The organism is Pseudomonas sp. C6002 (assembly GCF_013385805.1).
Classification (GTDB): Bacteria; Pseudomonadota; Gammaproteobacteria; order Pseudomonadales; family Pseudomonadaceae; genus Aquipseudomonas.
Genome location: NZ_JACAPH010000042.1, coordinates 1 through 57671 on the forward strand (window position 1 = coordinate 1; position 57671 = coordinate 57671).

General features: G+C 60.7%; 50 protein-coding genes (1 of these 50 running past the window's edge). 25 read left to right on the forward strand and 25 right to left on the reverse strand.

Annotation, left to right across the window (positions count from 1 at the left end; translation table 11 throughout):
- Positions 1-146: 146 nt before the first annotated feature.
- Positions 147-1007, reverse strand: a complete 861-nt coding sequence (locus HX817_RS28070; protein ID WP_177041912.1) for a Dyp-type peroxidase — start codon at positions 1005-1007, stop codon at positions 147-149.
- Positions 1008-1166: 159 nt separating this feature from the next.
- Here HX817_RS28070 and HX817_RS28075 point away from each other — a divergent pair, with 159 nt between their 5' ends.
- Together HX817_RS28075 and HX817_RS28080 are read left to right on the forward strand one after the other, a co-directional pair.
- Positions 1167-2792 (forward strand): NADP-dependent glyceraldehyde-3-phosphate dehydrogenase, encoded by a 1626-nt coding sequence (locus HX817_RS28075; protein WP_102369501.1) that lies wholly within the window; start codon positions 1167-1169, stop codon positions 2790-2792.
- A gap of 154 nt (positions 2793-2946) precedes the next feature.
- Positions 2947-4008, forward strand: a complete 1062-nt coding sequence (locus HX817_RS28080; protein WP_177041914.1) for an FUSC family protein — start codon at positions 2947-2949, stop codon at positions 4006-4008.
- Here HX817_RS28080 and HX817_RS28085 read toward each other — a convergent pair whose 3' ends face one another.
- Both HX817_RS28085 and HX817_RS28090 read right to left on the reverse strand, forming a co-directional pair.
- Positions 4009-4608 (reverse strand): LysR family transcriptional regulator substrate-binding protein, encoded by a 600-nt coding sequence (locus tag HX817_RS28085; RefSeq protein ID WP_371317786.1) that lies wholly within the window; start codon positions 4606-4608, stop codon positions 4009-4011.
- A 397-nt stretch (positions 4609-5005) separates the two neighbouring features.
- Positions 5006-5758, reverse strand: coding sequence for a TetR/AcrR family transcriptional regulator (locus tag HX817_RS28090; protein ID WP_003211721.1), 753 nt, complete (start codon positions 5756-5758; stop codon positions 5006-5008).
- Positions 5759-6121: 363 nt separating this feature from the next.
- On the opposite strand from HX817_RS28090, the gene HX817_RS28095 reads away from it, so the two are divergent.
- Genes HX817_RS28095 through HX817_RS28110 form a run of 4 tightly spaced genes read left to right on the forward strand, consistent with a single transcriptional unit; the run spans position 6122 to position 10754 of the window.
- Entirely contained in the window at positions 6122-6829 is a 708-nt protein-coding gene (locus HX817_RS28095) for an ABC transporter ATP-binding protein (protein ID WP_177041915.1), read from the forward strand.
- Positions 6826-8025 (forward strand): ABC transporter permease, encoded by a 1200-nt coding sequence (locus HX817_RS28100; protein ID WP_008432461.1) that lies wholly within the window; start codon positions 6826-6828, stop codon positions 8023-8025. The genes HX817_RS28095 and HX817_RS28100 overlap by 4 nt, the downstream gene beginning before the upstream one ends.
- Positions 8018-9499: a TolC family protein gene (locus HX817_RS28105; protein ID WP_177041917.1), complete on the forward strand. Its 1482-nt coding sequence runs from the start codon at positions 8018-8020 to the stop codon at positions 9497-9499. The genes HX817_RS28100 and HX817_RS28105 overlap by 8 nt, the downstream gene beginning before the upstream one ends.
- The gene (locus tag HX817_RS28110) at positions 9489-10754 is read left to right on the forward strand and encodes an efflux RND transporter periplasmic adaptor subunit (protein WP_177041919.1); all 1266 of its coding nucleotides are present in this window, start codon (positions 9489-9491) and stop codon (positions 10752-10754) included. Before HX817_RS28105 ends, HX817_RS28110 begins: the two co-directional genes overlap by 11 nt.
- Positions 10755-10857: 103 nt before the next feature.
- Here HX817_RS28110 and HX817_RS28115 read toward each other — a convergent pair whose 3' ends face one another.
- The 7 genes from HX817_RS28115 to HX817_RS28145 all read right to left on the reverse strand — a co-directional run bounded on the left by HX817_RS28115 (position 10858) and on the right by HX817_RS28145 (position 17359).
- Positions 10858-12276: an FAD/NAD(P)-binding protein gene (locus HX817_RS28115; protein WP_177041921.1), complete on the reverse strand. Its 1419-nt coding sequence runs from the start codon at positions 12274-12276 to the stop codon at positions 10858-10860.
- Positions 12277-12362: 86 nt separating this feature from the next.
- Positions 12363-12950, reverse strand: coding sequence for an AMP-binding protein (locus HX817_RS28120; protein ID WP_003211733.1), 588 nt, complete (start codon positions 12948-12950; stop codon positions 12363-12365).
- Between the two features lie 124 nt (positions 12951-13074).
- Entirely contained in the window at positions 13075-14490 is a 1416-nt protein-coding gene (locus tag HX817_RS28125) for an LLM class flavin-dependent oxidoreductase (RefSeq protein ID WP_177041923.1), read from the reverse strand.
- A complete protein-coding gene (locus HX817_RS28130) occupies positions 14490-14831 on the reverse strand; it encodes an acyl-CoA dehydrogenase (protein ID WP_177041924.1) in 342 nt (113 codons plus the stop codon). Before HX817_RS28130 ends, HX817_RS28125 begins: the two co-directional genes overlap by 1 nt.
- Positions 14832-14843: 12 nt before the next feature.
- Complete coding sequence (locus tag HX817_RS28135) at positions 14844-16040, reverse strand: SfnB family sulfur acquisition oxidoreductase (RefSeq protein ID WP_177041926.1); 1197 nt, start codon at positions 16038-16040, stop codon at positions 14844-14846.
- A 237-nt stretch (positions 16041-16277) separates the two neighbouring features.
- On the reverse strand, positions 16278-16643 hold the full coding sequence (locus tag HX817_RS28140) for a hypothetical protein (RefSeq protein WP_134326982.1): 366 nt from the start codon (positions 16641-16643) through the stop codon (positions 16278-16280).
- Positions 16644-16795: 152 nt separating this feature from the next.
- Positions 16796-17359, reverse strand: coding sequence for a helix-turn-helix domain-containing protein (locus HX817_RS28145; protein WP_003211741.1), 564 nt, complete (start codon positions 17357-17359; stop codon positions 16796-16798).
- A gap of 92 nt (positions 17360-17451) precedes the next feature.
- Here HX817_RS28145 and HX817_RS28150 point away from each other — a divergent pair, with 92 nt between their 5' ends.
- Positions 17452-18372 carry a DMT family transporter gene (locus HX817_RS28150; RefSeq protein ID WP_008432448.1) on the forward strand — a complete coding sequence of 307 codons (921 nt, stop codon included), beginning with the start codon at positions 17452-17454 and terminating at the stop codon, positions 18370-18372.
- A 6-nt stretch (positions 18373-18378) separates the two neighbouring features.
- On the opposite strand, the gene HX817_RS28155 is transcribed toward HX817_RS28150, so the two are convergent.
- Positions 18379-19956: an ABC-F family ATP-binding cassette domain-containing protein gene (locus tag HX817_RS28155; RefSeq protein ID WP_177041929.1), complete on the reverse strand. Its 1578-nt coding sequence runs from the start codon at positions 19954-19956 to the stop codon at positions 18379-18381.
- 186 nt (positions 19957-20142) lie between these two features.
- On the opposite strand from HX817_RS28155, the gene HX817_RS28160 reads away from it, so the two are divergent.
- From HX817_RS28160 to HX817_RS28205, 10 genes are all read left to right on the forward strand, one after another.
- Positions 20143-23064: a monovalent cation/H+ antiporter subunit A gene (locus HX817_RS28160; protein WP_003211746.1), complete on the forward strand. Its 2922-nt coding sequence runs from the start codon at positions 20143-20145 to the stop codon at positions 23062-23064.
- Positions 23064-23408 (forward strand): Na+/H+ antiporter subunit C, encoded by a 345-nt coding sequence (locus HX817_RS28165; RefSeq protein ID WP_003192163.1) that lies wholly within the window; start codon positions 23064-23066, stop codon positions 23406-23408. Before HX817_RS28160 ends, HX817_RS28165 begins: the two co-directional genes overlap by 1 nt.
- Complete coding sequence (locus HX817_RS28170) at positions 23405-25087, forward strand: monovalent cation/H+ antiporter subunit D (protein WP_177041931.1); 1683 nt, start codon at positions 23405-23407, stop codon at positions 25085-25087. Before HX817_RS28165 ends, HX817_RS28170 begins: the two co-directional genes overlap by 4 nt.
- Entirely contained in the window at positions 25084-25572 is a 489-nt protein-coding gene (locus HX817_RS28175) for a Na+/H+ antiporter subunit E (protein ID WP_003211750.1), read from the forward strand. The genes HX817_RS28170 and HX817_RS28175 overlap by 4 nt, the downstream gene beginning before the upstream one ends.
- Positions 25569-25847: a K+/H+ antiporter subunit F gene (locus HX817_RS28180; protein ID WP_003211751.1), complete on the forward strand. Its 279-nt coding sequence runs from the start codon at positions 25569-25571 to the stop codon at positions 25845-25847. The genes HX817_RS28175 and HX817_RS28180 overlap by 4 nt, the downstream gene beginning before the upstream one ends.
- Positions 25844-26212: a Na+/H+ antiporter subunit G gene (locus HX817_RS28185; RefSeq protein WP_003211753.1), complete on the forward strand. Its 369-nt coding sequence runs from the start codon at positions 25844-25846 to the stop codon at positions 26210-26212. Before HX817_RS28180 ends, HX817_RS28185 begins: the two co-directional genes overlap by 4 nt.
- Positions 26213-26318: 106 nt before the next feature.
- Positions 26319-27254 carry an alpha/beta hydrolase gene (locus HX817_RS28190; protein ID WP_003211755.1) on the forward strand — a complete coding sequence of 312 codons (936 nt, stop codon included), beginning with the start codon at positions 26319-26321 and terminating at the stop codon, positions 27252-27254.
- 115 nt (positions 27255-27369) lie between these two features.
- Positions 27370-28299 carry a sel1 repeat family protein gene (locus HX817_RS28195; RefSeq protein WP_177041933.1) on the forward strand — a complete coding sequence of 310 codons (930 nt, stop codon included), beginning with the start codon at positions 27370-27372 and terminating at the stop codon, positions 28297-28299.
- A 134-nt stretch (positions 28300-28433) separates the two neighbouring features.
- On the forward strand, positions 28434-29186 hold the full coding sequence (locus HX817_RS28200) for a 3-oxoacyl-ACP reductase family protein (RefSeq protein WP_177041936.1): 753 nt from the start codon (positions 28434-28436) through the stop codon (positions 29184-29186).
- Between the two features lie 31 nt (positions 29187-29217).
- Complete coding sequence (locus tag HX817_RS28205; RefSeq protein WP_023658972.1) at positions 29218-29805, forward strand: TetR/AcrR family transcriptional regulator; 588 nt, start codon at positions 29218-29220, stop codon at positions 29803-29805.
- Positions 29806-29813: 8 nt separating this feature from the next.
- On the opposite strand, the gene lepB is transcribed toward HX817_RS28205, so the two are convergent.
- The gene (gene lepB / locus HX817_RS28210) at positions 29814-30482 is read right to left on the reverse strand and encodes a signal peptidase I (RefSeq protein ID WP_177037194.1); all 669 of its coding nucleotides are present in this window, start codon (positions 30480-30482) and stop codon (positions 29814-29816) included.
- Between the two features lie 160 nt (positions 30483-30642).
- Between lepB and HX817_RS28215 the strand changes: the two genes are divergently transcribed.
- Positions 30643-31194 carry a dihydrofolate reductase family protein gene (locus tag HX817_RS28215; protein WP_177041938.1) on the forward strand — a complete coding sequence of 184 codons (552 nt, stop codon included), beginning with the start codon at positions 30643-30645 and terminating at the stop codon, positions 31192-31194.
- A gap of 785 nt (positions 31195-31979) precedes the next feature.
- Here the strand turns inward: HX817_RS28215 and HX817_RS28220 are convergent.
- The 5 genes from HX817_RS28220 to HX817_RS28240 all read right to left on the reverse strand — a co-directional run bounded on the left by HX817_RS28220 (position 31980) and on the right by HX817_RS28240 (position 39178).
- Positions 31980-33638, reverse strand: coding sequence for an ADP-ribosylglycohydrolase family protein (locus HX817_RS28220; protein ID WP_218182648.1), 1659 nt, complete (start codon positions 33636-33638; stop codon positions 31980-31982).
- Positions 33639-33700: 62 nt separating this feature from the next.
- A complete protein-coding gene (locus HX817_RS28225; protein WP_177023295.1) occupies positions 33701-34363 on the reverse strand; it encodes a DarT ssDNA thymidine ADP-ribosyltransferase family protein in 663 nt (220 codons plus the stop codon).
- Positions 34360-35835, reverse strand: a complete 1476-nt coding sequence (locus tag HX817_RS28230) for a 3'-5' exonuclease (RefSeq protein ID WP_256344315.1) — start codon at positions 35833-35835, stop codon at positions 34360-34362. The genes HX817_RS28225 and HX817_RS28230 overlap by 4 nt, the downstream gene beginning before the upstream one ends.
- Before the next feature lie 233 nt (positions 35836-36068).
- The gene (gene cysS, locus HX817_RS28235) at positions 36069-37457 is read right to left on the reverse strand and encodes a cysteine--tRNA ligase (RefSeq protein ID WP_008432427.1); all 1389 of its coding nucleotides are present in this window, start codon (positions 37455-37457) and stop codon (positions 36069-36071) included.
- A 20-nt stretch (positions 37458-37477) separates the two neighbouring features.
- Entirely contained in the window at positions 37478-39178 is a 1701-nt protein-coding gene (locus tag HX817_RS28240) for a glutamine--tRNA ligase/YqeY domain fusion protein (RefSeq protein ID WP_008432425.1), read from the reverse strand.
- A 246-nt stretch (positions 39179-39424) separates the two neighbouring features.
- Between HX817_RS28240 and HX817_RS28245 the strand changes: the two genes are divergently transcribed.
- Together HX817_RS28245 and lpxH are read left to right on the forward strand one after the other, a co-directional pair.
- Positions 39425-39928: a peptidylprolyl isomerase gene (locus HX817_RS28245; protein WP_003211783.1), complete on the forward strand. Its 504-nt coding sequence runs from the start codon at positions 39425-39427 to the stop codon at positions 39926-39928.
- On the forward strand, positions 39925-40674 hold the full coding sequence (lpxH, locus tag HX817_RS28250) for a UDP-2,3-diacylglucosamine diphosphatase (RefSeq protein WP_177028448.1): 750 nt from the start codon (positions 39925-39927) through the stop codon (positions 40672-40674). The genes HX817_RS28245 and lpxH overlap by 4 nt, the downstream gene beginning before the upstream one ends.
- A 133-nt stretch (positions 40675-40807) precedes the next feature.
- Here lpxH and HX817_RS28255 read toward each other — a convergent pair whose 3' ends face one another.
- The 7 genes from HX817_RS28255 to HX817_RS28285 form a co-directional block, all read right to left on the reverse strand.
- Positions 40808-42340, reverse strand: coding sequence for a DHA2 family efflux MFS transporter permease subunit (locus HX817_RS28255; protein WP_003211786.1), 1533 nt, complete (start codon positions 42338-42340; stop codon positions 40808-40810).
- Positions 42341-42404: 64 nt separating this feature from the next.
- Positions 42405-43622 (reverse strand): efflux RND transporter periplasmic adaptor subunit, encoded by a 1218-nt coding sequence (locus tag HX817_RS28260; RefSeq protein WP_177041940.1) that lies wholly within the window; start codon positions 43620-43622, stop codon positions 42405-42407.
- Between the two features lie 15 nt (positions 43623-43637).
- A complete protein-coding gene (locus HX817_RS28265; protein WP_102605511.1) occupies positions 43638-45101 on the reverse strand; it encodes an efflux transporter outer membrane subunit in 1464 nt (487 codons plus the stop codon).
- Positions 45098-45571, reverse strand: coding sequence for a MarR family winged helix-turn-helix transcriptional regulator (locus HX817_RS28270; protein ID WP_003211792.1), 474 nt, complete (start codon positions 45569-45571; stop codon positions 45098-45100). Before HX817_RS28270 ends, HX817_RS28265 begins: the two co-directional genes overlap by 4 nt.
- Positions 45572-45716: 145 nt before the next feature.
- Complete coding sequence (locus HX817_RS28275) at positions 45717-49400, reverse strand: translocation/assembly module TamB domain-containing protein (RefSeq protein ID WP_177041942.1); 3684 nt, start codon at positions 49398-49400, stop codon at positions 45717-45719.
- Entirely contained in the window at positions 49400-51127 is a 1728-nt protein-coding gene (locus HX817_RS28280; RefSeq protein WP_023658973.1) for an autotransporter assembly complex family protein, read from the reverse strand. Before HX817_RS28280 ends, HX817_RS28275 begins: the two co-directional genes overlap by 1 nt.
- 64 nt (positions 51128-51191) lie before the next feature.
- Complete coding sequence (locus HX817_RS28285) at positions 51192-51842, reverse strand: N-acetyltransferase (RefSeq protein WP_003211798.1); 651 nt, start codon at positions 51840-51842, stop codon at positions 51192-51194.
- A 202-nt stretch (positions 51843-52044) separates the two neighbouring features.
- On the opposite strand from HX817_RS28285, the gene xthA reads away from it, so the two are divergent.
- Both xthA and HX817_RS28295 read left to right on the forward strand, forming a co-directional pair.
- On the forward strand, positions 52045-52857 hold the full coding sequence (xthA, locus tag HX817_RS28290; protein ID WP_177041944.1) for an exodeoxyribonuclease III: 813 nt from the start codon (positions 52045-52047) through the stop codon (positions 52855-52857).
- A 201-nt stretch (positions 52858-53058) separates the two neighbouring features.
- Positions 53059-54399: a substrate-binding domain-containing protein gene (locus tag HX817_RS28295; RefSeq protein WP_177041947.1), complete on the forward strand. Its 1341-nt coding sequence runs from the start codon at positions 53059-53061 to the stop codon at positions 54397-54399.
- Between the two features lie 139 nt (positions 54400-54538).
- Here the strand turns inward: HX817_RS28295 and HX817_RS28300 are convergent, their stop codons facing one another.
- On the reverse strand, positions 54539-55768 hold the full coding sequence (locus tag HX817_RS28300; RefSeq protein WP_003211803.1) for an acyl-CoA dehydrogenase: 1230 nt from the start codon (positions 55766-55768) through the stop codon (positions 54539-54541).
- 150 nt (positions 55769-55918) lie between these two features.
- Here HX817_RS28300 and HX817_RS28305 point away from each other — a divergent pair, with 150 nt between their 5' ends.
- The 3 genes from HX817_RS28305 to HX817_RS28315 all read left to right on the forward strand — a co-directional run.
- Complete coding sequence (locus tag HX817_RS28305) at positions 55919-56848, forward strand: LysR family transcriptional regulator (protein WP_003211805.1); 930 nt, start codon at positions 55919-55921, stop codon at positions 56846-56848.
- 67 nt (positions 56849-56915) lie between these two features.
- A complete protein-coding gene (locus tag HX817_RS28310; protein ID WP_102369517.1) occupies positions 56916-57314 on the forward strand; it encodes a MerR family DNA-binding transcriptional regulator in 399 nt (132 codons plus the stop codon).
- Positions 57315-57326: 12 nt separating this feature from the next.
- Positions 57327-57671 carry the 5' portion of a hydroxymethylglutaryl-CoA lyase gene (locus HX817_RS28315; RefSeq protein ID WP_177041949.1) on the forward strand. Its footprint extends 555 nt past the window's final position, so only the first 345 of its 900 coding nucleotides appear in the window; the start codon lies at positions 57327-57329; the stop codon falls past the right edge of the window.

The following is a 57671-nucleotide window of genomic DNA, read 5'->3' on the forward strand; positions in this document are numbered from 1 at the left end:
CGAGGCACCGAGTGGTGGGGCAGATACCTTTTGGTTACTTTTGGCTGGGCCGGCATTCCGGGCGTTTGCCAAAAGTGACCCGCTGTAAGAGCGGAACCATAGGCGGCCGTTACCTAAATAATGGATATGTACCCCGAACAAAAACCTCAGAGCACCAAGCTCAAATCCAACCGCCCATCACGCACCGGCGGACACCAGTAATACCCCCCAGTCAACGGCTTGCTAATGCGATACAACCCATCAACAATCCCATCCTCAAGCCCACTCATCCGCCGCAGTTGCGCTTCAAACGCATCAAACGAATGCCCAAACGCCAGGAACATCAACCCCGCCTGACCATTCTCGGCCCAAGGCATCGACCGCCGCACCACAAACGCCTCAGGGGTAAAACTCTCCTGAGCCGTACGCTTGGTGTGCGCCGACTCCGGCGCGTCCTCCAGTTCCTCGTTATCGCCATGACGCCGACCAATAATGTGATCCCGCTCCAGAGCCGGCAACGCCGCAAACCCATCCAGATCATGCTGCCACTGCTGGATCGCCGCAAAACTCGCACCACCCTGCGCCACCGCTGCCTCCACCGCCGCATCATCATGCGGATTCTCGGTACCGTCCTCATAGTCGGTCAGGTCAAACCCGGTCTTGTAGCGAAACCCCTCGGTCATCTGCACCAGACCAAACCCCGGCGCCAGGGCCTTCTCGAACGCCCGGCTGCGCAACAGCAACTCACCGCGATCCACACCGTGCAACCAGACCCACAGCGCCTGCTGGGTCGACGGATTCTCCGCCCCCGGCCCGCTCACATGAGGGAACGCCCGCAACCCGTCAATCCGGGCGCCAAGGGCATTGACCAGCGGCTCACCAAAACCGACCACCGCACTGGCGTCCACCAACTGCACCAGCGCATCCAGTGCGGCAGGCACGGCATCCAGCGACTCAATGGCAAAAAACAGATGGCGTGCCTGCAACGGCACCGGTGCGGCAAGAATGCCCGGCTGGTACTGACTCATGTGAACTCCTTCAAGAAAGCCGCGCAGTTTACCCGGCGAGCTCACGGTTGTGCTCAAGGTTTTCCAAGGTTCGCGGGTTAATGCGTCTAGCCCTTGCCACACGGGGCGTTGATGGGTGAATCTCTAGTCACGTTTTGCAACCACTCCAGGGGTAGCGACATGACCACCGACAACCTGCTCGCCCAGCTGTTTCCCACTGCCGCCGAGATTCCCGAGCAATTCCGGCTCGCGGCGCCCATCGAACAACGTGATTACCTGGTCGGCGGCCAGTTGCATGTGTGGAACGGCCCTTTGGCCGAAGTACGCAGCCCGGTGCAGTTGCGCGGCACCGACGGTGACACGCCGGTGATCATCGGCAGCACCCCGCTGCTGGACGCCGACACCGCCTTGACCGCCCTCGACGCTGCCGTGGCCGCCTACGACCGTGGCCAGGGCGCGTGGCCGACCATGCGCGTGGTGGATCGCATCCAGCATGTCGAAGCGTTTTTGCGGCGTATGCGCGAACAGCGTGACGCAGTGGTCAAGCTGCTGATGTGGGAGATTGGCAAGAACCTCAAGGACTCGCAGAAAGAGTTCGACCGCACTTGCGACTACATCACCGACACCATCAACGCCCTCAAGGAACTCGACCGCCGTTCCAGCCGCTTCGAGCTGGAACAGGACACCCTGGGGCAGATCCGCCGGGTGCCGCTGGGCGTGGCACTGTGCATGGGCCCCTACAACTACCCGCTGAACGAGACCTTCACCACGCTGATCCCGGCGCTGATCATGGGCAACACCGTGGTGTTCAAGCCGGCCAAGCTCGGCGTGCTGCTGATTCGCCCGTTGCTGGAGGCGTTCCGCGACAGCTTCCCGGCCGGCGTGATCAACGTGATCTACGGTAGCGGTCGCGAGACGGTCAGCGCGCTGATGGCCAGCGGCAAGATCGATATCTTTGCGTTTATCGGCACCAACAAGGCCGCCAGCGATTTGAAGAAACTGCACCCGAAACCGCACCGGCTACGCGCGGCGTTGGGCCTGGATGCAAAGAATCCCGGGATCGTGCTGCCGCAGGTCGACCTGGACAATGCGGTCAACGAAGCTGTCACCGGTTCGCTCTCGTTCAACGGCCAGCGTTGCACCGCGTTGAAAATCCTGTTTGTGCATGAGGATGTGGTCGACAGCTTTATCGAGAAATTCAACCGCAAGCTGGCGACCCTCAAGCCTGGCATGCCGTGGGAAGACGGTGTGTCGCTGACGCCACTGCCCGAGCAGGGCAAGGTGGATTACCTCGGCGGCCTGGTGACCGACGCACTGGCCCATGGCGCCAAGGTGGTGAACGAGAATGGCGGCGCCAGCCGTGGCTCGTTTTTCTACCCGGCGGTGCTGTACCCGGTGAACCCGCAGATGCGCGTGTACCACGAGGAGCAGTTCGGTCCGGTGGTGCCGATCGTGCCTTACCGCGACCTGGAGACGGTGATCGACTACGTGCTGGAGTCGGACTTCGGCCAGCAACTGAGTATCTTCGGCACCAGCCCGAGGGAAGTTGGGCGCCTGGTGGACGCGTTCGCCAACCAGGTGGGCCGGATCAACATCAATGCCCAGTGCCAGCGCGGGCCGGACAGTTTCCCGTTCAACGGGCGCAAGAACTCGGCCGAGGGCACGCTGTCGGTACATGATGCGTTGCGGGTGTTTTCGATCCGTACCCTGGTGGCGACCAAGTTCCAGGCGAGCAACAAGGAACTGGTCAGTGACATCCTGCAGGAACGCACGTCGAGCTTTCTGACCACTGACTATATTTTCTGAGCCCGACACCGATCTAAAAATGTGGGAGCGGGCTTGCTCGCGAAAGCGGTGGTTCAGTCGCCGGATGTATTGACTGACACGCCGCCTTCGCGAGCAAGCCCGCTCCCACATTGGAACTGAGTGAAGCCTGAACAACGAGGTTACCCTGATACCAATGAATCTCCCTCTCTTCGCCCGCCGCTTGCTGCGTCCGTTGCTGGACCCGTACCGGCGCTACCGTCACGCCAAGTTGATCCACGCGGTGCGGGTTTCCATTGGGTTGCTCGCAACGATCCTGCTCACCACCGGCATCAACCTGCCCCATGGTGAGTGGGCCTCGGTGACGATGCTGATCGTGATCGGCGGTTTGCAGCACCACGGCAATATCGGCAAGAAAGCCGTCGAGCGCGCCTACGGCACGTTGATCGGCGCCAGCGTCGGTTTGCTGCTGGTGCTGCAACAGGCGTATCTGGGGCAGCCACTTTTGACCTATTTGCTGATGTCGGTGGTGTGCGGGTTCTTTTCCTATCACGCCATCGGCAAGGGCGGATACATCGCGTTGCTGTCGGCCATCACCGTATTTATCGTTGCGGGCCATGGCGATAATCCGATATCGGACGGGTTGTGGCGCACGGTCGACATCCTGATCGGCATCGTCCTGGCCCTGGCGTTTTCCTTCGCCCTGCCGCTGTATGCGGTGTATTCCTGGCGCTACAACCTGGCCAGTGCCTTGCGCGATTGCGCGGCGATTTATAGCCGGATCATCAGCGGCCAATCGGTCACCGATGATGAACACCTCAAGCTGCTGAATCGCCTGAACGCCGCGATGCTGCAACTACGCTCGCTGATGCCATCGGTGTCCAAGGAAGTGCGGATTTCCATGACCGAGCTGGACACCCTGCAGCGCCATTTGCGGATGTGCATCAGCACCCTGGAGATCCTCGGCAACACCCGCCCCGACCCACGGGACAAGGAAGCCCTGGCGCGCATGCAGGTGGCGTTGAAAGCCGAGCACCGGCAGATTCGGGTGCAGTTGATCGGCATGGCACGGGCGTTGCAATCCGGGGCCACCGACCGGCTGGAACGTCCGAGCACCACGCCGCCCCACGAACAGACCTTTGAAGTGCCGGTGGTCAACGCGTTGGACGGTTACCGGTTATTGACCCTGCAACTGGCAGCCAATATTGACGCCATGCGCCAGCGCCTGGCCAAGAGCGCCAGCCACTGGAAAATCTGATCAGCCCCGGTGCAGCGCCTGTATCAACAGCTGCTGCAACGCCTGTAACCGGGGCGCGGGGCTGTCCTCGGCAAAGCGCAACACGTTCGCCACTTCAGGCAGCGGCATCCGCTGGTCGAAGGGGCGATACACTTCCACGCGCTTGTCGAGATGGTCACTGCTGAGCAGGCCGATGCCCAACCCGGCGGCGATGGCCGATACCACACCCTCCACCGACCCGCATTCCACCACCACCTGCCAGCGAATGCCCAAGGCGCTCAGACGTTCCTGGGCCAGTTTCCGGTAAAAACAGCCGGGGCCGAAGGTGATCAGCCGCACGCATTCGTCAGGCGCAGGCTGCCAGCCGGGCCGGGCGCACCAGTGCACCTGTTCGGTCCACAGCAATTGGTCCCGCGCTTCGATACGCGGGATAAAATCCTGATGCAGCGCCAGGTCCAGCTCACGGTCCACCAGGGCCTGGCGAAGCACGTGGCTCTGCTCCACCACAATTCGCACATCCAGCTGGCGGTGTTGCCGGGAAAACTGGCCGAGCAAGTTCGACAATTCGGCCATCGGCACCTGTTCGGTGGCGCCCAGGCGGATGGAGCCTTGTAACTGCACCGGATTGAAATGCGTCAGCGCCGCGTCGTGGGCGCCTGCGCAACGACATCCGTGGGGCCGTGCTGCAGGTGGTGGAAAACGCCGGGCACTTTCTGATGGAGGATGCGCCGGAACGGGTGAGTGAGTACCTTGTAGACTTTATCGGCCAGGTTCACAGTAAACGCTGACTGCCTTTTGTCGGGATTACACAAGCCAATAGACTTCACACTTTCTCTTACATATTTTTCACGTTTTATTCACATCCAGAGACGTAGGGTAAAGCCTCATCCGTTACAAACGTTGTAGTTAAAAACCCGCCGCCCCAGCGGGTTTTTTTTGCCCGGGATTTGAGTGGCCACACGGTTTCTGGAGAGAGGAGTCGAAGCAAACCGGCTCATTGCGAGCCGGTCTTGATGGGTCAACGAGCCACCTTGTTGACAGGCGACGCCGCTTGCTCACGTATCGCGCGCTGGGTATCGAGCACCCGCGCCAGGGCCGTTTCGGCTTCAGGACTTTGCTGCGGCACACGAATCGCCGCCGACACCAGGGTAATCAGCTTGGCCATGACCTCGGCATCCGTGGCCGGGCGTCCCAGGCTCATGGAGTTCATCAGCAAACGCAGCTCGGTACCGGCCATCACCCCGGAGATCGCCTTGAGGGCAAATTGCAAGCGCACCCCCAGCTCGTTGCGCGGCAAGTCCGGAAGCGCCAGTGCGAAAGCTTCGAAGAAGCGCTGGAACACCGGCTGGTAATGCACCTTGAGGTATTCCTGGATAAACGGCGACGTGTCGCTGTACACCCGCCCCAGGAACCGGATGAATGAACGCCCTTCCCCGCTGGCCGGGTCGCTGCGTTCCAGGCCCATGGCCGGGGCGAACAGCACCCCGAGCAAGGTGTCGCAATCCAGCGGGCCGTCGGATTCGGCTTCGCACCGGGCGAGCAACTCCAGGCGCTGCTCGTTGAGCGGCTCCAGGCGCTGCATCAGCAGGGTTTTCATCAGGGAGTCCTTGTCCCCGAAGTGGTAATTCACCGCAGCGAGATTGACCTGGGCCCTCTCGGTTATCTGCCGCAACAAAACAGCGTCATAGCCGTATTTGATGAAAAGAGCCTCTGTCGCATCCAGCAATCGGGTCTTGGTAACGTTTGGAGCGCTGAGTTTCTTCGCGACCATAGGGATTGGGGTTCCACTGCGGAAATATTGTTTTAAAAATTAATTTGATTTTTTATACCGGGGCCGCTGCCTGAAAGCAAGTAGTGACACAGCGCCATACTATTCAAAGCCAACAGCAACGGGCTCATTGAGGGTAGCTGATGGATTTTTGCAGCGCCGGAAACGTCCCTTTGAAGAATCGTTTCAAAGGGTAAAACCGCTCTATATCCATGGCTGGCGGAACGGCTGGATCGCGGTTAGTATTCAAACAACATTTTAAAAACAAGAAATAAAACCAGTCCGTGACGTGTACCAGGCAGCTCCTGAACTTGTTACAAGGATTTTCGGGGGAAGCACGGCGCTGTCGAGGCTGCAGGCGTAGTCATGATGACAGATACCCCCGCGCACCCAGGCTTTATCTCCTTGCAAGGCATCGGCAAAAGCTATCAGCTGGCCGGTCAACACCTGTCGATTCTCAATGATGTATGCCTGGCCATCGAAACCGGTGACAGCTGCGGCATCCTCGGCGCCTCCGGCTCCGGCAAAAGTACCCTGCTCAATATTCTCGGCCTGCTGGATTTGCCCGACTGCGGCCAGTACCGCTTTGCCGGCCATGACATCTTCAGCGCCAGCCCCGATCAACTGGCGGCGATCCGCAATCAGCAGATCGGTTTCGTCTTCCAGAGTTTCAACCTGCTGCCACGCCTCAGTGCCCTGGACAACGTCGCCCTGCCCCTGAGCTACCGCGGCGTGTCACGCCACGACTCGGTGGAACAGGCCCTGCGCATGCTCGACCAGGTGGGCCTGGCCGAGCGCGCCCACCATCGCCCGGCCGACCTTTCCGGCGGCCAGCGCCAACGGGTCGCCATCGCCCGGGCATTGGTCGGCAACCCATCGGTGATCCTCGCCGACGAACCCACCGGCAACCTCGACAGCACCACCGCCCAGGAGATCATGGACCTGTTGCTGGCGCTCAACCGCGACCAGCAGGTGACGCTGATCATCGTCACCCACGACCCGCACATTGCCGAACGCCTGAATCGCAAGATCCTGGTGCGCAATGGCGTGGTGCAAGAGGCCGGGCGCCTATGAGCCTGCGGGTCGAACAAAGCCTGAGCCAATTGCTGCACGAGGCGTTTGTCAGCCTGCGCACCCTGGGCAAGCGCTCGATCCTGGCCTTGCTGGGCATCGTCATCGGCAGTTCCTCGGTGGTGGCGCTGATCAATATCGGGCACAACGCCGCCGAAGACGCGGCGATGATTTTCAAGGACATGGGCACCGACACCCTGGTGGCGCAATTCCCGCCCAGGGGTGCCAGCACTGCGCAAATGCCCGCCAGCCTGGACCTGGAAGCCGTGCGCCGCAGCGTTCCCGGCATTGCCCATATCGGTGCGGTCTCGCTGTTCAGCGGGCCAGTGGTGTTCCATGGCCGTACCTGGAACGCAAGCCTCGTCGGCAGTACGCCGGACCTCAAGGATGCCATGCGCCTGTCGGTGCGCGACGGGCGCTTCCTGTCGAGTTTCGATGCTGGGGAAACCTATGCGGTCGTCGGTGACCAGGTCGTCCAGGCCTTGAGCGTGCCCGGCGACCCGCTGCAACTGGGCGACCGGGTACGTATCAACGATTACCTGTTCCTGATCGTGGGCATTCTGCACAGCCAGCCCCGGGCAATGCTGATTCCCGTACAGGCCAACGAATCGCTGTTCGTCCCCGCCCCGGGCATGCGCCGGATCTACGCCAGCCCGCAAATCGGCAACGTGATCATCCGTGCCACCCCCGGCCAGGATATGGAACGCCTCGCCCATGACTCAGCCGTGGCACTGCGAGCCCAGCTCACCGACCACGATGTCGACATTCAGGTGCCCCAGCAAATGATCGATGGCATGACCCGCCAAAGCCGGACCTTCGCCTACCTGCTGCTGGCCCTGGGCGCGATCTCCCTGGTGGGCGGCGGCGTCGGCGTGATGAACGTGATGCTGATGAACGTCTCGGAGCGGCGCCGGGAAATCGGGATTCGCATGGCCCTCGGGGCGCGCCAGCGCGACATTCGCAACCTGTTCCTGCTGGAAGCCGTGACCCTGACCGCCGTGGGTGCGGTATGCGGCGCGGTACTGGGCATGACCGCCGCGTACCTGTATGCCAGGCTGTCCGGCTGGCAGTTTTCCCTGGCGATGGCCGCGCTGCCGCTCGGGGTCGGCAGCACGTTGCTGGTAGGGCTGTTTTTCGGGATCTATCCGGCGGTGTCGGCCTCGCGGCTGCAGCCGGTGGAGGCCCTGCGCGATGAATAAACGCCTGCTGTTGTTGACCGCCTTGGTAAGCCTGCACAGCGTGGCCGCCGACGTGGTGATTCGCCCCTCCGCGCCCAGTACCACCCGCAGTGGCTATGAACGCAGCGTGTCGCTGAATGCCCAGTCCACCACCCTGACCCTGGGGGATGCGGTGTACCTGGGCCTGCGCAACAACCCGGCGATTCGCAGCGCGTACCTGCAACGGGTGGCGCAGAAATTCGACCTGCGGGTGGCTGAAGACACGTTCAACCCCAAGCTGACCCTGAACAGCTACTACCGCACGACTAAAGGCACTGAAGACAGCTCCCGCAACGCTAACCTCGCGCCCAATGCCACCTTGCTCGGTGAGTACGGCACGCGCCTGAGCATGAACTGGACCCAACAACTGAACAACGCCGATCGCGCCGGACGCTACCGCAGCGACGGCCTCGACCTGTCGCTGATCCAACCGCTGATGCGCGGTGCCGGCTGGGACGCCACCACCGCCCCGCTGCGCCTGTCACGCCTGTCGGAACAGGCCAACCGCCTGAACCTCAAGGCCAACGTGGCGCAAACCATCAGCAACATCATCGCCACCTACCGCGAGTTGCTGCGGGCCCAGGAACAACTGAGCATCGTGCAGGACGCCCTCAAGCGCTCCGGCACTTTGCTTGAAGTGAACAAGGCACTGATCAGTGCCGGGCGCATGGCCGAGTTCGAGATTGTGCAGACCGAAGCCGATATCGCCACCCAGCAACTGGGGGTGGAAGAAGCCCAGAACCAACTGGACACCAGCCGCCTGGCCCTGCTGCGCCTGCTGGCCCTCGACCTGTCGACACCGATCCGCGCCACCGAGGCCCTTGAAGCCAGGCCCATGGACATCGATAAACGCCAGGCTTTCGTGCTGGCGCAGAACCAGCAGCCGGAATACCTCGCCACCCTGCTCGGCAGCCAGCAGGCCGACCTCAACCTGGTGATCGCCAAGGACTCCGGCCGCTGGCAAGTGGACCTGGTGGCCGGTGCCAACCAGATTCGGGCCGCCACCAATGACGATAACGGCTACAACAGCAATCGGCGCTGGGACAGCTACGCGGGCGTGCAGGTGCAGATTCCCATCGGCGACATCAGCACTCGCCAGGCCGAGGTGCACGCGCGGGTCGATGTGGAAAACCAGGAGATCATCATCGCCGACGCCCGCCAGCAACTGGAGCGCGACGTCAACGATGTGGTGCGCGACCTGAGCACTCGCTGGCGCCAGTATGAAATTTCCCAGCGGGCGGTAGAGTTGTCCAAGCGCAAGATCGAAATCGAACGGGAAAAACTCAGCGCCGGGCGCTCCACGAACTTCCAGGTATTGAGTTTCGAAACCGACCTGCGCAACGCCGAGAACTCGCGGCTCAATGCGCTGATTGCCTATTTGAACGCCCAGACTCAGCTCGACTTGACCTTGGGCATGACGCTGGAAAGTTGGGAAATCGCCCTCAATGACTACTAATAAGAAGCGCCTGTTGGGCGCCGTGTTGATTGTGCTGGTGGCTGGCGTCGGCATTTCGCTGCTCAGCCGTCAAAGCCCGGCCGCCAACCAGCCCGGCAACGCCGAGCAGTGGCTGGCGGTGAAGGTCGACCCGCTGGTGCATCAGATCGGCCTGGTGGGCAAGATCGAGCCTGACACCACCATCACCCTCACCGCGCCGTTCGACGGTAATGTGCAGGCCAACCTGGTGGAACAGGGCCAGCGGGTCGAGGCCGGGCAGGTGCTGCTACGCATGGACCCGGCCACCCTCGAAGTGCAACTGCGCGACGCCCTCTCCGCCCAGCTCAAGGCCCGGCGCACGGTGCAGGAAATGCAGGACTGGGACAGCGGCCAGCAAGTCGGGCGCGCCCGCCGCACCCTGCGCACTGCCGAAATGACCGCCAGCAACACCCAGCGCAAACTCACCGAAAGCGAAAACCTGTTCAAGCGCGGCATCATCCCGCGCAACGAACTCGACGACCTGAAACAACAGGCCACCCAGCAACAACTCGACCTGACGGCCGCCCGCGCTGAGCTGCAACAGGCCGTTGAACAAGGCAAGGGCGAATACCGGCAGATCGCCGATATGGAGCTGACCAACGCCACCGTGAAATATGAAGCCCTGCGCACCCTGCTAGATGGCAAGGAAGTCAAGGCCCCGTTCTCCGGCATTGTGGTGCCGGCGCCGGGCAGTAATTCATCGACCCAGGGCGGCGGGGGCAATAACGCGCCGGTGCAGGCCGGGAGCAAGGTCAGCCAGGGCCAGGTGCTGTTTGGACTGGCGAATATCGAGAAACTGAAAATCGTCGCCAAGGTGTCGGAGCTGGACATCAACCAGTTGCACCAAGGGCAGGCGGTGGAGGTGATGGGCGACGGGTTTGATGGGGAACGGCTGACGGGATCGGTCAGCGTGGTCATTGGCTTGGCGATTGCCAGCGACAGCCAGGGCAGCGCGCAGTTTCCGGTGACCCTGTCGATTCCCAAGCTGACCCCACAACAGTTGCAACGGGTAAGGTTGGGGATGAGTGCGCGGTTGACCATTGTGACCTACAACAATGACCAGGCGATTGTCGTACCGGCCCAGGCGATCAGTCGCGGGGATGGGGTGATGACGGTGGAATATCGGGCAGCGATGGATAAACCGGTGGAGCGGGTGACGGTGACCACCGGGCAGTCGACGGCCCAGGGGGTTGAAGTGTTTGGGTTGAAGCCTGGGTTTGTGAAGGTCGGTCCATGAACCCGACCTGTAGGAGCTGGCTTGCCTGCGATAGCAATCTCTCAGTTGATAAAGATGCAGCTGACCCACCGCTATCGCAGTCAAGCCAGCTCCCACATTAGATTCAGAGGTGTGCCAACCTCGCGGCCAGCGCCTTGGCCTGAATCGCGACATCCGTCACTGCGGTACTTTCCCACCACATCCCGCGCAACGGCGGGCCCATGGCAAACAGCCGCCGGCTGACATTCCCGTGGGCATCCAGCACCGCCCCCGACACATCCGCCGCAATCCCCAACGCCAACGGCCCGGGCTGAATCAGCCCGCGCTTGAGCAACTGCCGGGGCAACGGCCGGGCCACGCGCCGCCAGTCATATTCAATCCCGCTGGAGTTGATCAGCGCTGCCCCCGACACCTGCACCACATCCTGCTCTCCACGATGACGCAGGCGGATCGTCACCTCACCTTGCGAAGGTACCAGCCCCTTGTACGAAGCCGCCCGGATCCGCAGCCGCCCTTCCCCATGCAACCGCGCCACCAACTCGGCACTCAACGGCGGCGAACGGTGGTGGTGGCTTTCCCACCAGGGCCGCACATGCCGCACGAACTGACGTTTCTCGCCCTCGCTGGCCTGGCTCCACAACCGCCCGATGTTGGCACGCACGGTGTCCAGCGGCGCTTGCCAGTCAATCCCCTGCTCCAGCGCGAGCCGGCATTGGCACCGCACCTCCCGCAGCAATTGTCGGGGGCTGCGCAGGCTGTGGTCTTCTCCCAGGAAGTCGACCCAGGCCGGCGGCTGCCGACGGACATGGGGCAACAGGCCGTGGCGCGAAAAAATCTCGATGGGCCCGCGATGGCCGGCCTGTTCCAGGGACACCACGGCGTCCACCATGGTCAGCCCGGAACCGATGATCAGCACGATGGATTGCGGGTCCAGTTGGGTCATGGCCGGTACATCCCACGGGTCGACGGCAGCGGCATTCAAGCCGCTGGATTCGGTCTGTGGCGTGCGTGCCGCCGGGAACATGCCGGTGGCCAATACCGCACAGGCACCGCGCAGTTGCTGGCCGTCGCTCAAGGTCAGCCGCGTGGCGTGTTCATCCACCTCAAGGTCTGTCACCTCGGCGCGAATGTGCTCGACGGTCGACGCGGAAATCGCCTTGGCCTCGGCCAGCCGCTGCTGCGCGTACAGGCCAAAAATCCCGCGGGGCGGAAACAGTTCGCTGATGGGCACGTGCTGCTGGTCCGACTCGGGCCAGCCGCCGCCGGCGATGTAGGCGGTCAGCCACTGGGTCAGGTCATCGGCGTTGTCCGGGTCGACGCTCATGCGCGCGGCGTTGCCGTTCAAGGTGTGCCCAAGCTCTACCGCACTGTAGGCCTCGCCGCGCCCCAGTTCCTGGCGCGGCTCGATCACCAGGATCTGCCGCGTGCCCGGCAGGCGCAGCAACTGCACCGCCAGCATCGTCCCGCTCAGGCCGCCGCCGACAATCAGCACATCGGCGTTGCGAATGGCGCTCGTCGCCTGTCCGCGTTCGGTTTCACTCATGAAATTGCGCCCTTACTGTCTGCCTGAATGATTGTGGTAAAAATCGCCCCGTGCAGTATCCAGCACATCGACCCGGGACGCCTAGTTCAGCCCGACTGCGGGAAGCCCAGGCTCTGGCCGCTAATCAGCCATTGCTCCAGCACCGTCGCCAGGCCGCCTTGCCAGTGGGTGCTTTCCCCGCTCCACAATTCGGTCTTGCCCGAAGGCTGCCACCAGCGACAGAGCCGTTGTGAGGTGTCCACAGGGTCGATCCGTCGCACCATCGCCAACGTCTGGAACCCAGGGGCATACGCGTGGGTAGGCCGGATGCGCCACACTTGTTGCTGCAGGGCAGCGGGCTCGAGGTCATCCGCCAGGGTCAGGATCTGGCCACCGATCACCTGGGCGGCCAGGGCCAGCAGCAATAGGCCGGGTTCGAAGGCACCGCTGAGGGCCAGCCGCGACTGCTCGGTAAAGCCCTGCTGACGCAAGCCATCAGCCAGGCGCTCGACATCCCGCAACGCATCGATCCAGCGCCAGGCATACCACTGGCCGTCACGCTTGTGGCGCAGGGCGCTGTGCAACGGGGTCACCTGTGCCCAATGGCGCAACTGCGCCAACGCCTCGGGCAACACCGTAACCCGTTCGGCGGGCCATTCCACATCCAGCGCAAGTTCAAGTTCATGCACGCTCATAGGGTGATGCTCCTATTGGTGAAACAAGCATGCGGTGGTCCGCTGGCCGGATTTATGTGGGCGGCGGTGGGACGGCTCGACTCGCTCGCGAAAACGGTGCTTCAGGCAACATCAATGCTGAATGTCAGTCCGCATTCGCGAGCAAGCCCGCTCCCACATTTGTTTTATGTACACCCGACAAATCACGATAGCTGGCCCCCGGATGGTTGTCCGCCAACCGCGCGCCGTCCCCAAACAATTTCTCCCGCAGGGTGCCCTGGGCATATTCGGTCTTGCACACGCCGCGCTTCTGCAACTCCGGCACCAGCAACTCGACCGCGTCGATAAAGGTCTCGTGGGTCAGTGCATAGGCCAGGTTGAAGCCGTCCACATCGGTCTCTTCAACCCATTCCTGCAACAGATCGGCCACGGTTTCCGGGCCGCCGACGAACAACGGGCCGAAGCCGCCGATGCCGACCCAGTCTGCCAGTTCATTCGGGGTCCAGACCTTGTTCGGGTCGGCAGTGGAGAAGGCTTCCACCGCCGATTGAATGGCGTTGGTATGCACATGCTTGAGGGGTTCATCGGGCTTGAACTGGCTGAAGTCGATGCCGGTCCAGCCGGAGATCAGGGCCATCGCGCCTTCGTAGCTGACGTAGGATTTGTATTCGTCGAATTTGGCCTTGGCCTTGGCATCGGTCTCGCCAACGATCACCGTCTGCAGGTTGAAGATCAGGATTTTCTTCGGATCACGCCCCGCCTCGGCCGCACGGCGGCGGATATCGGCAACGGTTTTCTTCAGCAGCACTTTCGACGGTGCGGCAACGAACACGCATTCGGCCTGTTCGGCGGCGAACTGTTTGCCACGGCTCGACGCCCCGGCCTGGTACAGCACCGGCGTGCGTTGTGGCGACGGTTCGCACAGGTGAATGCCGGGCACCTGAAAGTGTTTGCCGACGTGGCGGATCTCGTGGATCTTGCTCGGATCGCTGAAGATCCGCCGTTCGCGGTCGCGCAACACCGCGCCCTCTTCCCAGCTGCCTTCCCAGAGCTTGTAGCAAACCTCCAGGTATTCCTCGGCGTAGTCGTAGCGCGCATCGTGTTCGGTCTGGGCTTTCTGGCCGAGGTTCTTCGCGCCGCTTTCCAGGTACGAGGTGACGATGTTCCAGCCGACGCGGCCCTTGGTCAGGTGGTCGAGGGTGGAAAGGCGCCGGGCGAACGGGTACGGGTGTTCGAAGGACAGTGAAGCGGTGAGGCCAAAACCCAGGTGTTCGGTGACCAGCGCCATGGGTGCGATCAGCGACAGCGGGTCGTTGACCGGCACCTGGGTCGCCTGGCGAATCGCTGCGTCACCGTTGCCGTTATAGACGTCGTAGATGCCCAGCACGTCGGCGATGAACAGGCCGTCGAACTTGCCGCGCTCGAGAATTTTTGCCAGGTCGGTCCAATATTCCAGGTCCTTGTACTGCCATGAGCGGTCACGCGGGTGGGCCCACAGGCCGGGCGACTGGTGGCCGACACAGTTCATGTCGAAGGCATTCAAACGGATTTCACGAGGCATTAAACGTTACTCCGGGGGGCGACACCGTTGAGGTGGTAGTTGCCGACAATCTGGTATTTCCAGCGCAGGGGATCATCAAGGGTCGGCGGCAGCGCAGTACGCTGGCCGGTGAGTTCGAATTCGGCGTCGCTGACAGCGATGAGGGCCTCGGCAGCCGCTATCTGGGCTTCTGTGAGGGCCACCGGGCCTGGGTGGGTTTCGGCACGCTCAAACAAAGCAGCCGCTACCTCCACGCGAATCTGCAAATCGCCAAAGCGGCTGATCACGTAGGGGTCATCACTTTTCTCGACAAAGCGCCGGGTGCTTTCCAGCAGTTGGCGCGCCTGATTCAGTGCGGTCATGGATGCAGCTCCTCAGTTCCAGGCATGGCGTGCGGGCTTGACGCCGTTGAGCACGAAGTTGCCGATCAGGTGGTATTTCCAGCGGGCCGGGTCGTGCAGGGTGTGGGTACGTGCGTTGCGCCAGAAGCGGTCGAGGTTGTGCTTGCCGGACACCGAGCGGGTGCCGGCCAGCTCGAAGAGTTTGCTGCTGGCGAGCAAGGCGGTTTCCGCCGACAGCACTTTGGCCTGGGCGACGACCAACGAGGCATTGGCCACGGTGTCTTCGTTGGGGTTGGCCAGGGCCTGGTCGACGGCAATGCCGGCCTTGGCGAGGATCGCTTCGGTGCCGTGGACCCGCCATTCCAGGTCGCCGATGGCGGCGATGGTGAACGGGTCTTGCCAGCCGTGATCCTGCTGGCTGTCGATCCAGGGCCGGGCCTGGCGTGCATGAATCTTGGCTTGTTCCAGGGCCCCGAGGGCGATGCCGGTGTCGACGGCCGCCTGGATGATCTGCGAAATCGGGCCGTTGGCGGTGGGTTGGTCGAAGGCCTGGTGCGCGGGGATCACCGCACTCAGCGGCACCTTCACACCGTCGAGGGTCACGCCGCCGCTGGCGGTGGTGCGCTGGCCGAAGCCGTCCCAGCTGTCGATCACTTGCAGGCCCGGCGCGTCCCGTTCGACAAAGGCGATGAACGCCTGGTCCTTTTCGTTGACGCCCACCGTCGGCACGATATGGGCGAACAGTGCGCCGGTGCAGTAGAACTTCTCGCCGTTGATGTACGCACTGTCGCCGTCGAAGCGCACTTGTGTGTCAAACGTGCCGGCGTTCTTGCTCTTGGCTTCGGAGAAGGCATTGCCGAACCGATAGCCCTGCAGGACCTTGGCGAAGTAGTGCTGCTTTTGCTCCTCGCTGGCGGTTTGCAGGAGGATGTCGACGACGCCCAGGTGGTTCTGCGGAATCTGCCCCAGGGACGGGTCGGCGGCGGAGATCAGCTTGATCACCTCGGCCACCGTCACATAGGACACTTCCGCGCCGCCGTAGGCCTTGGGAATGGTGATGCCCCACAGACCACTGGCGGAGAATTCGTCCAGCTCGGCCACCGGCAGGCGTCGCTCGCGGTCGCGCACGCCGGCGTCCACGGCAAAACGCTTGGCCAACTCGGTGGCAACCGCAATGGCCTCGGCGTCCGAACGGATGATGTGGGCAGGTTGTAGGGGTTGGGCTGACATGGGCCGACTCCAGGCTCCAGAGAGATACTGGAGTGATTGCAGGAGTCGTGCCCGAATGCAATGTGCAATGAAATCAGCGGGTTGCCGGTATATCAGGGAAGTCGTTGGCAGTTCAAAACAGCAAAGTGTCCAACCACTGTTGCGCTGCCAACAGTTGATCATCCGGGAGCAAGGCCCCGTGGTGGCTTTCAATACCGGCGACACTGACTTCGGTATTGAAAGCCAACTCACTACCACTCAGGCGTCGGCAGGACGGTCGTCCACGATATAAAAACTATGGTCAGAAAGGCGCTCGTCATGTCCATCTTGACGCACGCCATATTTTGCCTCCACCACCTCACGGCGGAAGACAATACCGTTCACAACATCTTTGTATTGGTGCTCCAGCGACTTTACCTCGATGTGACCAAACAGCAAGCCGTTCCCCCTGACCGTCCACCTGATTGTTTGCCCAATGGCCAGGCCCGGGTACGCGGGAATAATGATCGAGGCTTGCCCACCCTGCATCTCGGGATAATTCACATGGTTCCCGTGAGAGGGATTAATGCGTGGACGGGGAAGCAAGTCACTACTCTTGATGTGCTTTGAGTCTTGCGCTGTCATCAGTGTGCTCTCCATTTAGTGAAGCCAACTGCCCCTTCCGCCCGCGCTCCGATTGAGCCAGTTCTCTGAGCAGTAACTCCCACACTAGATTCAATCCAACGCTGATGTAAGCTGTGAAATCTGACAGTTGACAACACTCAAAGCCAAGAGTCTTAAATCACCACGTTGCGCACAAACCGCACTGCCACGTCGCCGTCATTGCGATAGGCGTGAAGGTAGCGGCTGGCGAACATCAGGAACTCACCCGTGGCGACGTTTTTTTCCTCATCCCCCAGCACCAGCGTCAGGGTGCCTTCGAACACAAACAACTGCACGCTCCAACCCTCGGGGTCCGGTTCAGGCATGTAGCGATCGCCGGGCTCCAGGCGCATCTCCCATAGTTCCACCTCGCGACGCGCGGTGGCCTTGGCCAGCAGCACGGCTTTGCTGCCGGGGATGTCACCGGCCCAGGCCAGTTCGTTGATACGGCTGTGATCAGCGGCATCCGGGGCCTGGATCAAGTCGCTGAAGGCCACGTCCAGGGCTTCGGCCACCCGGTCGAGGGTCGACAGGCTGACGTTTTTCTCCCCCGCCTCGATTGCCACCAGCATGCGCCGGCTGACGCCGGATTTTTCGGACAGCGCCGTCTGGCTCAACTCAGCCGCATGGCGCAGGCGCCGAACGTTCTGGCTGACGTGTTGCAGGACCGAGGCCCGTTGCGGATTTTCTTTGTGCACTATATTGCTCACAGGGTGGGGTTGCGCAGTATACTGCCCAGCTTGCGGCGCATTGTGCGGTCCGCGCCCTTCCTGTGCAAGACCGAGCCGCCATGACCACCTCCCCATTGTTTTCCCGTTTCAGCAAAGCCGAATGTGTATTGGTGGTGATCACCATGTTTTGGGGCGGCACCTTTTTGCTGGTGCAGCACGCCATGGCCGTCAGCGGCCCGATGTTTTTCGTCGGCCTGCGTTTTGCTGCGGCGGCGCTCATCGTCGGGGCGTTCTCATTCCGCAGCCTGCGGAACCTGACGCTGTTTGAATTGAAGGCTGGCTGCTTTATCGGTGTGGCGATCATGTTCGGCTACGGTTTGCAGACCATTGGCTTGCAGACGATCCTGAGCAGCCAGTCGGCATTTATTACTGCGCTGTATGTGCCATTCGTGCCGCTGCTGCAATGGCTGGTACTGGGACGGCGGCCGGGGTTGATGCCGAGCATCGGCATCATGCTCGCGTTTACCGGGCTGATGCTGCTGACCGGCCCGGCCGGGGCATCATTGAATTTCAGCCCCGGTGAAATCGCCACGTTGATCGGTGCGGTAGCAATTGCCGCCGAGATCATCCTGATCAGCGCCTTTGCCGGGCAGGTGGATGTACGCCGGGTAACGGTGGTGCAACTGGCCACGGCGTCGGTGCTGTCGTTCCTGATGGTGGTGCCGATGGGCGAGGCGCTGCCGGGGTTTTCCTGGTTGCTGCTGTTCAGCGCGGTGGGCCTGGGGCTGACCAGCGCGGTGATTCAGGTGGCGATGAACTGGGCGCAGAAAAGCGTCTCGCCGACTCGCGCCACGCTGATTTATGCCGGGGAGCCGGTGTGGGCCGGCGTAGTCGGGCGGATTGCCGGGGAGCGGTTCCCACCGATTGCCATGGTGGGCGCGGCGTTGATCGTGGCGGCGGTGATTGTCAGTGAGATGAAAACCCGCCGGCAGCGGCTCGCCGAGCCCCAGGCCGAACTGGAACATGAAAACCAGGGTTGAACGGCCTCAGAGGCGCAACTCACCGTCCAGGTTGATGGCCTGCAGGAACGCCTCGTCATGGGACACCACAATCAGCGCGCCCTGGTACTGATTGAGCATTTGCTCCAGGGCAATCCGGCTGGGCAAGTCCAGATGGTTGTCGGGTTCGTCCAGCAACAACAATTGCGGCGGATGCTGGGCGTAGAGCTGTGCGGCCAGGGCAATTTTCAGACGCTCGCCGCCGCTCAGTTGGCGCGTATCGAGGACCGCCCGGTCGGCATCGATGCCCATTTGCGCCAGCCGGGTACGCGCTTCGCTTTCCGCCAGTAGCGGATTACTTTCGTAAAGCCATTGCACCGCCGTGCGCTCGGGGTGCTCCAGCCCGGCGTGTTGGTCCAGCCAGCCGATATGGCAACTGCGCACCAACTCACCGGCAGCCACCGGCAACTGGCCGGCAATCACCCGCAACAGGGTCGACTTACCACTGCCATTGGCTCCCAGGATCGCCATGCGCATCGGGCCGGTCAGGGTGAGATTGATCGGCGCCGGGCTGCCAAACGGCAACACCACGTCGTTCAACTGCAACACCAGCTTGCCCTGGGGCACCACGCTTTCCGGCGACAGCATCATGCGCTGGATCTCCGGCGCACACCGCGCACGCGCCTCGGCGATCCGCTGCTGTTGCTGCTCACGCGCCAGCTGCTGGTTGAGGCGCAACTTGCCCTGGCTGTTTTCACTGCGCTCTTTCTGGGCGTTGGTGATCAGTTTGGTCTGGTTGCCATCCCGGGCCTGGCGGTCGCCCCGGGCATTGCGGCGCTGCTGACGCTCCATCTGGATAACCGCTTCACGCTGCTCACGTTTGGCGTGCGCGCGCTCCCCCTGCAACGCCGACTGGAACGCCTGCTGCTCCTGCTCCCGTGTCGCCGCGTAGTGGCTGTAATTACCGCCGTACACCGCCAAGCCCTTGGGCGACAGTTCGACAATCTCGTCCATGTGCTCCAGCAGCCCGCGATCATGGCTGATCAGCACCAGGCCGCCGGACCAGCGATCAATCTGCTGGGCAAGCTTGTGCTGCTGATCGATGTCCAGGTGGTTGCTGGGCTCATCGAGGATCAACCAGTCTGCCCTCGACAACCAGGCGCCCAGCAAAGCGACGCGCTGGCGTTCGCCGCCACTGAGGGCCGCGGTTGGCGAGTCGGCAGTCAAGTGCCCCAGGCCGATTTGCTCCAGGGCCGCCGCCAGTCGAGGCGCGCAATCCCATTGATCAACGGCCAGTGCATGGTCGTGTTCGTCCACGCTGCCCTCGGCGATGCGCGCCAACGCCGCCAGCACTTGGTCGACACCTGCCAGCGCCGCCACGCTGGGATAGCGCTCGGGCTCCAATAGTTGCGTCACCGCGTACACACTGCCCTCGCGGCGCACATGCCCGCGGGTGGGCTGCAGGGTGCCCGCGAGCATTGCGCCCAACAAGGACTTGCCCGTCCCGTTGGCCCCCACGAGGCCGGTCGCACGGGCGCTGAAGGCATGGTTCAGGTTGTCGAACAGGCTGCGTCCATCCGGCAGGCTGCAGGCGACATGGTCAAGGTGGAGCAATCGCTGGGTCATCACACGTCCTTATGCAACAGGCTGAAAAAAACCTTTGAACAGCATACCTGTCCTGGATACGGGCACTGAAACAATGCCAAACAGCCTTTTTCAGCCTACCTTGTAGGATCCTGCCACATCTTGCCGTTTGGTGATCAAGATTCCGGCACGTATGATGCATCCCAAACTCCCGCAGATTAGAAGCCTATGTCCCTGATAGTTCTACTGCTTCTGCCTTTTATCGGCAGCTGTCTGGCGGCCTTGCTGCCGCACAACGCACGCAACACAGAGTCCCTGCTGGCCGGCCTTGTGGCCCTGGTCGGGACGGTTCAAGTCGCCCTGCTCTACCCCCAGATCGCCCATGGTGGCGTGATACGTGAAGAATTCATGTGGTTGCCCAGCCTCGGGCTGAACTTCGTATTGCGCATGGACGGTTTTGCCTGGTTGTTCTCGATGCTGGTGCTGGGCATCGGGACCCTGGTGTCGCTGTACGCCCGGTATTACATGTCGCCGGAAGACCCGGTGCCGCGCTTCTTCGCGTTTTTCCTGGCCTTCATGGGTGCGATGCTTGGCCTGGTGATCTCCGGCAACCTGATCCAGATCGTGTTTTTCTGGGAGCTCACCAGCCTGTTCTCGTTCCTGCTGATCGGCTACTGGCACCACCGCGCCGATGCCCGGCGTGGCGCCTATATGGCGCTGATGGTCACCGGCGCGGGCGGTTTGTGCCTGCTGGCGGGGGTGATGCTGCTCGGGCATATCGTCGGCAGCTACGACCTGGACCAGGTCCTGGCTGCCGGTGATCAGATCCGTGCCCATTCGTTGTACCCGATCATGCTCGCCCTGGTGCTGATCGGCGCCCTGAGCAAAAGCGCGCAATTCCCCTTCCACTTCTGGCTGCCCCACGCCATGGCTGCACCGACGCCGGTGTCGGCCTACCTGCACTCGGCAACGATGGTGAAGGCCGGCGTGTTCCTGCTGGCCCGCCTGTGGCCGTCGCTGTCCGGCAGCGAAGAGTGGTTCTGGATTGTCGGCGGTGCCGGCGCCATTACCCTGCTGCTCGGCGCTTATTGCGCCATGTTCCAGAACGACCTCAAGGGCCTGCTGGCCTACTCCACCATCAGCCACCTCGGGCTGATCACCTTGCTGCTGGGCCTCAACAGCCCGCTGGCCGCTGTCGCCGCCGTATTCCATATCCTTAACCACGCCACTTTCAAGGCATCGCTGTTCATGGCGGCGGGGATCATCGACCACGAAAGCGGCACCCGTGACATCCGCAAGCTCAGCGGCCTGTTCAAGCTGATTCCGTTTACCGCCACCCTGGCGATGGTCGCCAGTGCGTCCATGGCCGGCGTGCCGCTGCTCAACGGTTTCCTGTCCAAGGAAATGTTCTTCGCCGAGACCGTATTTATCTCCGCCACCGCCTGGGTGGAAATCGCCCTGCCGGTCATCGCCACCATCGCCGGTACCTTCAGCGTGGCCTATGCCCTGCGCTTTACCGTGGATGTGTTCTTCGGCCCCAAGGCCACCAACCTGCCCCACACCCCGCACGAGCCGCCACGCTGGATGCGTGCGCCGGTGGAGTTGCTGGTGTTTACCTGCCTGCTGGTGGGGATTTTCCCGGCCCAGGTGGTCGGTTCGATCCTCGCCGCTGCCGCCTTGCCGGTGGTCGGCGGCGAGCTGCCGGAGTACAGCCTCGCCATCTGGCACGGCTGGAACGCGCCGATGATCATGAGCCTGGTGGCCATGTCCGGCGGCGTGGTGCTCTATCTGCTGCTGCGCAAGCAACTCAAGTTGGGCCGCTTCAAATACCCGCCGATCATCAGCTACTTCAACGGCAAGCGCGGCTTCGAGCGCTGCCTGGTGGTGATGATGCGCGGGGTGCGCAAGATCGAAAAACGCATCAGCACCAAACGCCTGCAAACCCAGCTGTTCCTGCTGGTGCTGGCGGCGGTGATCGCCGGGTTGATCCCGATGCTCTACAGCGGCATCAGTTGGGGCGACCGGCCGAAGATCCCGGGCTCCATCGTGTTCGTCACCCTGTGGCTGCTGGCAATCGCCTGCGCCCTGGGCGCCGCCTGGCAAGCCAAGTACCACCGGCTGGCAGCCCTGACCATGGTCAGCGTGTGCGGGATGGTGACCTGCGTGACCTTCGTCTGGTTCTCGGCGCCAGACCTGGCGCTGACGCAACTGGTGGTGGAAGTGGTCACCACCGTGCTGATCCTGCTGGGCCTGCGCTGGCTGCCACGGCGGATCGAAGAAGTTTCCCCACTGCCCAGCTCGCTGCGCAAGGCACGCATCCGCCGCCTGCGGGACTTCCTGCTGTCCACCGTGGTCGGTGGCGGCATGGCGCTGCTCTCCTACGCGATGCTGACCCGCCAGACCCCCAACGACATCTCCTCCTTCTACCTCAGCCGTGCCCTGCCAGAAGGCGGTGGCAGCAATGTGGTGAACGTGATGCTGGTGGACTTCCGGGGCTTCGACACCCTGGGAGAAATCACCGTGCTCGGCGCCGTGGCGCTGACCGTCTACGCCCTGCTGCGCCGCTTCCGTCCGTCGAAGGAAAGCATGGAACTGCCCGCGCAACAGCGCCAACTGGCACCCGACGTGGCCACCGACCTGATCAACCCGCGCCAGGCCAGCGACACCGCCCTGGGCTTCATGATGGTGCCGGCGGTGCTGGTGCGCCTGCTGCTGCCGATTGCGCTGGTTGTCTCGTTCTACCTGTTCATGCGTGGGCACAACCAACCGGGCGGCGGGTTTGTCGCCGGCCTGGTGATGTCCGTCGCGTTCATCCTGCAATACATGGTCGCCGGTACCCAGTGGGTCGAGGCGCAGATGAGCCTGCGGCCGATGCGCTGGATGGGCTTTGGCTTGTTGTCGGCAACCCTGACCGGGCTGGGCGCACTGCTCGCCGGTTACCCGTTCCTCACCACGCACACCTGGCACTTTAGCCTGCCGGTGCTGGGGGACATCCACGTCGCCAGCGCGCTGTTCTTCGACGTCGGTGTGTACGCCATGGTGGTCGGCTCGACCTTGCTGATGCTCACCGCCCTCGGCCACCAATCGGTGCGCGCCCATAAACCCAGTAACCAGGCGAAAGCCGTTGCCAGCCCAGGAGGAGCCGCCTGATGGAAGAAGTCATCGCAATTGCCATTGGGGTCCTGGCGGCCTCCGGCGTCTGGCTGATCCTGCGGCCACGGACGTTCCAGGTGGTGATGGGCCTGTGCCTGCTCTCCTACGGGGTCAACCTGTTCATCTTCAGCATGGGCAGCCTGTTCATCGGCAAGGAGCCGATCATCAAGGATGGCGTGCCGCAAGACTTGCTCAACTACACCGATCCGCTGCCCCAGGCCCTGGTGCTGACGGCAATCGTGATCAGCTTCGCCATGACCGCACTGTTCCTGGTGGTGCTGCTGGCATCCCGGGGCCTGACCGGCACTGACCATGTGGACGGCCGGGAGCCCAAGGAATGACCTGGATGAATCAACTGATCATCGCGCCGATCCTGCTGCCGTTGCTGACCGCCGCGCTGATGCTGATGCTCGGCGAGAAGCACCGCCCGCTCAAGGCGCGGATCAACCTGTTCTCCAGCATGGTGGGCCTGGGCATCGCCGTGCTGTTGCTGTACTGGACCCAGAAAGGCGGCCCCGGCTCCATCGGTGTGTACCTGCCGGGCAACTGGCAGGTGCCGTTCGGCATCGTGCTGGTGGTGGACCAACTCTCGGCGATGATGCTGGTGCTCACCGGGATCATTGGCGTCAGCGCCCTGCTGTTCGCCATGGCCCGTTGGGATCGGGCCGGCACCAGTTTCCATGCGCTGTTCCAGATTCAGCTGATGGGCCTGTATGGCGCCTTTCTGACCGCCGACCTGTTCAACCTGTTCGTGTTTTTCGAAGTGCTGCTGGCGGCGTCCTACGGCCTGATGCTCCACGGTTCCGGCCGGGCGCGGGTGTCGGCGGGGCTGCATTACATCTCGATCAACCTGCTGGCCTCGACCTTGTTCCTGATTGGCGCGGCGCTGATCTATGGCGTCACCGGTACCTTGAACTTTGCCGACCTGGCACTGAAAATCCCCCTGGTGCCGGAAGCCGATCGCGGCCTGCTGCATGCCGGTGCGGGCATCCTCGCCGTCGCCTTCCTGGCCAAGGCCGGGATCTGGCCGCTGAACTTCTGGCTGGCGCCTGCCTACTCCTCGGCCAGTGCGCCAGTGGCGGCGATGTTTGCGATCATGACCAAGGTCGGCGTGTACACCGTGCTGCGTCTGTGGAACCTGCTGTTCTCCGGCCAGGCGGGTGCCTCGGCACTGTTTGGCGGCGACTGGCTGATCTACGGCGGCATGGCAACCATCGTCTGCGCGGCGCTGGCGATGATCGCGGCGCAACGCCTGGAACGCATGGCCAGCCTGAGCATTCTGGTGTCCGCCGGGATCCTGCTGTCGGCGGTGGGGTTTGCCCAGCCAAGCCTGACCGCCGGGGCGCTGTTTTATCTGGTCAGCTCCACCCTGGCACTGAGTGCGCTGTTCCTGCTGGCCGAATTGATCGAGCGTTCGCGCTCGGCCAACGACATGCCCCTGGACGACGAAATCGAAGCCCTGCCCAAGGCCATGGAATCCCTGCATCCACCGCCCGGCACCAACCTCGACGATGAACAGAAAGCCGTGGTCGGCCAGGTGATTCCCTGGACGGTGGCGTTCCTCGGCCTGAGTTTTATCGCCTGCGCCCTGCTGATCATCGGCATGCCGCCGCTGTCCGGGTTTATCGGCAAGCTCAGCCTGCTCAGCGCCTTGATCAACCCGATGGGCCTGGGCAATGCCATCGACGAATCGGTGCGTCCGGCCGCCTGGGGCCTGGTGGCACTGCTGATCTTCTCCGGCCTGGCTTCGCTGATCGCCTTCGCCCGCCTCGGCATCCAGCGCTTCTGGACCCCGGAAGAACGTCCATCGCCGCTGCTGCGCCGCTTCGAATGCGTGCCGATTTTCTTCCTGCTGGGCCTGAGCATCGCCCTGACGTTCAAGGCCGAGCCGCTGATGCGCTATACCCAGGCGGCCGCCGAGAGCCTGAACAACCCGGAACACTATGTGATGGCGGTCATGGCGACGCGTCCGGTGCCGAGCCCTGAAGCCAAGGCCGCCGCCCTGGAGGTGCAGCCATGAAGCGCCTGTTCCCTGCCCCGTGGCTGTCATTGGCATTGTGGTTGTTGTGGCTGGTGCTGAACCTGTCCGTCAGCCCCGGCAACCTGCTGCTGGGGGCAATCCTCGGCTTTGCCGCACCGCTGATGATGGCGCCGTTGCGCCCGCTGCCGATCCGCATCCGCCGCCCGGGGGTGATCATCCGTTTGTTCTTCCTGGTGGGACGTGACGTGATCATCTCCAACCTCGCCGTGGCCTGGGGCATCCTGACCTGCGGCTCGCGCCCACCGCGTTCGCGCTTTATCAAGATCCCCCTGGACCTGCGGGATGCCAACGGCCTGGCCGTGCTGGCGATGATCACCAGCGTGACGCCGGGCACCGTATGGTCGGAACTGGCCCTGGACCGCAGCGTCCTGCTGATCCACGTGTTCGACCTGGATGACGAAGCGCAGTTTATCGAGCACTTCAAACACGCCTACGAACGGCCCCTGATGGAGATCTTCGAATGAGCGCCCTGCTCTCCAATGCGATCCTGTTCAGCCTGTTCCTGTTCTCCCTGGCCATGGTGCTGACCCTGGTGCGCCTGTTCAAAGGCCCGTCGGCCCAGGACCGGGTCCTGGCGCTGGATTACCTGTACATCCTGGCCATGCTGATGATGCTGGTGCTGGGTATTCGGTATGCCAGTGACACGTATTTTGAAGCGGCGCTGTTGATTGCGCTGTTTGGCTTTGTGGGGTCGTTTGCCCTGGCGAAATTCCTGCTGCGTGGGGAGGTGATCGAATGATCAATGTCGATGTGTTGCCGCTGTGGGTTGAAGTGATCGTCGCGGTATTGTTGGTGCTGAGCAGCCTGTTTGCGCTGATTGGGGCGATTGGGTTGTTGCGGATGAAAGACTTCTTCCAGCGCATGCACCCGCCGGCGTTGGCCTCGACCTTGGGCGCCTGGTGTGTGGCGCTGGCCTCGATCATCTACTTTTCGGTGCTCAAGTCCGGGCCGGTGTTGCACGGCTGGTTGATCCCGATTCTGCTATCGATCACGGTGCCGGTGACCACGTTATTGCTGGCACGCACTGCGCTGTTCCGCAAGCGCATGGCTGGGGATGATGTGCCGGCTGAAGTCAGTAGCCGTCGCACTGACAGCGGCAGCTGATCCCGGCAGGCGCCGCAGTGGTGAAATTCGTTCTCCAATAGAATCCATAAAATAGAACCTCAATCGCTAATCCCGGTATCGGGATCACTTTATGAGGTTCTCCCCCATGGCATTCACTCCCCTTGTCCAGGCCCATCTCGACGCGTGGGTTGCCTGCGCCGCTGACTTCGGCCCATTTCTCACGGGCCAGGAAACCACCCTCACCCTCAATGAGCAGCGCAAGGCTTATGAGCAGGTGCTTTGTTCCCATCCGATTCCCGCCGGTGTCAGCTTTTGTGACGTCGATATGGGTGGCGTACCGGGCATGATGGTCGTGCCTGATGGGTTTGAGGGTGACCGGGTGCTGCTTTACATCCACGGCGGTGGTTATGTCGGCGGCAGCCCGCGGGGCTACCTGGGCCTTGCCGGCCACTTCGCAAAACTGCTGGGTGCAAAAGTCTACCTGCCCGACTACCGCCTGGCGCCCGAGCATCCGTTCCCCGTACCTATTGATGACACGTTGCAGGCTTATCGCTGGCTGCTCGACCAGGGCAATGACCCCAGGTCCATAGTGTTCTCGGGCGATTCGGCCGGCGGCGCAATGGTGGTGTCGGTGATGGTCAAGGCCCGCAACGCAGGCCTGCCACTGCCCGCCGGGGGCGCCGCCTTGTCGCCGTGGGCCAACCTGGAACACACCGGCGCCTCCATCGACAACCGTGACGGCCTCGACCCGCAAGCCTCCCGCCTGGGGCTGACGCTGCTTGCAAAAGCGTTTCTCAACGGCGCGCTGCCGAATGATCCCGATGCATCGCCGGTGTTCGCGGACGTCCGGGGATTGCCGCCCATTCTGGTGCAGATCGGCGAAAACGAAGTCATGCTCAGCGACGCCATGCGCCTGGCCACCCACCTGGGGGAAAACCGGGTACGCGTGTCGCTGGAGGTTTGGCCTGGGATGTTTCATGTCTGGCATTTGTTTGCGGCAATCTTGCCCGAAGGCATGCAGGCCGTGGCGAATGCGGCGTTGTTTCTGGACCAGGCAATACGTGGCAGCCGTAGCGCTTGAGGGGTTGCCCAGAGCGCGGGAAAGGTAGCGCTCCTGCCGATAACTATCTGTCACCTTGGGCCCCACCGCTCCACCTACCTTTATCGGACAACGTATCCCGATACAGGTAATGATCATGTATACCCATTCCGATGCACTGACCACGCTGTTTGATTTGCTCAACTCGCTGAATGCGCTGATTTCACATTTGACGAGCCAGCAACAGGCAGCCAAGCAGCGGGGTCTCGAGTTGTATCAACTCGGTGAATTCGAAGAGTGCGAAATCCACCTGACCATCTCCGCCTCGGCCGGCGATGCGCCGTCCCAATACGCCCTGGGCGAAGCCATCCGGCGCCGGGTCGGCAGTGTCGACCCCGATGCCCAGGCGTGGTACCGCCTGGCCGCCGCCCAGGATCATGTGTACGCCCTGATGCGCCTGGGTGGCGAAACCAACCTGGCCAAGGCGAAGACCCTCGCCCAGGCAGGTGCCGATGCTGGCGACGGCGCAGCGATGCTGCAGCTGTATGAACTGACCAAAGATCGCTCGTGGCTGAGAAAGGCAGGTGATGCCGGCTGCGCCGAGGCCTATTACATTGCGGCGCTGTTGTACGACAAAAACCCGGAGGCCAGTGACAACCGCGACTCCATGCTCAGGTATGCGGCCTTCAAGGGCTTCCCGCCAGCGATGAAGTGGCTGGCCAACATGCAGACCTACTACCGCAACCTCTCGTACCAGCGCATACACCTGGAAAAACGGCTGGCGCTGAATGACCTTGATGGCGTCATGACCTATGCCGGTGCGCTCGGCGGGTTCGATATCGATGAAAGTGGCACCAACCGCTATCACTACCCCGAGAACAAAATCCACGCCTATGGGCTCTACTGGCTGGTCATGGACAGTACCCGGCAAAACCCACGGCACGCCGATGCCGCAGGCTACCTGCAACAACTGGCCAGCGCGCTGACTGCCGAAGAAATGGAAACAGCCAAGGCGTATGGCCGCCAGTGGAAAACCGAGCACCCGGCGCTGTCGGAGTTCAGGTTGACCTACAGCGACCTGAAATGACCAGCGTCTGATGAAGGATTCGAGAGCACATCCGGCAGTTAAAGATTAATTAATCCAAAAACAGCTTGGCTAAGTATTTCCAGGCTGGTACGGTTTAGTGGATTATTTAATCCACTAAACCTCAGGCCTCCCCCATGACAGCTCACACCCCTCGCTTCAACCACAAAGTCGCCCTGGTCACCGGCGGTTCCCGCGGTATCGGCGAAGCGATTGTCCGCCGGCTTGCAGCTGAAGGTGCAGCGGTCGCGTTTACCTATTCCTCCTCTGCCGACAAGGCGCAAGCGCTGGTTGGCCTGATCGAAAGCAAGGGCGGAAAAGCCTTGGCGATTCAGGCCGACAGCGCCGATGTGGCGGCAATAGAACGGGCGGTCGCGGCCACTGTCGAGCATTTCGGCGCCTTGAATATCCTGGTCAACAACGCCGGGATTCTGCTGATGGGTACCGTCGACACCTTCAGCCTGGAAGACTTCGACCGAATGTTTGCGGTCAATGTGCGGGCCACGTTTGCGGCGACCAAGGCCAGCTCGGCGGTGATGCACACGGGTGACCGAATAATCACCGTCGGCAGCGTGGTCGCCCAACGTTCGGGCTTCCCGGGCTCCAGCGTCTATAGCATGACGAAGTCGGCGATCGCCGGTATGATCCGCGGCCTGGCGATTGATTTCGCGCCGCGCGGCATCACCGTCAACAACGTGCAGCCGGGCCCGACCAGCACCGACATGAACCCGGCAGACGGGCCCCATGCGGACATGATCAAAAGCCTGATTCCCTTGGGCCGCGTAGGTACCGCCGACGATGTTGCCGGCATGGTTGCTTATCTCGCGTCCCAAGAAGCGGCATTTGTCACCGGCGCAAGCATGACCATTGATGGCGGCTACCTGGCCTGAGCCTTCACCTGCAATTTCCTCCGAGGTAACCATGGCAAGACCCAGAGCATTCGACCGCGACCAGGTGCTGCGCGAGGCCATCCGGGTTTTCTGCGACAAGGGTTTTGCCGCGGCCTCGACTGAAGAACTGATGCAGGCAATGGGACTGAGCCGCCAGAGCATGTACAACACCTTTGGCGACAAACGTCAGTTGTACCTGCTGGCGATGGCCGAGTATCAGCGCACCGGCGTCGACGACTTGATCGAGCGCCTGAACCAGGGCCCGACCCCGCTGCAGGCACTGCACGACACCCTGCAATCCTTCGCCACCCGCGCCCTGCGGGAAGGAACGGCGGGTTGCATGGGCGTCAATGCCATCTGCGAGTTCGGCCTGGAAGATGATGAGATCAATCAACTCACCGCCCACAGCGCCGAACGCTTGCGCAATGCATTCGAACAGACGCTGGAGCGTGCGCAGGAACAAGGCGAATTGACCGTCGGCACCGATCGCTCGGGCGCGTGTGATTTTCTGATGGCCACCCTCAGCGGCATGAAAGTCGCCAGCAAGGGCGGCGCCACCACTGAGCAGCTGGAGCGCATTGCGGGTTTTGCACTGCGGGCGCTCAGCGCAAACGCGTGATCAGCCCACTACAGGATCGGCGCGCCAAATCGACCCAATCGTGGCATCCAGTGGTCCAGGATCTGCGCTGACGCCAGGATATGGTGCGCATGCCCGATCAACAGCCGACGCGGCACGAACCCGATATAACGGGAGTCATCGCTGTTATCGCGATTGTCGCCCAGCATGAAGTAACTGTCGGCAGGCACCACCACCGGGCCGAAATTGCGCAGCGCCCGTACTGTCGGCATGAACTGCACCGTGCGCTGGCTGCTGTTCGCACGCTCCGTCACCTTGATACCCGGAACTGTTTGGCCAGGCGCGATAGGCTCGCTGATGTCCTGCCCATTACTGTAGGTGGCCGGCGTACCGTTGACCCACAACACCTCGTCGCGCATTTCCAGGGTATCGCCGGGGATACCGACAATGCGTTTGATCAAGCGCGTGCCGTCCTTGGGCGAAGAGAACGTGACGACATCTCCGCGCTGGGGGTTATCCAGTCTCGCCAGGGAAATATCGGTGAGGGGCAATTTGAGGTCGTACGCAACGCGATTGACCAGCACCACATCGCCCTCAAGCAACGTCGGGCGCATGGAACCGGACGGGATGGGATTCCAGTCAGCCAGGGAGGTGCGGAAAACCCCGAAGCACAGCCAGAAAATGATCGCGTAACGGTAGCGGATTAACCAACGGCGCATAGATCCTCGCAATACGAAAAGGCACACCGGCCTGCGCCGGGTACCCACGGTGATTTTTGGCAATGCTCGCTTATTGCATCGGAAGATTAAATTAACATTAGCGTTGCCGACCCATGACAGTCGATATTTTCAAGCACACAGAAAAGGAGTTTCACGCCCCATGGATAGCAAATGTTCGGTCTTTATCGCAGCCAGCGTCGACGGCTTTATTGCCAGGCCAGATGGTGATATCGAGTGGCTCCATCGCCCTGAGTACGAAGGGGCCGAATTGAACGGCGTGACCTATGAACACTTCATCGCCACCGTGGATGCGCTGGTGATGGGCCGCAAGACCCTGGAAAAAGTGTTGTCCTTTCCGGAGTGGCCCTATGAGGGCACGCCGGTCATAGCACTCTCTCACCAATCGGTTGAGCTACCTGCAGCTTTGAAGGGCAAGGTTGAGGTGGTGAGCCAGGATGTCACCAGCCTCGTGGCAGCGTTGGCCAAGCGCGGGATGAAACACCTGTATATCGACGGAAGCCAGACGATTCAGGCGTTTCTTGAGGCGGGTTTGATCGACGAGATGATCATCACGCGTATTCCGGTTGTGCTGGGCCAGGGGATCCCCTTGTTCAGCCAGTTGGGTGGCGAGCATGAGCTTCGGCATATCGGCACGTATGCGTCGGATAACGGGTTTGTTCAAAGCCGGTATGAGGTGAGTGGCAAGCGCTGATGGTCGCGGGTTAACACCCGGAAATTTCCGACAGCTTTTTAGGGTTGTCGCTCAGAAGATGGCTCCCTACTCTTCGGTGGTCGCTGCAAATTCAGCGACCGGGTTTCGCAGCCCGGGTAAACTCTAGACGCACAGCGTCCACCACAAGATAGCGGGCGCTTTTTTATGCCTGATGTTATGGCGGCTGTGCGCGGGATACCTTCGGGTATGCCGGGTGCCTAGAGTCCCGGTCTGCGAACCTGCGTACAGCTGCCACCCGATTGTCGTTTCGCAGCGATGGGTGGCGGCTCCATTACTCTAGGAGCGTCGTCATGATCAAAGACAGTCCAAACCCGCCACTCGATTCACCCTCGCTTCACGCGGCTGCTCATCGGGCGATTAATAATTACCTAATACACCCACAAAACCAGAGCTGTCTGCCAAGGCACATGGTCTCTTTGCGCTGCATAAATAACTATATGTCCAGACCTCTTCGATCCGGACTCCGAAGAACTTGCATCAGTCCCAACATCGGCAACCCCCTTGGAGTTTGAACTTGACGCCCCACCCACGCAATATGGATCTAAGGATATGCCAAAGTTCGGAGGAGACTCAACTATTGGCAAACCATGCCCCCAACAATAAAAAACTCAAGTAACGAAACGGCACAACGCTAAGACGATCGGAGCTTATCGGCACCTTATTAAATAGATACACCTTTATACCCGGCACACTAACCTCAAAAAAAAACGAGCGCAATAGCGCGTGCGCTAATCGCCGGACGCTTCTATAATAGTTCAAAAGCCTTATCGACGTCTACGCTGCCTCACCAACTTGGCTTTCGCAACAATTGAAACAAACGCAACAGCAGACTCGACAGACTGGGAGGAATCAATGTACTCATTCAACATTCGACCAAAAACCTGATCATCAAAATTTGAAAAAATAACTTCATCGGTAAGGACATCAAGTTTATCGCGAGGGCTGTAAGAGGTATCCTTCTGAACTGTTGAGACACTGTCCAAAGCGATATCAGTTGATATATCAGGCGTTTCAAACGTCAGCTCTGTTTGAGGCATTGATGAAGAATCAGTTTTTTGCGTTTGACTATTTTCGCTACCTCGTGGCACGCGACGAATTTCCGGCAATTGCGCTTTAGTTATTTCCGATTTCAACTCGGCTCTGCGTTTAGCAAGAATGGTTTGCCCAAATGGTAATCGGCACCATTGCCAAATCGCATCACCTACTTGATATTCAATGCCTTCGACAGCAAGAATACCCAACCCAGCGATAGCAAGCCCACCTTCACTAATGCCAATAGAAGCCGCTTGGCTGCTTGGAGGGTTCCACCTTCCAAGATCAGGATACACAAAACTACTCTCTTGGCGACCTTGTGATATAGACGCTAAACGTTTGGCCTCTTTCGTAATATATTCAGCATCTTGTACTGGCCACATAGGAGACTCTAATGCAATTGCCCCTAATAACGCGCCCGCCATAGTCGCTATCGTATCAGTATCACTCTCCAACTCATTCGCAGAAGCAATCAGTGCCTCCTCAATAGGACCTTTTCGATAAACATATGCTAGCACAGACGCAGCCAAAGCAGTTTTAAAACCAGACCCACGATACTTAACAGTCAGGCAACCCAACTTTTCAAGGATTCGGTGATATCCATTTAAACCTTCAATTAAAATTAATTCCGATATAAGCTCGACATCACGAAGAGCTTCTTCCTTTACCCGTATCAGGGCTTCCTCCAATGTGCCGCCGGTGTTACTCTCCCACGCAGAGCGCCAAAAAGCAGCTAACTGAGAGTCACGCCCAATCAAGGCAGGCAAATCGGTAAACTTATCAATATATCTTTGCCAAACTCCGGGTCCTGGAATTTCACCATTTTTTAGAACATCATTTAGAGTTAAAGCGTGAAATACAGCACCACAAAATCCATGAGGATGCCCATGAGTTACTAGAGAGTCTCGGAGTACGTTAAGCAGAAGGTCGTCCAGACTCCCTTTAGACGCCCACACATGAGGCTGAACACGCATCGCGGCTCCGTTCCCGCCACCAGTTATATATTTTTGAGTGCCTCGTTCGTAAAAATTTGAGAACCAGTTAACCCCTCTACGCGAGAGATTCACAGCTGCAGCCTTCGTTCCCAGCCCGCCACCAAGTGCATAGGTTGGCCAGACCGTAACTTCAATTTTTGCGAAAGTCTCGACATCAAACGATCCATTCCCTCTGATCGACCGAGATACGGCGAGACGTAGCTGTGTGTCGTCGGAATATGTTCCAGCAGGAAGAGCAACTTTTGGGCCATTACGCCCACCTATCATACGCTGCCATTTGACCGGCTCAGTTACCCTTGTCTTACCGACACGATGCTTAACACCTGCTTCCCCCCGTGCAAGCTCAGTCATCCAGCCAAGAGCATCCCCCGCTGCGGCCCAAAGGGCAGAATTCACGACAGCCCTTTCCCTCCGCTCCATTGAAACCGTCCCGAGGTGGCTTACAGATTGCTCAGTATTCAATTTGGCCGTCCTTCAAACTTCTGGGGTGATATCAAAACGTCTACACCACGGAGGCCGAACTCTCGCAGCCATCCCTTGGCGATATCATGACAATTTTCGTCTTGGACGTATATGCGACGGAGATACTCCGTAGAAATCTGCCCAAGATACAGCACTTCCGCCTGCTCACATGTGGGCAAAGGCAGTGGTCGCTGAAGGCGGTAAACCTTCCAATTCGGACTCTTTCGCAGGATGCAAGGCTCGAAAAGATCAATGAACCCCAACAAACCAGGCTTTCGTATACAAAGATCGTACGAGTTATTTGTGGTCGTAAATACGACCTCATCATGAGTTATTACAATAGGATCAAACGCTAAAATACCCCACCATATATCGGCATCTATGTGCCACTTCTGCGAGACAAGAAAATATCGTCGATTTATCTCAGAAATTGACAAATTTACAAAGTCTAACCAGTTCTGACTCTTATCAAAAAACTCTTGCGCTTCCGGCCTATCCGCAGCGTTCACATGTAAAATATGTTGCAGGTAGGCAGCTTGAGGAAGACGATGACGAGACAAGAGTGCTCCAGTAGCAAGAGTTCCAACAATTCCTCTGTTAGTCGTAAAATGCAAAACCTCGGTAATACTGCGCCTTTCAACTTCAGCAGCAATGGTCATACAGCCTCCTGACCAAATGTGCCTGGAGAAAAAAATCTAACCAACTGAGACCCCTCCCCCGGCTTATAACCTATAATTACTGCTTTTCGGGCCCGAGCTACCGCCACAGCTAATAGACGCCGCAACACAAGCACCTGATCATCAAACTCCTCTTCAGCAAAATGCGTGTTTTCCTCGTTAAATCCTATTATAAAAACATAGTCAAACTCTAGGCCTTTTGCAGAATGAAATGTCGAAAGAGCTACGTTCTCAGGACCTTCAGGCCACTCCCTTTCACGGGTAATGTCTACATAATCAATATTATGACGTGCCAATGTAGATTTGATTTGATCGAACCATTTCCCTGCCTGAGGTTTAAGAAACGCTACTGACTCATCCTCCAAATTCACATATTCTTTGATGTAGTTAGCCGCCCATTCTGCCTGATCCGAGTACTTACCAAGAAGAACCTGCGGCAGATCACCATGATCTGAAGCAGCGTTTAGGTTTGGAAGAGCACCATCACCGTCAACGCCTACACCATTCAAAATTCCAGCAGCAAATGCAGCTATCTCAACGGTATTTCTATGATTAGTATAAAGAGGATGTATCCTCTCTGGCCGGACGTCAAACCCTGCTTCAGCCCAAGTAAACCCTCGAGCATAAATTCTCTGTACCGTATCAATAACAAACGTAACAGTATGATCAGGCGCAAGATGATGTTTGATAGCTCGCAGTTGATTTGCGGAGAAATCCTGACTCTCATCTACAACTACGATATCATAACCTATCGACTCAATATCTCGGGCCATAGAAACCGACAATTCATTCCAATCTTTAGAGCCTTGCGCAGACAACCAATTAAGATACGGATAAACTACCTCATCTAGAATTCTACGCCGGAGGTTTCTATCAACACGAGGCAACACCCCGCGCCCTGTACGCTCGAATGTTATATAGTTTTCGAGACTCTCGGGCTCGAATCTCCCTAGCAGATAGTCGACTTCCTTCAATATATATTCTGGAGTTAAAACATCCAAGCCAACCGCGAACGCGCTTAAAATCTCTCTCGCACTCTTTTGTTGAATCACTTGCACATTTAAACTTGAGATAGCCCAACGGCTAAAGGTATCAATTTCGAGGCTTATATTTAAGCCTTTTTCAACTTGATGCTCTGCCAATGAGCTAATATATCCCGCAAGAGTACGATTAAATGTGAGCACGAGAATCTTAACAGGCTCAGGTATCTCTTTCCGCTCATGACGCTCAGCAAACATATAACAAAGCGACCTAAGCCTTAACAAGGCTGTAGACGTTTTCCCACTACCCGCAGCACCACAAATCACCTCAACGCCGAACCTGTTTTGACTGATCAACGGAAGCTGTTCGGGAGTAGCCTTAACCAGAGGAAGCGTCTTCATTTTTTGTAAAGTCCATTTAAAGTTGAGCACGTATACCGCCAGCATCCCCATAAACTGAGCAGGAGATGCCAATTAGCCACTACTTTTAGCTACTTTCGGTGCCGCTAGTCAACCTGCTTCGCTCCATGAACGAAATATATCGCGCTTTCAAGCGAATAATCTCAATGTGGTGCACATCATAAACCACCCAATCCTCCTCATTAGGTGGCGTCATGACACAGTCCAAAATTGCCGGATGCAACATTTCAGATTTGACAAAAAACGCCCCGAACCAGTCGGGGCGTTTTTCATTCAGCAATCACCAATCAAGCCTGATCAGCCAACCGCCACGTCGTCCCGCCCTTCCCGTCTTCCAACACCACACCCATCGCGGTCAGTTGGTCACGGATACGGTCAGACTCCGCCCAGTCCTTGTTGGCCCGGGCAGTCAAACGTGCCTGGATCAGCGCATCAACTTCAGCGGCATCCACACGCCCTTCAGCGCCCGCCTGCAGGAAGTCATCGGCTTCCATCTGCAATACGCCCAGCACGCTCGCCAGCTCTTTCAAACGTGCGGCAAGCCCTGCCGCTGCGTCGAGATCGCTCTCGCGCAGGCGGTTGATCTCGCGCACCATTTCAAACAGCACCGCGCAGGCTTCAGGCGTACCGAAGTCGTCGTTCATCACTTCGGTGAACCGCGCGACAAACGCTTCGCCGCCCGCAGGCGCCACGGAGGGCAGGCCTTTCAACGCGTGGTAGAAACGCTCCAGGGCGCCCTTGGCGTCCTTGAGGTTGTCTTCCGAATAGTTGATCGCGCTGCGGTAATGGCTCGACACCAACAGGTAGCGCACCACTTCCGGGTGGTACTTTTCCAGCACGTCGCGAATGGTGAAGAAGTTGTTCAAGGACTTGGACATCTTCTCGCCATTGATGCGAATCATGCCGCAGTGCATCCACGCGTTGGCGTAGGTCTTGCCGGTGGCCGCTTCGCTCTGGGCGATTTCGTTTTCGTGGTGCGGGAACTCAAGGTCGCTGCCGCCGCCATGAATGTCGAAGGTCTCCCCCAGGCAGCAGGTGGACATCACCGAGCATTCGATGTGCCAGCCCGGGCGCCCGGCGCCCCATGGCGACTCCCAGCTCGGCTCGCCGGGCTTGGTGCCTTTCCACAGCACGAAGTCCAGCGGGTCTTGCTTGGCTTCGTCGACTTCGATCCGCGCACCGATGCGCAGGTCTTCGATTTTCTTGCGCGACAGCTTGCCGTAGCCCATGAACTTGGCGACGCGGTAGTACACGTCGCCATTGCCCGGGGCGTAGGCGTAACCCTTGTCGATCAGGGTCTGGATCATCGCGTGCATGCCCGGGATATGGTCCGTGGCGCGCGGTTCCATGTCCGGCTTGAGGATGTTGAGGCGTGCCTCGTCCTCGTGCATCGCAGCAATCATGCGCTCGGTCAGCGCGTCGAACGACTCGCCGTTTTCGTTGGCGCGATTGATGATCTTGTCGTCGATGTCGGTGATGTTGCGCACATACGTCAGGTCATAACCGCTGAAACGCAACCAGCGGGTCACCAGGTCGAAGGCAACCATGCTGCGGCCGTGGCCGATGTGGCAGTAGTCGTACACGGTCATGCCGCACACGTACATGCGCACCTTGTTGCCATCCAGCGGCTTGAAGACTTCTTTGGTCTTGCTGAGTGTGTTGTAGATCGTTAGCACGACAGTTCCTTAAAACAGAATCACTGGCCCCACGAATCACGCAAGGTCACGGTACGGTTGAATACCGGAGCACCGGGTTTCGAGTCCTTGATATCCGCGCAGAAGTAACCTTCGCGCTCGAACTGGAAACGGTCTTCCGGCTGTGCGTCGCCAAGCGATGGCTCGGCACGACAACCCGTGAGAACTTGCAGCGAGTCAGGGTTGATGTTGTCCAGGAAACTGGCGCTGTCTTCGGCCTTCTCGGGATTCGGCGAGCGGAACAGGCGATCGTACAGGCGCACTTCGCACTCGACGCTGGCCGCCGCCGGCACCCAGTGCACCACACCTTTGACCTTGCGGCCTTCCGGGTTCTTGCCCAGGGTGTCCGGGTCGTAGGAGCAACGCAGTTCGACGATGTTGCCATCGGCGTCCTTGATCGCTTCGTCGGCACGGATCACGTAGCTGCCACGCAGGCGCACTTCGCCGTTCGGCTCAAGGCGCTTGTAGCCTTTTGGCGGCTCTTCCATGAAGTCATCGCGGTCGATGTAGATTTCACGGGCGAACGGCAGCTTGCGCACGCCGAGTTCTTCTTTCTGCGGATGACGTGGCAGTTCGAGGTTTTCGACCTGGCCTTCCGGGTAGTTGGTGATCACCACCTTCAACGGACGCAGCACGCACATGGCGCGCGGGGCGTTCGCGTCGAGGTCCTGACGGATGCTGAATTCGAGCATGCCGTAATCGACCACGCCGTCGGAGCGGTTGGTGCCGACCATTTCGCAGAAATTGCGGATCGATGCCGGGGTGTAGCCACGGCGGCGGAAGCCCGACAGCGTCGACATGCGCGGGTCGTCCCAGCCAAACACGTGCTTTTCATCGACCAGTTGCTTGAGCTTGCGCTTGCTGGTGATGGTGTAGTTCAGGTTCAGGCGGCTGAACTCGTACTGACGCGGGTGCGCCGGTACCGGCAGGCTGTCGAGGAACCATTCGTACAGAGGACGGTGGCTTTCGAACTCCAGGGTGCAGATGGAGTGGGTGATGCCTTCGATGGCGTCCGACTGACCGTGGGTGAAGTCGTAGTTCGGGTAGATGCACCACTTGTCACCGGTCTGGTGGTGATGGGCGTGGCGGATGCGGTACATGATCGGGTCGCGCAGGTTCATGTTCGGCGAGGCCATGTCGATCTTGGCACGCAGTACACGGGCGCCGTCCGGGAACTCACCGGCGCGCATGCGGTTGAACCAGTCCAGGTTCTCTTCCACCGAACGGTCGCGGAACGGGCTGTTCTTGCCCGGCTCGGTCAGGGTGCCACGGTATTCCTTGGCTTGCTCCGGGGTCAGGTCGTCAACGTAGGCCTTGCCGGCCTTGATCAACTCGACGGCCCAGTCGAACAACTGGTCGAAATACTTGGAGGCATAGCGCACTTCACCGGACCATTCGAAGCCCAGCCACTTGATGTCGCTCTCGATGGCGTCGATGTATTCCTGGTCTTCCTTGGCCGGGTTGGTGTCGTCGAAACGCAGGTGCGTGACGCCACCGAACTCCTGGGCCAGGCCGAAGTTCACACAGATCGACTTGGCGTGGCCGATGTGCAGGTAACCGTTGGGCTCAGGCGGGAAGCGGGTGACGATCTGCGTGTGCTTGCCCGAATCCAGGTCCGCCTGGATGATCGGGCGCAGGAAATTGACCGGGACGGCAGGTCCGGCCTTGGAATTCGAGGTAGGGTCGACAGTGGGCTTGCTCATAGGATCCTTGAACAGACGAAGTACTTGGCCGGGTGAGGCCGACAAACAAAGGGCTTATCATAGCCGATGCTGTCAAGGCCCTGACAGAGCGTGGCCAAAAACTGCTGCATTTATTGCACGGGCGGTAAAAAACCACCTCGAAATTCCCGCAGGTCACGCTAAACTGCGCGCCTTGGCTGCCGTTTTTGCCAAGCAGGTAAGGCGCAAAACGCCCAAACCCACGAATTCCTTGAAAGAGTAGTGAACATGACTCAAGTCAAACTGACCACCAACCACGGTGACATCGTCATCGAGCTGAACGCCGAGAAAGCGCCGATCACCGTCGCCAACTTCATCGAGTACGTTAAAGCCGGCCACTACGAAAACACTGTTTTCCACCGTGTCATCGGCAACTTCATGGTCCAGGGCGGCGGTTTCGAGCCTGGCATGAAAGAAAAGAAAGACAAGCGTCCAAGCATCCAGAACGAAGCGGACAACGGCCTTTCCAACGACAAGTACACCGTCGCCATGGCCCGTACCATGGAGCCGCATTCGGCCTCCGCGCAGTTCTTCATCAACGTCGCCGACAACACCTTCCTGAACCACAGCGGCAAGAACGTGCAGGGCTGGGGCTACGCGGTATTCGGTAAAGTCACCGAAGGCCAGGACGTTGTCGACAAGATCAAGGGTGTGCAAACCACCGGCAAGGCAGGTCATCAGGACGTTCCGGTAGAAGACGTTATCGTCGAGAAAGCCGAGATCGTTGAGTGATATTGCTGATTTCAGATTTGCATCTGGAAGAGGAGCGCCCGGACATAACCCGGGCGTTTCTGGATTTACTGCACGGCCGCGCCCGTTCTGCCCAGGCGTTGTACATTCTGGGGGACTTCTTTGAAGCCTGGATTGGCGACGATGGGATGACGCCCTTCCAGCGTTCGATTTGCCTGGCCCTGCGCGAGCTGAGCGACAGCGGCACCCAGATTTTCATCATGCATGGCAACCGGGATTTCCTGATCGGCAAGGCGTTCTGCAAAGCCGCAGGCGCAACCTTGCTCAAGGACCCGAGTGTGGTGCAACTCGCAGGCGAGCCCGTGCTGTTGATGCACGGCGACAGCCTGTGTACCCGCGACCTTGGCTATATGAAGCTGCGGCGCATCCTGCGTAACCCCATCACGCTGTTCATCCTGCGCCACCTGCCCTTGCGCACGCGGCACAAGCTGGCGCGCAAGCTGCGCAGTGAAAGCCGCGCGCAGACGCGGATGAAGACCAACGACATTGTCGATGTAACGCCTGAGGAAGTGCCGAGGGTGATGCAGCAGTTCGGCGTGCGTACGTTGGTGCATGGCCACACCCACCGCCCGGCGATTCACAAGTTGCAGATTGGCGAGCAAGCGGCCAAGCGCATTGTGCTGGGGGATTGGGACAAGCAAGGGTGGGCGTTGCAGGTGGATGAGCAAGGGTTTCAACTGGCGGCGTTTGACTTCGTCAATCCGCAGTTGGCCTTGCCTGGCGCCTGATCCTCAGACACAACACCCATCAAATGTGGGAGCTGGCTTGCCTGCGATAGCATCACCTCGATGCATCTGATGTACCGAGGTGCCTGCATCGCAGGCAAGCCAGCTCCCACATTGACCGAGTTCGGTCTTTCGATCAGTGGCCAGAAGCCTCCGGCCCCGCCTTCGCTGCAAACGGCGGTTTCGCCAGCCATACAATCACGATCAACGCCATGAACATCCACCCCAGCAACGTGAAGTAATCCACGGTGGACATCATGTACGCCTGGCTCGTCAGTATCTGGTCCAACTGCGCATACGCCTTGTGCCCTGCCCCGCCGAGCGCCTGCAAGGCGTCCCGGGTGGCCGAGTCGTAGGTGGTCATGTTTTCGCTCATGTAGGCATGGTGCTGGTCCGCCCGGCGAATCCAGATCCAGGTGGTCAACGAGGCCGCAAAGCTGCCGCCCAGGGTCCGCAGGAAGGTCGCCAGGCCAGCGCCGTCGGCGATTTGCGCCGGCGGCAGGTCGGACATCAGGATGCTCAAGGTCGGCATGAAGAACAGCGCTACGCCGATCCCCATGAACAACTGCACCAGGGCGATGTGCGTGAAGTCTACTTCATTGGTAAACCCGGCGCGCATGAAGCAACTCAAGCCAATCGCCAGGAACGCCAGCCCGGCCAGCAGGCGCAGGTCGAACTTGTGCGCATATTTGCCCACGAACGGCGACATCAACACCGGCAGAATCCCGATCGGCGCCACCGCCAGGCCCGCCCAGGTGGCGGTGTAGCCCATCTGGGTTTGCAGCCATTGCGGCAGGATCAGGTTGATCCCGAAGAAACCCGCGTACCCGAGTACCAACACAATCGTGCCGATGCGAAAGTTGCGATAGGCGAACAGCCGCAGGTTGACCACCGGGTGCTCGTCGGTCATTTCCCAGATCACGAACACCGCCAGGGCGACAGCCGAGATCACCGCGCCGATGATGATGAAATTCGACTCGAACCAGTCCAGGTCGTTGCCCTTGTCGAGGATGATCTGCAAGGCGCCGACGCCGACGATCAGGCTGAGCAAGCCGACGTAGTCCATCGGTTGGTAGCTGGTGACCACCGGGCGTTTCTTCAGTTGCGAGCGCACCACCATCACGGCAAAGATGCCGATGGGTACGTTGATAAAGAAGATCCACGGCCAGCTGTAGCTGTCGGTAATCCAGCCGCCGAGGATCGGCCCGGCAATCGGCGCCACCACCGTGACCATCGCCAGCAACGCCAGGGCCATGCCACGCCTGGCGGGGGGATAGACCGCGATGAGCAGCGTCTGGGTCATCGGGTACAACGGGCCGGCAACCAGGCCTTGCAATACCCGAAAGCCGATCAGCTCAGGCATCGAGGTGGAAATACCGCAGAGAAACGAGGCCAGCACAAACAGGATGGTGGCCCACAGAAACAGCTTCACCTCGCCGAAGCGACGGCTCAGCCAGCCGGTGAGCGGCAGCGCGATGGCGTTGCTCACGGCAAACGAGGTGATGACCCAGGTGCCCTGCTCCGAACTCACGCCGAGGTTGCCGGAAATCGTCGGCAACGCCACGTTGGCGATGGTGGTGTCGAGCACCTGCATGAAGGTCGCCAGGGACAGGCCGATGGTGGCCATCAGCAAGCTGGGCGGCGTGAAGGAGGCGTTAGCGTTACTCATCGCGAATCCTGTGCAACATGATTGGCGCTACGGCCGCCGGGGCCGCAGCTGATGGATTGGCGAATCAGCGCTGGGCAGCCTTGGGAGCGGCGACGCTGTTGTCATGGATCAATTGGGTGATCATCGCATCGGCTTCGGCCAACTGGCGGTCGTAAACGTTGGTGGTGAACGAAGCCTTCTGCGGCGCCTGCTGGGCCAGTACCGGGCCGCTCTGGTCGTGCAGGTCGACGTCGACCACGGTGGACAAGCCCACCCGCAGCGGGTGCTTGGCCAACTCTTCGGCGTTCACATGGATACGCACCGGCACCCGTTGCACGATCTTGATCCAGTTACCGGTGGCGTTCTGCGCCGGCAGCAAGGCAAACGCGCTGCCCGTGCCCGCGCCGAGGCTGTCGACGGTGCCGCTGAATTTCACGTCGCTGCCGTAGATATCGGATTCGATATCCACCGGCTGGCCGATACGCATATTGCGCAGCTGGGTTTCCTTGAAGTTGGCGTCGATCCACAGTTGATCCAGCGGGATCACGGCCATCAGTGCAGTACCCGGCTGGACCCGCTGGCCCAATTGCACGGTACGCTTGGCCACATAGCCGGTCACCGGTGCGATCAGGGTGCTGCGGGCGTTGGTCAGGTAAGCCTGGCGCAACTGTGCGGCGGCAGCCTGCACGTCCGGGTGGGACGAAATCACCGTGTCATCCACCAGGGCGCTGCTGGTCTTGAACTGTTGCTGCACGTTGGCCAAGGCGTTTTGCGCCGAGGTCAGGTCGTCACGGGCGTGGGACAGTTCTTCCTGGGAAATCGCCCCGCCGGCAGCGAGGTTCTTGCGTCGGTTGTAGTTGTCCTGGGCCTTTTGCACGTTGGCTTGTTGCGCCAGCACCTGGGCTTTCATGCCATCGACGTTGCTGTACAAACCACGCACCTGGCGCACGGTGCGGGCCAGGTTGGCCTGGGCACTTTGCAGGCCGACGGCCGCGTCGTTGGGGTCGAAGTTGATCAACACCTGGCCTTCATGCACCAGGTCGCCGTCGTCGGCGCCGATGCTCACCACGGTGCCGGTCACCAGCGGGGTGATTTCCACCACGTTGCCATTGACGTAGGCGTCGTCGGTGCTTTCGCTGAAGCGACCATACAATTCGTACCAACCCCACACGCCCAAGGCGCCGAGGATGACGATCAGCGCCAGCACAAACAGCATGACTTTGCGTTTGCGCGGGTTGCTGTTGTTGGGTTGTTCAGCCTTGTTTGTTTCAGGAGCGTTGTTGCTGGTTTCGGCAGTGGCCATGACAAGTACCTTGAATTATTCAGTGCGCGTGGCTGGGGTGGTCGAGGCCACGTTATCGGCGTGGAAACCGCCGCCCAGGGCCTGCATCAGTTGAATCGAAAGATCGATTTGCTCGGCATTCAGGGTGGCCAACTGACGCTGGGCCTGGAGCAGTTGCTGTTCGATGCTGAGCACGTCCAGGTAATTGCCGATACCTGAGCTGTAACGCTGGACGCCGGTGTCGTAGGACTGCTGGGCAATGTCAGCGGCGTGTTGCTGGGCCTGGATCTGCCGGCCGGTCTCGCGCAATTGCGAGAGTGTGTTGCCGATATCGCCCAAGGCTTGCACCAGGGTTTTGTTGTACTGGGCCACGGCCAGGTCGTAGTCGGCGTCGCGAGCGTCGAGGTCGGCGCGCAGGCGGCCGCCGTCGAAGATCGGCAGCGAGACGGTCGGCGCAATGCTGAAGAAGCGGCTGGCCGAACCAAACATCGCATCCCCCAGCAACGATTCGGCCCCGGCGCTCGCGCTCAGGTTGAGGTTGGGGTAGAAACGGGTCTTGCTGGCCGCGATGTTCTTGCTCGCCGCCTCCACCCGCCAGCGTGCGGCGATCAGGTCCGGGCGACGGCCCACCAGCTCGGCAGGCAACACCGAAGGCACCGCAACCGCGCTCGGCTTGAGCACGTTGGGGCGTACCAGTTCGCTGCCACGGTCCGGGCCTTTGCCGAGCAACACTGCGAGGGCGATCTTCGCGCTCTGCAGTTGCTTTTCCGCATCGATCAGTTGCGACTGGGAGCTGGCTTCCAGGCTTTCGGTTTGCTGGTACTGGTACTGGCTGTCGATCCCGGAGTTCAGGCGACGCTGGCCCAGGTCGAGCATCTGCCGGGTGCGCTTGAGGTCATCATTGGCCAGGTCACGCACGATATGGGCCTGGCCCAGGTCGCTGTAGGCCTTGGCGACGTTGGCCGCGAGGGTCAGGCGCGCGGCCTGTTGGTCGACTTCGGCAGCGCGGGCCTGGCCCAGCGCGGCTTCCCAGGCGGCGCGCTGGCCACCCCACAGGTCGAAGTTGTAATTGAAGCTGGCACCGATGTTACGCACGGTGGCGTAGGCATCGCCCTGGCCCAACGGGTCCTGGTCCTTGGCCAGGCGCGAACGGCTGACACCGGCGCTGGCATCCAGGGTTGGCATGCGCTCGGCGTCGGCAGCATAGGCAGCGGCTTCGGCCTGGTGGGCGCGGGCGCTGGCCACTTGCATGTCGGGGCTGTTCTGCAGGGCTTCCTGGATCAGGCCGTCGAGCTGTGGATCGCCAAGGCCTTTCCACCAGTCGGCGGTGGGCCAGGCGGCGGTGGACAGGGTCACGCCGCTGAGGGATTTGCCGGTTTGCAGGTTATTGGCTTCGAGGCGTTTGCCTTCTGTGTTCAAGCCGCTGAAATTGGCACAACCGGCCATAGTCATGGCCACCAGCACAAGGCTGAGGCCGGCACGCAAGGAGCGATTGTTCATGCACTACCTACCCGCTGGATGGTGATGGGGTCACCCGCAGCTATCAGAATTTTCTTCAGGATTTTTTCCAGGGTTTGCAATTCACCCGGCTCCAGCGCGCCCGCCAACTGGTTCAAGGCCTGGGCACCGATGTGCGGCAGCATGTCGGCCACGCGCTGGCCTTCGGCGGTCAGCACCAACTGCACCTGGCGCCGGTCCTGCTCGGAACGCTTGCGCGCCAGCAGGTCCTTTTGTTCCAGGCGGTCGAGCATGCGGGTCATGGAGCCGCTGTCCAACGACAGGTTGCGGCACAGCTCGGCCGGGGTGTCGACGCCGTACTGGGCCATGATGATCAACACCTTGAACTGCGCGGCCGTGATGCCGTGGGGTTCCATGTGGGTGTCGATGATCTTGTCTTTGAGCAGCGCAGCCCGGCCCAGCAGCAGGCCGAGGTGGCAGTTGTGGAAGTTTTCGGGGGTGAAGTGCTTCATCGTGACCAGCCTATTAACTGCCTAAGCAGTGAATGTGTGACACGATGTTACTGCCTAGGCAGCGAATGTCAAACGAATAGTTAGGTTGCTTGCTAATTAGCGGATAAATGGTGGGAGCCAGGCTCCCACCATTACCGTGGACGGATCAGAAATCGCGCTTGTAGAAAATATCCAGGGAGCTGGCCACGCCGCTGGCCACTTCCAGGTACACCTTCTTGCTCAGCAAATAGCGCAAGGCGATGGTGTTGGCCGGCTCGAACACCCCCACGCCATAACGCAGGCTGAGCTTCTCGGAGATCTTGCCGCTGGCCACCACGGCGGTGTTGTTGCCACTGCCCTGGGTGTCCAGTTCAAAGTCCTGGATGCCCAGGTTCTTGGCGATGTCCGACGTGACCCCGGCACTGCCCATCAACCCAAGACCCAGCGCCGCTTCGGCCAGCATGTTGTTGTCCTCACCGTTGGTGGTGCGCGAACGCCCCAACACCAGGTACGACAATGCATCCTCTTGGGCCATGGCCGGCTCCGAGAAAATTTGCGTAGTCGGCTGCTCGGCACTGCCGCTCAGACGAATACCGGCGGTGACGGTCCGGGACGGCTCGGTGGTGATCCGCACCGCTTCGATATCCAGGAACGGCTGGTCAATCGGCCCGGCAAACAACAATCGCGCGCGGCGCACAGTCAGGCGTTGGCCGTAGGCCCGGTAGCGGCCGTCGTTGAGCCACAGTTCACCACGGGTGTCCATGTTGTCGCCGATGTGCACATGGCCTTGCAGGTTGGCGGTAAGGCCAAACCCGGCGAAGCTCAGCTTGTCCTTGCCTACCTCCACATCGATGTCCATCGCCATGGCCATCGGCGGCTTGCCCTCTTCGGTCTGGCTGCCGACGATCACCGTGTCATCCGAGACCTTGACCGTCGATGGCGGCAATTCCCGCACGGTGATCTCGCCCTTGGGAATCTGCACCTTGCCGGAGATCGCCAGCTTGTCGTTCTTCATGCTGATCTTCAGGTCGGGCGCCACCTCCAGGGCCGCGTACGGTTCCACGGTGACCGGCAGTTGCGTGCCTTGCAGCGCGATATCCACCGCCAGGGCCTGGCCCCAGTCGATCTGCCCCTTGATAGTGCCCTGCCCGGCCTTGCCGCTGCGCCAGCCACCATTGAGCTGCACGCTTTCGCCGGCAATCAACGCCTGGATATTCAGGCCTTCAATGCTGGTGGGCAGTTCCGGGCCGGAGATTTCGCCTCCCACCAGGTTGACGCTGCCGTTGACCTGAGGCGCCAGCAGGCTGCCGCCGATTCGCCCGTTACCGTTGAGCTTGCCGTTGAGCTTTTCGACCATCGGCACAAACGGGCGGGCTACGGCGAGGTCGAGGCCGGTCAGGGTGAAGTTGCCGGTGATCGGCTTGTTCTTCGCCAGCGGATTGAGCTGCGCCTGCAACAGCAACTCGCCGAGCTTGCCGCCACGGAAATTGAGCTGGGTGTCGATGCGCGTGGGGTTGAGGGTGGTTTCCAGCTTCAGCGTGTCGTAGGGGAAATCCAGCCACTGGTCCTTGTCCTTGACCCGCAGGGTACCGCCGCTGGCGTCCACCGAGACCACGCCTTTGGGGCCGCTGGCCGGCAGGTCGAGCTGCACGTCGGCATTGAGCTTGCCCTGCCAGGCGAAATCCTTGGGCAACCACTGCGCCAGGCTGTCGATTGGGAACTGCTTGAGGTGATAACGCAGCTTCGGCTCGGGCATCAGGCGCTGGTCTTCGCCGCACAGGCTCGCCGGGCCGGAGACCCAGCAGTGCGCCGCAAAGGTCAGCTTGCCATCGGCCAGGCGCTCGATCTTCGCCGGCGCTTGCAGCTTCCAGTCCTGGCCACCGGCTTGCACATCGCCGCTGGCCAGGCGCCCGCGCCAGTTGCCTTTGTCGAGGTTGCCGTCCAGGGCCAGGGCCAGCTTGAGCAACGGGCCGGCCAGGTCGAGCTGGACTTTCTGGCTTTTGATATCGCCCTGGGCGCTGGCACTGAAGGTGCCGAGCTGGGTTTCACCGGCCTGGATGCCACTGCCTTTCAGGTCGACTTTGGCGCGCTGGGCATTATCCAGGTTCGCGTCCAGGGTCAGGTTTTGCAGGCGGTTATCTTCAAACGCCAGTTGCTGGCCAACCAGGTTGAGCTTGCCTTGCGGCGCTTTCAGGGTGCCGGCGACGTCGAGGCGACCATTCATCTGCCCGCGCAGTTGCGGCCAGAGCTGGGCGAGGCGCGTCAGCTTGATGTCGATCTGCCCGGCAAGGCGCTGTTGCAGGCTGCCGCTGCCATAGATGCGGTTGTCGCCGAGGCGAATGTCCAGGGTGCCGAGGGTCCATTGCTCGCCTGCGCCTTCGGCCTTGGCCTGGAGCACGGCAGGTTGGCCACGCAGACGGCCCTTGAGGTCGAGGTCGGCATTGAGCTTGAGTTGCTCGTTCTTCATTTCGCCCTTGCTGCGCAACGGGCCCGCGAGGGTGCCGGGCAACTCCGCGACCCAATACGCCGGGTTGATCGCCGACAGGTCCAGCGCCGTGTCCCAGGCGATGCCATCGGCAAATTGCAGGTTCAGGTGGCCTTCGGCCTTGCCCTGACCAGCCGCGAGTTTCAACTCGGGGAGGAACACTTGCTTGAGGTCGCCACTGAACGGGCTGGCCAGGCTGAACTTGCCCGCAGGGCCGTCGAGGTCGGCCTTGAAGTTGCCCAGATAGTTGCCGTCCTTGTAGGAAACTTCACCATTGAAGGTACGCAAGGCCACCTGGGGTTCGTCGATCACGGGGTACAGGCGATGCCACGGGAAATCCAGCCAGTCGATTTTCGCGTCGGCGCTGAAGCCTTGCTGCCAGTCCAGATTGGCACTGAGCTTGAGGCTTTGTTTGTCACCGGCATTCAAATCCAGCCCGGCGATCTGCGCGCCCTTGGCGTCGACCTTGCCTTGCAGCAGCAGGTCCACCGGGCCTTTTTCCGCGGGCAGTACGGCTTTGCCCAGCAACTGGTAACCGTTGCTCAGGTCGCCCTTGGCGGTCAGGTCCAGCTGATTGAGTTGCAGGGTATCGGGCAAATCGGCGCTGGGTTTGAAGCCGTCGGCGGTGATGTGCAACTGCGCCGGCAGGTTTTCCACCAGCGGTTGCAATTCGCCGCTGAGCTTGGCCGGCAGGTAGCCGCTGCTGTCGGCGTCGAGCTTGAGGGTCTTGAGCAAATCGCCATCGACCTTGAGCGCCAGCGTCCAGGGCGCACCGCCCGGCGCGTAAGGCAGGCTCAGGGTGCCGCTGGCGGCCAGCGGCCAATTGCCGGTGGGTTGCAGCAGGCCGGACAGGTCAAGGACCAAACCGTCCCGTTGCAGGTGCACCGAATCGATCTGCATCCCGGCGGCAGTCCAGTGCGCCGCCAGCTGCAGGCCCTGGAGCTCTTCGCTGCCATTGAACAGCAGGCTGCCAACGCGGATGTCACCCAACTGAAGGGCGACCGGCAGTTTCAGGTCCGGCAGGGTAATCGGGCCGCTGCTTTCTTCGGTGCCGGGTGGAAATTGCAGGCTCACCTGCTCCACATCCAGTTGGTTGATGCACAAGGTCATGCGCATCAAACAGGCCGGCGACCAGTCGAACTTTGGCGCCTGAAGCTCCACGCGGCTGCTGTCCTGCTGCCATAACAGATGGTCGGCACTCCACTGCCCGCCCAGGCGACCCTGGAAATTCTCCACGGTCAAACCCGGCACCTGGCCCAGCATCCAACGGCTGCCGACCTGGGTACCCAGCACCGTCCACAGTGCCAGCACTATCACCGCGAGGACCGCCAGAATGGCCAGCCCCGCTATTTTCAAACCACGCATCACAGCTCAGGCCCCATGGAAAAGTGCAAACGAATGCCGCCCGGATCTTCGAGGGCATGGGCCAGGTCGAGGCGGATCGGGCCGACCGGCGACACCCAGCGCACGCCCACACCCACACCGGTTTTCAGGCTCGGCATTTCCAGGGTGTTGAACGAGTTGCCTTGGTCGATAAAGGTCGCGATCCGCCATTTTTCGGCGATGGAATATTGGTACTCGGCGCTCAGGGCCACCATGTAGCGGCCGCCGATGCGGTCGCCACGATCGTTTTCCGGGGACAGGGTCTGGTACTCGTAACCCCGTACGCTCTGGTCGCCACCGGCAAAAAAGCGCAACGACGGCGGCACGGATTTGTAGCCGTTGGTGGCACTGCCGCCAAACTGCGCCCGGGCCAGGAAACGGTGGTTGTCCCACAGGGTGGTCAAGCCCTTGATGGTCGCCGTGCCGTAAAGCAGGTTGGTGTCGGAACCCAGGCCTTCCTTGGCGACCTTGGCGTCGAACAGCAGGCGATAGCCGTTGTGCGGGTCGATGCGGTTGTCGCTGCGCAGGTAGGAATAACTGATGCCCGGCATCAGCAGCGTACTCAGGCCCGAGTCGTTGCCCAGGCGATACTCTTCGCGCTGCCATTTGAGCGAGATCACCCGCGTCCAGCCGCTGGGCAACTTGCTGTGCCACTCGGGGCCGAGGGTGAGCAGTTTACTCAGGGTGTCGGTGTTGGCGATTTCTTCATTCTGGTAACCGCCGGCAAAGCGAAGTTTGTCGGTCAGTGGCGGGTCCATGGGAATGTCGTACCACAACCCGACGTTCTGCCGAGGCGCGGAAAGCTCGGCTTCCCAGCCATAACTGTGGCCCTGGGGGTTGACCCAGTGGCGCGTCCAGTTGGCCTTGCCCCGCGGGCCGACGTCGGTCGAGTAACCGAGGCCCAGGCCCATGGTGCGCGGCTTGCGGGTTTCCAGTTGCACGGCCACCGGGATCACGTCATTGGTCGAGGCCGCCGGAGCGGCGTCCACGCGCACGCCTTCGAAAAAGCCGCTGGATTGCAGGTTCTGGTTGAGTTCGGCGATCAGTTCGGAGTCGTAAGGCGCGCCGCTCTTGAACGGCACCATGCGTTGCAGCAGGTCTTCATCAAACGGCGTATCGCCGGCAAAGCTGACCTTGCCCAAGGTGTAGCGTGGGCCACTGTCATAAATCAGTTCGATATCGGCCACACCCGCCTTGGGGTCGACCGAGAGTTTCTGGCTGGTAAAGCGCCCGCTGAAAAAGCCGTAGCGTGACGCCTGGTTCTGGATGACGCGCTTGGCGTCTTCGTAGTTGCCGTGGTTGAGCACGGCGCCGGATTTGAGTTGGTCGCTGGCGGGCACGCGAAAGGCCTTGAGGTCGGCGGCCTGGCCGTCGACCCGAATGGTCACATTGCGCAAATGCACCGGTTCGCCGGGGTCGATGGTGAGGATCAGGCGCGGGTTCTTGCCGCCCTTCACATCGCTGGCAATCTGCGGTTGGTAGTAGCCCAGCGCCTGGGCGGCCTTGCGGGCCTGCTCCTCGGCGCCACGGCTGAACCGCAGCAGGGCTTCTTCGTCACGATCGCCGACCCCGCCGATATAGCCTTCGATGTTGGCTTTCAACGCGTCGTTTGAAGGCTTGATGCGCACATCCAATTCGCTTTGCGCCAAGGCGCCGCAGCTCGTGAACAGCAGAATCAAGCCGCTGGTAAATCTTCCTGGAAACTTCATAGGCCGGGATGCTACACGAGCTTGGGAGCGAGTTAGAACCCGGATTTGTCTGAATAATTCTGTCTTAAACCGTTGCAGCCTGTAACACCTGCGGATTTGCGTGAAAGAACACGTGTTCCAGTACCGGTCCTACAGCGACCTCGCCGATCTCTTCATAGCCCTGGCGCTTATAGAATTCCAGATAGCGAGAATTCCCCGTATCCAGCACCACGCCCGAGGAATGCGGGTCTTCGGCGCACCAGTTGTGCACCGCTTCCAGCAGTTGCTCACCGTAGTGCTTGCCCTGGAATTGCGGGTGAATCCCCAGCAACGGCAGCACATGCACCGAATCCGAGGGCAGGCACGCCAGCACTGCCTGATGGTATTCCAGGTAACGCCGGGTACCGCGCACACCGGTACTCAGCCACATGCGCAACTGCCAGGCCCAGCTTTCGGTGATGCCCAGGCGGCGGGTCGGTGGCGCGATCAGGGCGATGCCGATCAGCCGGTCGTTGACCAACAGGCCAATCGCCGGAAGTTTCTGGAAGAAGTGCTGCTTGACCAGCTCACGCACCGTGGCGCGCACCCGCTGTTCGTAGCCGGGACGTTCGGCTTCGAAGATATAGGCGAACGTCGGCTCGTGGCGATAGGCCTGGTACAACAGCGAACGGGCTTCGCGGGAGTAGCCGCTGTCGAGCATGTGGATCTGGGCGATGGCAGTCGAGGTGTCAGGCATAACAGTGAATCTCCCCTGGGCGCTGACTCAAAAGGTCGCGCTCTTGTTATTACGAACGTCTGCGGCACTGTTTCGTTCAGTGTAGCCACCAGAGGCCGCTTCGCAGCCTAACGCAGCCTCGTACCTCGGCAGTTGCTACAAGGCTGGCCCCCATCCGACTTGTCGGCTAGCATCGCCCTTTTGCCAGACTGGACCGCCGACCATGAAAATCGTGTCTTTCAATATCAACGGGCTGCGCGCCCGCCCTCATCAGCTGGCGGCACTGATCGAGAAACACCAGCCGGACGTGATCGGCCTGCAGGAAACCAAGGTCCACGACGACCAGTTCCCGCTGGATGAGATCAAGGCCCTCGGCTATCACGTGTATTACCACGGGCAGAAAGGCCACTACGGTGTTGCCCTGCTCTCGCGCCAGGAACCGCTGGCGCTGCACAAAGGCTTTGCCAGTGACGAAGAAGACGCCCAGCGCCGGTTTATCTGGGGCACCTTCGCCGACGCCAACGGCAACCCGATTACCATCATGAACGGCTATTTCCCACAAGGCGAAAGCCGCGACCACCCCATCAAGTTCCCGGCCAAGCAGCGCTTCTACGAGGACCTGCAAACCCTCCTGGAGTCGCAGTTCAGCAATGACCAGGCCGTGGTGGTGATGGGTGATGTGAATATTTCCCCGGAAGACTGCGACATCGGCATCGGTGCCGACAACGCCAAGCGCTGGCTGAAGACCGGCAAGTGCAGCTTCCTGCCGGAAGAACGCGAGTGGATGGCCCGCCTGAAGAACTGGGGCCTGGTGGACAGCTTCCGCCACCTCAACCCGGATGTGGCAGACCGCTTCAGCTGGTTCGATTACCGCAGCCGTGGTTTTGAAGACGAGCCAAAGCGCGGGCTGCGAATCGACGTGATCCTGGCTTCCCAAGGCTTGTTGCCCCGGGTGAAGGATGCCGGTGTGGACTACGACCTGCGCGGCATGGAAAAACCCTCCGATCATGCACCGATATGGCTGGAATTGAGCTGATTTCTTAACAGCAGCGCCGTTAAATGTGGGAGCGGGCTTGCTCGCGAATACGGAGTGTCAGTCACCGGATACGTCGACTGACACACTGTATTCGCGAGCAAGCCCGCTCCCACACTTTTTGACGGCGTGATGCCGGTCATATTGCTGAAACCTCTCTGACTTAATCTCGCGGCACTCCCTTTGGCTTGAGAAGGTGCCGGCATGATGCTGCGCGTTCTATCCCTGCTGGCACTGTTCAGCGCATTTCCCCTCGCCGCTTTTTCCACCCCTCTGCCCTTCCCCGAACATGGCCCGGCCTTGCGCATCCAGGGTTCCAACACCATCGGCGCGGCGCTTGGCCCGGCGCTGGTCAAGGGGCTGATGGAGCAACAGGGGTTGCAAGCGGTGCACAGCGAGCCATCTGACCAGGCCAACGAACAGCACATCGTCGGCAAGACTCGCCAGGGCCAGAAGGTGACAGTGGAAGTGGCGGCCCATGGTTCCAGCACCGGGTTCGCAGCCCTGAAAAACGCCAACGCCGACCTCGCGGCGTCTTCCCGGCCGATCAAGGACAGCGAACTGGTGGACCTCGAAGCCCTCGGCGACCTGAAAAGCCCCGACGCCGAACAGGTCATCGCCATTGACGGGCTGGCGATCATCCTCAACCCACGCAACCCGTTGGGGACGCTGAACACCGCGCAACTGGCGCAGATCTTCAGCGGCGAAGTCTCGACCTGGGAACAACTGGGCGGCATCGGTGGCCAGATTCACCTGTACGCGCGGGATGATCAATCCGGCACCTATGACACCTTCAAGGAACTGGTGCTCAGCCGGCGCGGCAAGTCGTTGGACGGCAGCGCCAAGCGCTTCGAATCCAGCGAGCAGTTGTCGGATGCTGTCAGCCATGACCCCCAGGGCATCGGTTTTATCGGATTGCCCTATGTGCGCCAGGCCAAGGCGGTGGCCATCGTCGATGGCGACTCGCAGCCGATGCTGCCGCTGAACAGCTTGATCGCCACCGAGGACTACCCGCTGTCACGCCGGTTGTTCTTCTATCTGCCACCTGTTGCACAAAACCCCTGGGCCAAGGCCCTGGTGGACTTTGCACAAAGCAGCAAGGGCCAGGCGATCGTCGCCGCCAACGGTTTTATCGCACAGCAGGTGCAGGCCATGGCGGTGGAACCACGGGCGCCGATGCCCGGGGATTACCAGGCGATTGCCCGACAAGCGCAGCGCCTGACGGTGAATTTCCGGTTTGAGGAAGGCAGTGCCAGCCTCGACAACAAGGCGCGCCAGGATCTGATGCGGGTAGTGGCTTATATAAAGAGCCACGGCAAGCTGGACAAGCAGGTGACGCTCGTGGGGTTTGGGGATGCCAAGAGTGATGCGCAGCGGGCGGCGCTATTGTCGAAGTTGCGAGCGATGGCGGTGCGCCGGGAATTGGTCAAGAGCGGCGTGGTGCTGAGGGACATTCAGGGGTTCGGTGCTGAGATGCCGGTGGCGGCAAATACAGCGGATGAGGGACGGATCAAGAATCGGCGGGTGGAGGTCTGGGTGTATTGAGGACGCGGAGCGTCCGGGGCAGCATTCCCACGCAGAGCGTGGAAACGATCAACTGGCCTCATCGCGGCAAGCCCGGCTCCCACAGTTGGCTGCATTCCCCTGTGGGAGCTGGCTTGCCTGCGATGAAGACACCTCGGTTTTACTGCCCGCTGCGCATCATTTCCCGCGGCACATACTTGCCGATCTCGAACTTGCCGATTGCTGCGCGGTGCACTTCGTCCGGGCCATCGGCCAGGCGCAGGGTGCGCTGCATGGCGTACATGTAGGCCAGCGGGAAGTCATTGGATACGCCGGCGCCACCGTGGATCTGGATGGCGCGATCGATCACCCTCAACGCCACGTTCGGCGCCACCACCTTGATCTGGGCGATTTCGCTTTTCGCGACCTTGTTGCCCACGGTGTCCATCATGTAGGCAGCTTTCAGGGTCAGCAGGCGCGCCATGTCGATTTCCATCCGCGAGTCGGCGATCTTGTCGATATTGCCACCCAGGCGGGCCAGCGGCTTGCCGAAGGCGGTACGGCTGACGGAACGCTTGCACATCAGTTCCAGCGCGCGCTCGGCCATGCCGATGGAACGCATGCAGTGGTGAATACGGCCCGGACCAAGGCGCCCCTGGGCAATTTCAAAGCCCCGGCCTTCGCCCAGCAGGACGTTTTCGTACGGCACGCGGACGTTTTCAAACAGCACTTCGGCGTGGCCATGGGGTGCGTCGTCGTAGCCGAACACCGGCAGCGGGCGCACGATCTTCACACCGGGCGCATCCACCGGTACCAGGATCATCGAGTGCTGCTGGTGACGCGGCGCATCCGGGTTGCTCAGGCCCATGAAGATCAGGATCTTGCAGCGCGGGTCACAGGCGCCGGAGGTCCACCATTTTTTACCGTTGATCACCCACTCGTCGCCGTCGCGTTCTGCACGGGCGGCCATGTTGGTGGCGTCGGAGGAAGCCACGTCCGGCTCGGTCATGGCAAATGCCGAGCGGATTTCGCCGCGCAGCAGCGGTTCGAGCCAGCGCTGTTTTTGCTCTTCGTTGGCGTAGCGCACCAGCACTTCCATGTTGCCGGTATCCGGTGCCGAGCAATTGAACGGCTCCGGCCCCAGCAAGGAGCGGCCCATGATTTCGGCCAGGGGCGCGTATTCCAGGTTGGTGAGGCCGGCGCCCAATTCGGATTCCGGCAGGAACAGGTTCCACAGGCCTTCGGCTTTAGCCTTGAGCTTCAACTCTTCCATGATGGCGGTGGGCTGCCAGCGGTCACCTTCGGCAACCTGGCGTTCGAACACAGGCTCGGCCGGATAAACGTAGGCGTCCATGAACGCGGTGACGCGTTCACGCAGTTCCTGAACCTTGGGCGAATAGGCGAAATCCATGGGCAGCACCTTCTCAATGGAGGTTGTTGAGGTCATGAAACGATGCTAGAACAGCGTTGATAATTTACCTAGCCTATTCTCGGCGTGTATTAACATTCATCACCGATATATGATCGGCGTATGGACACCTAACAATAAGAGCGCAGCGAAATGAATCTGAGCAAGGTCGACCTCAACCTCTTCATCGTCTTTGACGCGATCTACACCGAAGCCAACCTGACCCGCGCCGGGCAGATTGTCGGGATTACTCAACCTGCGGTGTCGAACGCTCTGGCCCGCCTGCGGGAGACCTTCAACGACCCGCTGTTCGTGCGCACAGCCCAAGGCATGGTGCCCACGCCCATGGCCCAGAACATCATTGGCCCGGTGCGTAATGCGCTGTCGCTGCTGCGGGTGTCGGTACAGGAAAGCCGGATCTTCAACCCGCAACAGGCGGCCAAGACCTACCGCATCAGCATGACCGACCTCACCGAAGCGGTGATTCTGCCGCCGCTGTTCCAGCGCCTGCGCCGCCTGGCACCGACGGTGGTAATCGAGAGCTTCCTGTCCAAGCGCCGGGAAACCACCAAGGAACTGGCGGCCGGTCGCCTGGACTTCGCCGTGGATGCGCCGCTCAACACCGACCCGCAAGTGCGCCACGTCAAGCTCATGGAAGACCGCTACGTGTGCGCCATGCGCAAGGGCCATCCGATGGCGGGCAAGGACAAACTGACGCTGGATGACTACCTGTCGCTGACCCACATTCATATCTCCAGCCGGCGCAACGGCCTGGGCCATGTCGACCTGGCGCTGGGCAAGATGGGCCTGCAACGCAAGATCGCCCTGCGCTCCCAGCACTACCTGATGGCCTCGCAGGTGCTGCAACAGACCGACATGGTAATGACCGTGCCGGAGCGCTTTGCACGGCGCCATGAACTGCACTGGTTCAACCTGCCGGTGAATGATGTGCCGATGGTGGAAACCCATCTGTACTGGCATGAAAGCACCGACCAGGATCCGGCCAACCGCTGGATGCGCGAGCAGATGATCGAGTTGTGCCAGCAGGTGACGGCCCATGAGAAGAAGCTGGACAAACTGTAGGAGCGAGCTTGACGTTAACGTCAACCAGCCATTAGCTTAACGCTCAAGACACTCCTTGAGCGCCCTCATGAGCACGACCTACAGCATCTCCGACCTCGCCCGCGAGCTCGACATCACCACCCGCGCCATTCGCTTCTATGAAGAACAAGGCCTGCTGTCCCCGGAACGCCGGGGCCAGGAGCGCATTTATTCGCCCCGCGACAAAGTCAGCCTGAAGCTGATCCTGCGGGGCAAGCGCATCGGTTTTTCCCTGGCCGAGTGCCGGGAACTGATCGAACTCTACGACCCTACCAGCGGCAACCAGAAACAGCTGCACAGCATGCTGGCGAAAATCGCCGAGCGCCGCGAGCAGCTGGAACAACAGTTGCTCGACATCGAACAGATGAAGCTCGAACTGGACACCGCCGAAGAGCGTTGCATCCAGGCGCTGGAACAGACCATTCAGGGCCAGGTTGGCCATTCATAAAAGGTAGCTGCCATGTCCCTCCCCTCTCATGTGCGCCTGGTGGAAGTGGGCCCCCGCGACGGCCTGCAGAATGAAGCGCAACCCATCAGCGTCGCCGACAAGGTGCAATTGGTGGGCGCCCTGAGTGCCGCCGGCCTGGGTTACATCGAAGTCGGCAGTTTTGTGTCGCCCAAATGGGTACCGCAGATGGCCGGGTCGGCCGAGGTGTTTGCGCAGATCCAGCGCAAGCCGGGCGTGACCTATGGCGCGCTGGCGCCAAACCTGCGGGGTTTTGAAGATGCACTGGCGGCGGGCGTGAAAGAAGTGGCCGTATTTGCGGCGGCTTCCGAGGCGTTTTCCCAGCGCAATATCAACTGC

What these genes read in the sequence shown, in the direction of transcription:
- HX817_RS28155 (WP_177041929.1), bottom strand. Translation starts at nt 19,956, where the DNA reads ATGACCCAGCGATTGCTCCACCTTGACCATGTCGCCTGCAGCCTGCCG.
- xthA (WP_177041944.1), top strand. Translation starts at nt 52,045, where the DNA reads ATGAAAATCGTGTCTTTCAATATCAACGGGCTGCGCGCCCGCCCTCAT.
- HX817_RS28115 (WP_177041921.1), bottom strand. Translation starts at nt 12,276, where the DNA reads ATGAGTGAAACCGAACGCGGACAGGCGACGAGCGCCATTCGCAACGCC.
- HX817_RS28135 (WP_177041926.1), bottom strand. Translation starts at nt 16,040, where the DNA reads ATGTCAGCCCAACCCCTACAACCTGCCCACATCATCCGTTCGGACGCC.
- HX817_RS28185 (WP_003211753.1), top strand. Translation starts at nt 25,844, where the DNA reads ATGATCAATGTCGATGTGTTGCCGCTGTGGGTTGAAGTGATCGTCGCG.
- HX817_RS28260 (WP_177041940.1), bottom strand. Translation starts at nt 43,622, where the DNA reads ATGGCCACTGCCGAAACCAGCAACAACGCTCCTGAAACAAACAAGGCT.
- HX817_RS28295 (WP_177041947.1), top strand. Translation starts at nt 53,059, where the DNA reads ATGATGCTGCGCGTTCTATCCCTGCTGGCACTGTTCAGCGCATTTCCC.
- HX817_RS28280 (WP_023658973.1), bottom strand. Translation starts at nt 51,127, where the DNA reads ATGAAGTTTCCAGGAAGATTTACCAGCGGCTTGATTCTGCTGTTCACG.
- HX817_RS28160 (WP_003211746.1), top strand. Translation starts at nt 20,143, where the DNA reads ATGTCCCTGATAGTTCTACTGCTTCTGCCTTTTATCGGCAGCTGTCTG.
- HX817_RS28130 (WP_177041924.1), bottom strand. Translation starts at nt 14,831, where the DNA reads ATGACCGCACTGAATCAGGCGCGCCAACTGCTGGAAAGCACCCGGCGC.
- HX817_RS28150 (WP_008432448.1), top strand. Translation starts at nt 17,452, where the DNA reads ATGACCACCTCCCCATTGTTTTCCCGTTTCAGCAAAGCCGAATGTGTA.
- HX817_RS28205 (WP_023658972.1), top strand. Translation starts at nt 29,218, where the DNA reads ATGGCAAGACCCAGAGCATTCGACCGCGACCAGGTGCTGCGCGAGGCC.
- HX817_RS28240 (WP_008432425.1), bottom strand. Translation starts at nt 39,178, where the DNA reads ATGAGCAAGCCCACTGTCGACCCTACCTCGAATTCCAAGGCCGGACCT.
- HX817_RS28165 (WP_003192163.1), top strand. Translation starts at nt 23,064, where the DNA reads ATGGAAGAAGTCATCGCAATTGCCATTGGGGTCCTGGCGGCCTCCGGC.
- HX817_RS28190 (WP_003211755.1), top strand. Translation starts at nt 26,319, where the DNA reads ATGGCATTCACTCCCCTTGTCCAGGCCCATCTCGACGCGTGGGTTGCC.
- HX817_RS28075 (WP_102369501.1), top strand. Translation starts at nt 1,167, where the DNA reads ATGACCACCGACAACCTGCTCGCCCAGCTGTTTCCCACTGCCGCCGAG.
- HX817_RS28215 (WP_177041938.1), top strand. Translation starts at nt 30,643, where the DNA reads ATGGATAGCAAATGTTCGGTCTTTATCGCAGCCAGCGTCGACGGCTTT.
- HX817_RS28305 (WP_003211805.1), top strand. Translation starts at nt 55,919, where the DNA reads ATGAATCTGAGCAAGGTCGACCTCAACCTCTTCATCGTCTTTGACGCG.
- HX817_RS28095 (WP_177041915.1), top strand. Translation starts at nt 6,122, where the DNA reads ATGATGACAGATACCCCCGCGCACCCAGGCTTTATCTCCTTGCAAGGC.
- HX817_RS28195 (WP_177041933.1), top strand. Translation starts at nt 27,370, where the DNA reads ATGTATACCCATTCCGATGCACTGACCACGCTGTTTGATTTGCTCAAC.
- HX817_RS28255 (WP_003211786.1), bottom strand. Translation starts at nt 42,340, where the DNA reads ATGAGTAACGCTAACGCCTCCTTCACGCCGCCCAGCTTGCTGATGGCC.
- HX817_RS28270 (WP_003211792.1), bottom strand. Translation starts at nt 45,571, where the DNA reads ATGAAGCACTTCACCCCCGAAAACTTCCACAACTGCCACCTCGGCCTG.
- HX817_RS28200 (WP_177041936.1), top strand. Translation starts at nt 28,434, where the DNA reads ATGACAGCTCACACCCCTCGCTTCAACCACAAAGTCGCCCTGGTCACC.
- HX817_RS28310 (WP_102369517.1), top strand. Translation starts at nt 56,916, where the DNA reads ATGAGCACGACCTACAGCATCTCCGACCTCGCCCGCGAGCTCGACATC.
- HX817_RS28105 (WP_177041917.1), top strand. Translation starts at nt 8,018, where the DNA reads ATGAATAAACGCCTGCTGTTGTTGACCGCCTTGGTAAGCCTGCACAGC.
- HX817_RS28090 (WP_003211721.1), bottom strand. Translation starts at nt 5,758, where the DNA reads ATGGTCGCGAAGAAACTCAGCGCTCCAAACGTTACCAAGACCCGATTG.
- HX817_RS28080 (WP_177041914.1), top strand. Translation starts at nt 2,947, where the DNA reads ATGAATCTCCCTCTCTTCGCCCGCCGCTTGCTGCGTCCGTTGCTGGAC.
- HX817_RS28170 (WP_177041931.1), top strand. Translation starts at nt 23,405, where the DNA reads ATGACCTGGATGAATCAACTGATCATCGCGCCGATCCTGCTGCCGTTG.
- HX817_RS28140 (WP_134326982.1), bottom strand. Translation starts at nt 16,643, where the DNA reads ATGACAGCGCAAGACTCAAAGCACATCAAGAGTAGTGACTTGCTTCCC.
- HX817_RS28180 (WP_003211751.1), top strand. Translation starts at nt 25,569, where the DNA reads ATGAGCGCCCTGCTCTCCAATGCGATCCTGTTCAGCCTGTTCCTGTTC.
- HX817_RS28125 (WP_177041923.1), bottom strand. Translation starts at nt 14,490, where the DNA reads ATGCCTCGTGAAATCCGTTTGAATGCCTTCGACATGAACTGTGTCGGC.
- HX817_RS28070 (WP_177041912.1), bottom strand. Translation starts at nt 1,007, where the DNA reads ATGAGTCAGTACCAGCCGGGCATTCTTGCCGCACCGGTGCCGTTGCAG.
- lepB (WP_177037194.1), bottom strand. Translation starts at nt 30,482, where the DNA reads ATGCGCCGTTGGTTAATCCGCTACCGTTACGCGATCATTTTCTGGCTG.
- HX817_RS28110 (WP_177041919.1), top strand. Translation starts at nt 9,489, where the DNA reads ATGACTACTAATAAGAAGCGCCTGTTGGGCGCCGTGTTGATTGTGCTG.
- HX817_RS28275 (WP_177041942.1), bottom strand. Translation starts at nt 49,400, where the DNA reads ATGCGTGGTTTGAAAATAGCGGGGCTGGCCATTCTGGCGGTCCTCGCG.
- HX817_RS28300 (WP_003211803.1), bottom strand. Translation starts at nt 55,768, where the DNA reads ATGGATTTCGCCTATTCGCCCAAGGTTCAGGAACTGCGTGAACGCGTC.
- HX817_RS28265 (WP_102605511.1), bottom strand. Translation starts at nt 45,101, where the DNA reads ATGAACAATCGCTCCTTGCGTGCCGGCCTCAGCCTTGTGCTGGTGGCC.
- HX817_RS28175 (WP_003211750.1), top strand. Translation starts at nt 25,084, where the DNA reads ATGAAGCGCCTGTTCCCTGCCCCGTGGCTGTCATTGGCATTGTGGTTG.
- HX817_RS28120 (WP_003211733.1), bottom strand. Translation starts at nt 12,950, where the DNA reads ATGAGCGTGCATGAACTTGAACTTGCGCTGGATGTGGAATGGCCCGCC.
- HX817_RS28225 (WP_177023295.1), bottom strand. Translation starts at nt 34,363, where the DNA reads ATGACCATTGCTGCTGAAGTTGAAAGGCGCAGTATTACCGAGGTTTTG.
- HX817_RS28245 (WP_003211783.1), top strand. Translation starts at nt 39,425, where the DNA reads ATGACTCAAGTCAAACTGACCACCAACCACGGTGACATCGTCATCGAG.
- HX817_RS28100 (WP_008432461.1), top strand. Translation starts at nt 6,826, where the DNA reads ATGAGCCTGCGGGTCGAACAAAGCCTGAGCCAATTGCTGCACGAGGCG.
- HX817_RS28285 (WP_003211798.1), bottom strand. Translation starts at nt 51,842, where the DNA reads ATGCCTGACACCTCGACTGCCATCGCCCAGATCCACATGCTCGACAGC.